The organism is Streptomyces blattellae (genome assembly GCF_009709555.1).
In the GTDB taxonomy this organism is placed as follows: Bacteria; Actinomycetota; Actinomycetes; order Streptomycetales; family Streptomycetaceae; genus Streptomyces; species Streptomyces blattellae.
Map to the genome: position 1 here is coordinate 1 of NZ_WJBG01000121.1, position 57671 is coordinate 57671.

A 57671-nucleotide genomic window follows, 5' to 3' on the forward strand; every position below is an offset into this window, starting at 1 on the left:
CTAGGAGCGTGTCTCAGTAACGGGCAACTGGCCGGGAGGTCGTGATCGGCGGGATCGGTCGCGGTGGTCCGGTCAGCGCCTGTGGGGCCGACGGGCGGGTCGGTCGGGCCGGGATTTCGGCCCGCGGTGGCCGGGGCGGCCCGGTTGGTCAGTCGGCCGCGGCGGCGAGGCCGGTCGGTCCGGCGTGGCGGAAGATCTTGCGGAGGTTGTGGCAGGCGGCAAGCAGTCGCCACTCGCCGCGGGCGCCGTCTTCGCCGCGCAGGAGGAGCCGGCGGCCGTTGTGGCAGGTCATGATCTGTCCGAAGACGGGTTCGACGATGGCCTTGCGGCGGGCGTAGGCGGCCCGGCCGGGCTTGGTCCGCAGCTTGCGGGCCATGCGCTCCTTCAGCGTGGCGTCCTTGGGGATGCGTCCGCGTGGAGCGGGCGGAACCTGCTCGTCGTGGGCCAGTCGGCCGGTGGCCATGAACGTGTCGGTGCCGCAGGCCAGTTGGCGGTCCTTGGCGGCTTCGAGGTTGGCTTCCGAGCAGTATCCGGCGTCGACCAGCGCCTGCTTGGGGTGGGCGCCGGTGTTCGCCGCGGACTGGTCAAGCATCAGGGTGTAGTTCAGCGCGTCCGAGGGGTTGCACGTCACGTCGGCGGCGGTGATGACCTGGTGTTCCTCGTCGACTACGGCCTGCGCGTTGTAGGCCTGGATGTAGGCGCCGTCGCTGTTCTTCATGATCCGCGAGTCGGGATCGGTGAAGTTGGCCTGCGCCTTGGGCTTGGGCCGGGCCCTGGCGGCGGTCGCCTCGCCGGCGTCGGTGACGGCCTGCTCATCACTGGTGCCGGCGCGCTGCTGACGGCGGCGTTCCTTGTCCTCGGCATGCTTGCGGGCCTTGTCGGCGGCCTCGGCCTCGATCTGCGCGCGGGCGGCCTGCAGCTTCGCCAGGCGCTTTTCACGCCGGTCCAGTTCGGCGGGCAGGTCCACCTCCTTGCCGTCCACGCCGAAGACCTGGTCCTCGGCTTCGTCGGCGGCCTCCGCGTCGGCCAGCAGTGCCTGGGCCTTCGCTTCCAGCTGGGCGATCTCGGCCTCGATCCGCTCTTCCTTGTCGACCAGGCGGCCGTAGCTCATCGCCTTGTGCTTGGAGGCACTGGCCTCCAGCTTGGTGCCGTCCAGCGCGACGCGGCCCATCTTGACCAGGCCGAGTCGCATGGCCAGGTGCAGCGACTGGGTGAACAGACCGGCCAGTGCGTCCAGGTGGCGGCGGCGGAACCGGGCGATCGAGCGGAAGTCGGGGGCCTGGCCGGCGGCCAGGAACCGGAACGCGACGTCGTCGGCCATGCGGCGCTCGATCGCCCGGGAGGAGCGCACCCCGGTGGTGTAGCCGTAGATCAGCAGCCGCACCATCAGCCGGGGGTCGTAGGGCGGGTAGCCGCGCTTTTCGGTGTAGTCCGCCAGGACCGGTCCGAGGTCGAGCACCTCGTCGACCAGGTCGGCGACGAACCGGGCCGGGTGGTCCTCGGGCAGCCAGTCATCCAGCGACGGCGGCAGCAGCAGGACCTGATGCGGGTCGAACGCCCGGAACGTCTTGTCCACCGCCACCGCAGGACCCATCGGCCGCTTCTTCTCGACCGGCTCGACCTCGAACAGCCCATCCCCACCATGCATACCGTGATCATCCCGCACCAATGATCACGAACCATAGGCGGGTTGCCCGTTACTGAGACACGCTCCTAGCCGCTTTGCGACAAGTGCTGACAGGGCGTTCGGTACTGGCGACAAGTTCCAGCGCATGGTGAGCGCACTACAGAACACGGCCTTATTGGAGGGGTTCCCGGAGTACGTGAGGCAGGAGGTACGAGCCGCAGAGATCAGACTCTTTGAACTCGGGATCGTTCCGGGCTTGCTCCAGACTCCGGAGTACGCGGCAGCAATCGCCACGGGTGCCGTGCGACGGGGCGCAATCACGGAGCAACAGGCAGAGGAACGGCTAACTCTTCTCGCCGAGCGGCAAGCTTCGCTAGAACGGACACCCCCGCCGTTCGTCTACGCGGTGCTGGACGAAAGCTGTATCCGGCGACCGGTCGGCGGGCCGGGGGTCATGGCTGCCCAGTTGGACAAGCTCGTAGCGTTCGCCGAGCTGCCGAACACCGTGCTCCAAGTCGCCCCGTACGAACTCGGCGAGCGACGACCCTTTGACCTACCCGTCAGGCTGGTCACGCTTGCCGACCGTTCGATGATCGCGTACGCAGAGTCCGCGATGCAGGGTCACCTAGACCGGAATACCGGGCTCGTACTGCCCATGCTGACGGCCTACCATCAGCTACAGGCCGAAGCGATGCCCCAAGCGGCTTCCGTGGCCATGATCGAACAGCTTCGAAAGGGCACCCCGTGACGACCGAAGACCCGCAGTGGTTCACGTCCTCCTACAGCAGCAACGGCGGCGACTGCATCGAGGTCGCCGCAAACCTCATCGCTACGCGCGGTGTGGTTCCCGTCCGTGATTCCAAGAACCCGACTGGTCCCGTGCTGGCGCTCCGTGCCGACTCGTTCGCTTCCTTCGTGGCGAGCGTCAAGGGTGAAGAGTTCAACAACGTCTGACGAGTCGAGCCGACCTGTACACGTTCACGACAGCCCCACCGTGCCCGGCATGGTGGGGCTTTGCTGTGCCCACTAGACGACGAAAGCCCCGCCACACTCCCCGAGTTGGGAGGTATGGCGGGGCTTTGATCACGCTGCCCGGAGTCGAGGCGCGCGGCGTGCCGAGTCTCGAACCGCAGATCCTTGGGCGGGTCCGGGAGGGCGTACGCGCCGTCTTCCGTGGCTCCGTAGACGAACGTCCGGGCGCGTATACGGCGAGCAGTACAGCCGGACGGTGCTGCCCGTAGGCGCACGCGGTCAAGACGGGTTGCCCCCTCACGGCACGGTTGACCTGCGCGTTTCCTCCTGCCAGTACCGGGGGGTTGCGCAAGAGGGTTAGCAACGGGCAACTCCGGCAGGCCGAGCCAGGGGGCGATGCTGTCGTTTGCGTCGGACATCCACGTGGTGGCCCACACCAGCGTGCCGGGGAGGGCGAGCAGCCGGGGCCCGAGTGCGGGATTGATCCTGGTGATGAGCGGGTTGTCGGTTGCGCGTGGCCTTCGCGCGGTCTCATAGGTCGGGTAGCCGTCGGGAAGCTGTTCGCGTGTCGCCCCGAAGGGAATGAGGGGGCCATCGACATCGAGGAACAGCAGGGGCAGCGTGGAGCCGATCACGGCTGCACCATAGCGGCGTTCAGGCTGTCGTGGCAGATGCCTTGTGCGCTCCGCCGCGCCGACCGCGACGCTCTTGGCGCCGTCACCGACCGACCGACAGCGGTTGCTGGACAGCATTCGCCGGGGCGCGCTAGAGAACGGGAATGCGAAGTGGTGGGGATACGAGTGCGCCCAGGTGGTGGGCCGCATACATCCGGTGCTCGGGTTGCGGGTTGCTGGGGCCGAATTCCATGCACTATCCGGGCTTCGGTGGCCGCGTGGAGACCGAACCGGACTGGGAACGTGTAGAGAGCCGCTTTTTACGTTGCGGCGGCTGCCAACTCGGCCAGGTGTTCACCGCGGCGCTGCGGGAGCCGGCCGATGCCCGCTCCACCTGCCCGTCATGTGCCGCCCTGACGCCGCATCCGGCTGCGGCGGACCTGGCTCGCTGCCTGACCTGCGGTCTGCTGTATCGGCTGGGGCCGGTACCGTCGAAGGTAAGCGTGCGGCGTGGCCTGGCGCGGGTGGCTTTCGACGGATGGACGGTGACGCTCACCCGGCTGTGGTGTCCGTTCCCCTTCTGGCGTCACCGGCGAGTCACCCTGGACCGGGTCGTCCATGCCGAGTACCAGGCGTCGTCGTCCGACCACTCTTCGCGGAGGCGTGTCGTCTTCCGCCTGCACATGCGCAATGGTGACGGGCGGGCTCTGTCGCTGGTGGGGCTGCGCGACCAGGACTCACGCCGGGACCAACGGTTCGAGGCGATGTGCACGATGATCGACGCAGCGGTGGCCGGCCGGGTCAGGCTGCTCCTCCAGCACAGTATTGGCCTCGGACCATGGTCAGAGAGGGAGTGGAGGACCATTGATGAACTTTTATCCGAAATGAGCGACTCGATCGAAATGCCCACAAGCTCTTACTACGATCCATGGCTTCCCCGAGAGATGCTGGAGGAGGGGCTGCGGGGGATGCGGGGTGAGCGAGACGCGAGAATCGCCGGCCGGCCACGACCGGTGCCCGGACTGCCGAGCCTGGATGAGGAACCAACAGCCCTGAGGTCTCGCCCGTTCCCGAGGAAGTACGCCGAGATCTGGCTCACCCTCGCCGACCGGCTTTCGGTGACATCGGATGTGACGACGACTGACCAGTGGCGTGGGATGACGGTCGTCCTGCTCGGCTACGGGCTGCACTGGTCGACGGTGATCCCCCGCCGTGGCGGGTAATCCACACCACGCGGTGAACACGCTCAGGGTGTCGGCAACGGATGAACAGTTCACGGGCCCCTCCACCAGAGCAGGATCTTCTCTCACCGCCCGGATTTCCGCTCACCGCCCGGACTTCCTCCCCGGCAGCCACACCACCATCAGCACCGCCGCCGCCACCAGCACCCCCGCACTCACGCGAAACGCCAGCGCGTAGCCCTCCGTCAGCGCCTCCGGCGCAACGCTCCCCGCCGAACGCGCCGCCGCGATCGTCGACATGACCGCGAGCCCCAGCGAACCCCCCATCGTCCGCGAGGTGTTGACCAGCCCCGAGACCACTCCCGCCTCCCCCGCGGCCGCCCCCGAGGTGGCCAGCGAGGCGAGCGGGGTGATCGCCAGGCCCGCGCCCAGCATCATCAGGATCCCCGGGAGCATGATGGCGGTGACGTAGGGCCCGTCGGTGGTCAGCGTCGACTGCCAGCCGAACCCGGCGGCTCCCACCAGCGTGCCCAGGACGGCCAGAGTGCGGGCCCCGATCACGGGCATGAAGCGGGGCGCGATCTGCGCGCTGACAACCACCGCCAGGGAACTCGGCACCAGCGCGAGCCCGGCCTCCAACGGCGAGTAGCCCCGTACGTTCTGCGCGTACAGCGTCATGAAGAACCACATGCCGAACATCGCCGAGCCACTCAGGAACATCGCCGCGTTCGCCGCGGCCACCGACCGCACCCGGAGCAGTGCGAGCGGCATCAACGGAGCCGCCGTACGCGCCTCGACGACAAGGAACAGCCCGATCAGCGCGAGCCCGGCGAGCAGCGGGACGAGGGTGGGCGACGCCGTCCACCCCTCGGCCTCGGTCTGGGCGATGCCGTACGCCAGACTCCCCAGCCCCGCGGTCACCAGCAGTGCGCCCGGCAGGTCGAGGCGCCGCCCGTCCCCGGCCCGGCTCTCCGCGAGCCACAGCAGGGAGCCGATCAGCACCACCGCACCCACCGGCACATTGATCAGCAGTACCCACCGCCACGACAAGGCGTCCACGAGCACTCCGCCGACGAGTCCGCCCGCCGCTCCGCCGCCCGCGCCCACCGCCGTCCATGTCGCGATCGCCCGCGCCCGCGCCGGTCCTTCCGGCACGGCCGATGTCACGATCGTCAGCGTCGCGGGTGCCAGGACCGCCGCACCCAGGCCCTGCACGGCCCGCGCCACCAGCAGTTCCCACTCCTCCTGGGCCAGTCCGCCGGCCAGGGAGGCCAGGGTGAACAGGCCGAGCCCCGCGAGGAACATCCGCTTGCGGCCGTAGAGGTCACCGGCTCGTCCGCCGAGCAGCATGAACCCGGCGAAGGCGATCGAGTAGGCGTTCACCACCCATTGCAGGCCGGAGGCGCTCAGCCCCAGATCGGCCCGCATCGAGGGCAGCGCCACGTTCACGACGGAGACGTCGAGTACGACGAGGAACTGCCCGGCACACGCGAGCGCCACCACCAGCCAGGCGGGGGGCGAGGTACGACCGGCTATCGGGGTGGCGTCAGCGGCTCGGAGCATGGGCGTCATGCTCTCAACCCGGTTACACCCTTGCATCGGGATTTCGCGCCACCCGCCTCTCGGCCGTAGGTCGTAGGACCGCTGAAGCAGCCGCAGAAACCGCTGAAGCAAGCCGCAGAGACCTCTGAAGCAAGCCGCAGAGACCTCTGAGGCAAGCCGCAGAGACCGTAAGCCGTAAGGACCGGTGACGAAGCTCACAGGGCCTCTGCCGCAGCTCACCGGACCAGCTGACACAGCTCACAGAACGGCTGCCGTAGCTCCCAAAAGCAGCTGACACAGCGCCCGGAACCGCTGCGCCGACACAGCTCACAGGACCGCTGCCGCGGCTCCGGAACCGCTGACGGGTGATCGAGTCGACATCAGCCGAGCCAAGAAGTCGTTAGTATGGCAAAGTAATCGGAATAGTTGCCCAGGCGTACGGGGTTCAGCTTGCACGTATCCCGCAAGCTCGCCCTCCCTCTGCTCAGGCCCGGAGGCCTCCTCACATGACACACATGTCGACCGAACAGCCCGCCCGGAGAGCCTCCGGCGCCGTCGTCCCGGTGCTCGCCTTCACGGGCATCGTCGTCTCGGTGATGCAGACCCTGCTCGTCCCCGTCCTCAAGGACCTGCCGCAGCTGCTGGACACCTCGTCCAGCAACGCGACCTGGGTCGTGACCTCGACGCTGCTCGCGGGAGCCGTGGCCACGCCGATCACCGGCCGGCTCGGCGACCTGTACGGCAAGCGGCGCATGATGATCGTCAGCCTCGGCGTGATGGTGGTCGGCGCGCTGATCAGCGCCTTCACCAGCACCCTGCTCCCCATGATCGTCGGCCGTGCGCTGCAGGGCTTCGCGATGGGCGCGATCCCCCTCGGCATCGGTCTGATGCGCGACATACTCCCCCGCGAGAAGCTCGGTTCGGCGATGGCCCTGATGAGCTCCTCGATCGGCATCGGCAGCGGCCTCGGCCTGCCCGCGTCGGCCCTGGTCGCCCAGAACGCCGACTGGCACGCCCTGTTCTACGGCTCCGCCGGCATCGGCACGCTCTCGATCATCATCACCCTCCGCTTCGTACCCGAATCCCCGACGCGCGCGGAGGGCTCCTTCGACCTGCTGGGCTCGCTCGGCCTCTCCACCGGCCTCGTCCTCTTCCTCCTGCCGATCACCAAGGGCAGCGACTGGGGCTGGACGTCCGGCAGCACGCTCGGCCTGCTCGGCGCGTCGGTGGTCGTGCTCGTCCTCTGGGGCGTGATGGAGCTGCGGATCAAGGCCCCGCTGGTGGATCTGCGCATCTCCGCGCGTCCGGCCGTCCTCTTCGCCAACCTCACGGCCGTCACGGTCGGTGTCAGCCTCTACGTCATCTCGCTCGTCCTTCCCCAGCTGGCGCAGCTTCCGAAGTCGACCGGCTACGGCCTCGGCCAGTCCATGGTCGTCGCGGGCCTGCTGATCGCCCCGCTGGGCCTGGCGATGATGGTGATCGCGCCCGTCTACGCCCGCCTCTCGGCGAGGTACGGACCCAAGGCGACCCTGATCCTCGGCCTGCTGATCATCGCCGTCGCCTACACCTCCGGCCTCGGCCTGATGAGCGCCCCCTGGCAGAGCGCTGTCATCTCGGCGATCCTCGGCACGGGCATCGGTCTCGCCTACTCCTCCCTGCCCGCGCTGATCATGGGCGCGGTCCCGGCCTCGGAGACGGGCGCGGCCAACGGCCTCAACACTCTGATGCGTTCCATCGGCACGTCCCTGTCGAGCGCTGTGGTCGGCATGGTGCTGGCCAACACCGGGAACACCGTGAACGGCGTCGAGATCCCGACCATGCACGGCTTCCGGGTCTCCTTCCTGATCGCGGCCGGTGCGGTGGCGATCGGCCTGTTGATGGCCCTGTTCCTGCCCAAGAGCAACCACGCCTCGCAGCTGCGCGCGAGCAGCGAGGAGAACGCGGCCATCGAGCGTGCCGAGGAGGCGCTGCGCGGCTTCCGTGGCTTCCGTGGCCGCGTCCTCGACGCGGAGGGCGCACCGGTCGCGCGCGCCAGGGTCACGCTGATCGACCGCCGGGGCCGGCAGGCCGGCGCGACGCTCTCCGGCGACGACGGCAGCTACGCCCTGACCGTCCCTGTCCAGGGCTCGTACGTCCTGGCGGCGAAGGCCGCCGGTCATGGTCCGCTCGCCTCGTCCGCGACCCACGCGGGCGACGACCGCGCGGTCGATGTGGATCTGTCGCTGCCGGGGGAGACGGTCTCCGTGTCCTGAGCGATCCCCGGGCCGGGACAACTCCCCCATGGCCGATACCCCATGGCCGATACCCCATGGCCGACGAGTATGCCCCGGGCAGGTTCTGGGTCGTCCCGGAGTTCGACATCACGCGCATAAGATTCGACACCACCCGCATAAAGACGAACCGGCTCGACATCTCCGGCGCGTCCTGATCCACCCCGCCGTACCCCCTGTCGCCCGCCGACCAGGGGGTACGGCACCATGGGCGGCCCAGACGCACGTACGACCGAAGGGCCCCATGACCACGGCACCGAAGCCCGACATCCTCGCCGCGTTCGAGGCGGCCAAGGGGTTCATGCCCATGAACGAGGGCCTGGCCCTGTACGCGGCGGCGGTGGGGGCCGCGCGGCTCGGCCTGCCTCTCCTTGAGGTCGGGACGTACTGCGGGCGCTCCACGATCCTGCTCGCCGACGCGGCCCGCGCAGCGGGCGTGACCGCGCTCACCGTCGACCACCACCGGGGCAGCGAGGAGCAGCAGCCCGGCTGGGACTACCACGACCCGGAGACGGTCGACCCCGAACTGGGTGTGATGGACACGCTGCCGGCCTTCCGCCGGACCCTGCACCGCGCCCGGCTGGAGGAGCACGTGGTCGCCCTGGTCGGCCGTTCCCCGCAGATCGCGAAGGTCTGGAACTCCCCCCTCGGCCTCGTCTTCATCGACGGCGGCCACACCGACGAGCACGCGGGCGCCGACTACGAGGGCTGGGCCCCCCATGTGGCCGTCGGCGGCCTGCTCCTCATCCACGACGTCTTCCCGGAGCCGGCGGACGAGTTCACCGGCCAGGCCCCGTACCGCGTCCACCTCCGGGCGCTCGCGTCCGGCGCCTTCACGGAGGAATCGGTGACCGACTCACTGCGCGTGCTGCGGCGAACGGGCGCAGGGATCTGAGGGCCCGGTAAGAGTCGCTGACGCTGGATAGGGTTGCTGACGTGTCGTACGCAGGCCCTGACTTCGAACCGCCCCGCCCCCGCCGCTCCCGCCGCGGGCCCTTGACCGTCGCCGTCGCCGCGCTCGTGCCGGGCGCGCTGCTGGGGTGGCTGGTGTATGAGGCGGTGGGCGGATCGGACGGCGGCGCGGACCGGCCGACGGGGGCGTCCTCGGAATCGGGCGGCCTCTTCGCGCCCGCCGATGGCTCCGCCGCCGACGACGAGAAGCAGAACTCGGCCCCCACCACGGGCTCCACCACCGGCTCCGCCTCCGCGCCCGCCACCTCCGGTCCCCTCAAGGGCAAGGTCGTCGTCATCGACCCGGGCCACAACCCCGGCAACTTCCAGCACACGTCCGAGATCAACCGCAAGGTGGATATCGGGACGAGCATGAAGGAGTGCGACACTACGGGCACTTCCACCAACACCGGTTACCCGGAAGCCGAGTTCACGCTCGACGTGGCCCACCGCATGCGCACGGTGCTGGAAGCACAGGGCGCCACGGTGAAGTTGACCCAGGACGGCGACCGGCCCTTCGGCCCCTGCATCGACGAACGCGCCCGCATCGGCAACGACGCCCGCGCCGACGCCGTCGTCTCCCTCCACGCGGACGGCTCCGGGACCGGCAACCGCGGCTTTCATGTGATCCTGCCGGGCGCGGTGGACGCCGGCGCCGCCGACACCCGCCCCATCGTCGCCCCCTCGCGCGATCTCGGCGAACGCATCGTGGGCGACTTCGTACGCTTCACGGGCAGCGCGCCCTCCAACTACATCGGCGACGGCACCGGACTCGTCACGCGTAAGGACCTCGGCGGTCTCAATCTGTCAACGGTTCCCAAGGTGTTCATCGAATGCGGCAACATGCGCGACAGCAAGGACGCGGCGCGGTTGACAAGCGGCGCATGGCGGCAGAAGGCGGCGCAAGGGATCTCTGAGGGAATCATGAGTTTTCTGCGGGGGTAGTGCTCAGGGGGTTGCTCCCTGCGGACACCCCGGCCGGGCGGACGATAGTGTCGTCCGTACGATGAGGGGCCATCCCCGCGCTTCACACCGGGGCCTTTTGGCGACATGGTGACAGCGACGCCTCTACCCACGACGAGACGACCTACGAAGGACCTGAAGTGAATATCCGTTCCCTCACTAGAGGCGACGGCGTGGTGATCGGAGCAGCGGTGTTGCTGTTCATCGCGTCGTTCCTCGCCACTTACGGCGGCGAAGGCAGCGACATCCCCAACGCCTGGGACAACCTCGGCATGCTGATGAGCATGTACGTCGGCGGCATCGCCGGCGCGGTCCTGATCGTCGTCGCCCGCGCGCTGCCGCAGCCCCGGAAAGTCGTCGGGCTGGAGCTGGGCCAGGTCGGCGTCGCACTGACGGTCTTCGCCGCATGGACCGCGTTCTGGACGATCATCGACCCGGTGGGGTCGATCAACACCGACGGGGCCGACGTCGAACTGGGCTCCGGCCTCATCCTCGGCCTGATCGCCGCCCTCCTCCTCGCCGCCGGCGCCATCGCCGGTCCGCTGGTCCCCGCCCTCCAGGCCGCCCTCCTCCCGGCTCCCCGCCCCGCCGCCCCCCAGCCCTACGGCGCCCAGCCCCCCGGCGGCTACGGCTACCCGGGCGCTGGCGCCCCGCAGCCGGGTCAGGTGGGCCAGGCGGGACAGCCCGGCCAGCCCTACGGCGGTCAGCCGCAGCCGGGGCAGCCGTACGGCGCCCAGCAGCCGCAGGCCTCCCAGCCCCAGCCGGCCGGGGACTTCTCGCCGTTCTGGTTCGCCGTGCCCGTGCCGCGCCCGCTGTTCGCGGAGGACGGTTCGCAGACGCCGATCGCCGAACTCGCGCCGGGGACCTGGTACCTGGCCGTCGAGCAGCGCGGTCCGGGTCTTGTCGCGCAGACGCAGGACGGCCGTCGGGGCGTGCTGCAGGACACCTCGGGTATTCAGCGCGGCTGACCCCGCAAGCAGTCGTACGACGGCCCCTCGCCCTTCCCGGTGAGGGGCCGTTGTCGTACAGTCGCAGCCCGGAAGCAGTCTGACGGTCCGTCAGAAGGGGCGCGCATGCGGCTCGGACTCGCACTCGGCTACTGGGGCCGCGGCCCCTCCCCCGACCATGTGCCGCTCGCCCAGGAGGCCGAGCGGCTCGGCTACGACTCCGTGTGGACGGCGGAGTCCTGGGGGTCGGACGCCTTCACGCCGCTCACCTGGATCGCCGCGCACACGTCGACGATCAAGCTGGGTACGGCCGTCGCGCAGATGGCGGCGCGGTCGCCCACCACCACCGCCATGCACGCGCTCACCCTCGACCATCTCTCCGGCGGGCGGATGATGCTCGGGCTCGGGCTGTCCGGGCCGCAGGTGGTGGAGGGCTGGTACGGCCGTCCGTTCCCGAAGTCGCCGCTGACCGCGACCCGGGAGTACGTCGACGTCGTACGGCAGGTCATGCGCCGCGAGGCACCCGTCGCGCTCGACGGGCGCTTCCACTCCCATCCCTACCGCGGCGCCGACGGCACGGGGCTCGGCAAACCCCTCAAGCCCATCACCCATCCCCTGCGCCCGGAACTCCCCGTCCTGCTGGGCGCGGAAGGGCCGAAGAACGTCGCGCAGACGATCCGGATCGCCGACGGCTGGCTGCCGCTGTACTGGTCGCCGACCCGCCCCGAGGTGTACGCGGAGTCGCTGGCCGACCTGCCCGATGCCCGCGAGGGATCGAGCACATGCCACTTCCACGTCGCCCCCATGGCCCGGGTCCACGTCTGTGACGACCTCGCCGAAGGGCTCCTCCCCGTCAAGACGATGCTCGGCTTCTACATCGGCGGCATGGGCCACGCCTCCCGCAACTTCCACGCCGACCTGATGGCGCGGATGGGGTACGAGGAGGAGGCGCGGCGGATTCAGCGGCTGTTCCTTGAGGGGCGGCGGGAGGAGGCCGTACTCGCCGTCCCCGACGCCTTCGCCGACGAGATCTCCCTGGTCGGGCCGCGTGAACGGATCGCCGAGCGGCTGGAGTTGTGGCGGAAGGGGCCGGTGACGGACTTGTTGGCGCTGGCTCCGGACCGGCGGTCCTTGCGGGCGCTGGCCGAGCTGAACTCGTAGGCCGCCTGGTTTGATTCAGAGTTCAAGGGCAATCTGCATGGTATGTCTCCTAGCCGTGGCTCCAATCAGGCCGCGACGGTCATCGCGATCGTCGCGAACACCATGGCCGGCATCCTCGGGCTATGGATCCTGATGTACCTGCTGGACGCGAACCGCGCGAACGACCTGGTGCAGTTCGTCCATGACACGGCCCGCTGGCTCGCCGGCTGGTCGCACGATCTGTTCACCTTCGACGAGGAATGGGCGCGGGTCGTCTGCGGATACGGCCTCGCGGCGATCGTGTACCTCTTCGTGGGCCACGCCATCGCCGGCCGGATCGGACGGCACTGAGCGGACGGGCCTTGAGCGGGTCCCGCGAAGCCCGGTGGAGTTCGGCGGCGCCACGAAGGGGCGCGGGGCTGTGTCGATGTGCGGCTACCGCCGCGACGGGGGTCCCCCCGCGCGAGGTTGTCCGAGCGTGGGGGAGTGACCAGCCACTACGGGCCCGCAGACGAAGCACCGCAGTTCCAGCGGAGCTCAGCCGCAGCAGTCGGGGTCCAGCCCCCTCGGCAGGCGGTCCCCGCCGAACACCGCGCAGGTGGCCTCGTGGCCGCCGAGCGCGGCGACCGCGAGGAGGAGGGAGCCGGCAGTCCAGGCGGTCAGCTCCCGGGGCCAGACGGCGCGGTCCTCGAACACGTAGCCCGTCCAGTACAGGCCGGTCTCCGGATCCCGCAGGTGCTGGATCGACTGCAGGATGTCCAGCGCGTGGTCGGACTCGCCCATCGCCCAGAGCGTCAGGGCGAGTTCGGCCGACTCCCCGCCCGTCACCCACGGGTTGGGGACGACGCAGCGCACCCCGAGACCCGGTACGACGAAGCGGTCCCAGTCCGCCTCGATCCGGGACTTGGCCTCCGCACCGGTCACCGCGCCGCCCAGCACCGGGTAGTACCAGTCCATCGAGTAGCGGTCCTTGTCGAGGAACCGCTCGGGATGGAGCCGTATCGCATGCCGCAGCGCGCCGACCGCCAACTCCCAGTCCGGCTGCGGCTCCTCACGCTGGTCGGCGATCGCCAGGGCACAGCGCAGGGCGTGATGGATCGACGAACTCCCGGTCAGCAGCGCGTCGTTCACGCCGGTGCCGTCGTCCTCGCGCTTCCAGCCGATCTGCCCGCCCGGCTGCTGGAGGCGGAGCACGAACTCGATCGCCGCGTGGACGACGGGCCACATGCGGTCCAGGAACGTGTCGTCGCCGGTCGCCAGGTAGTGGTGCCAGACGCCTACGGCCGTATAGGCGACGAAGTTGGTCTCGCGGCCCCGGTCGGTGGCCGCGCCGGGATCGCCGTCGTGGTAGGCCGCGTACCACGAGCCGTCCTCGTTCTGATGGGTCGCCAGCCACAGGTACGCCCGCTCGGCGGCCTCGTGTTCACCCGCCGCGTCCAGGCCCATCGCCGCCTCGACGTGGTCCCACGGGTCGAGGTGATGCCCCCGGAACCACGGGATCGCGCCGTCCTCCCGCTGCACGGCGAGGATGCCGGCGACGGTCGCGGCGGCCTCCTCCGCGGTGAGGACCCCGGGCAGGACGAGGTGTTCTGTCCGGGGGGTGGTCACTTGGCGGCCACCCCGGCTTCGGCCAGACGCGGGAGGTGGGGCTTGGTCGCGTAGACCACGAGACTCTTGCCGATCAGCGGATTGAGCGCCTGCTCGGCGACCCTCGTCGCCAGGGGCTTCTTCATGATGTCCCAGACCAGCAGCTTGTGGTACGCCCTGACCGGCAGCGCCCTGTCGTTGTCCACGCCGAACGCGCACTTGAGCCACCAGTAGGGGCTGTGGAGGGCGTGGGCGTGGTGGCTGCCGTACGGCCTGAGCCCCGCCTCCCTGATCCTCCCGGTCAGTTCGTCCGCCTTGTAGATGCGGATGTGTCCGCCCTCGACCTCGTGGTAGGCGTCGGACAGGGCCCAGCAGACCTTCTCGGGGCCGTAGCGGGGGACGGTGACCGCGATCCGGCCGCCGGGCTTCAGCACGCGCACCATCTCCGCGAGTACGCCCTTGTCGTCCGGGATGTGCTCCATCACCTCGGAGATGATCACGACGTCGAAGGACTCGTCCGGGAAGGGCAGCGCGAGGGCGTCCCCCTCCACGGCGGTCGCGGTGGCCCCCTCCGGCGCCTCCCCCGCCTCCTTCATCGCGGCGAACCACTGCGCGACCTCGCGGATCTCCGCACCGTTCCGGTCGAGCGCCACGACCCGCGCACCCCGCCGATAGCACTCGAACGCGTGCCGGCCGGCCCCGCAGCCGAGGTCCAGGACACGGTCGCCCGGGGCGAGCGGGAACCGGGAGAAGTCGACGGTCAGCACGTGGCCCTGCTTTCGGAGTAGACACCGTCAGTGTTCGTTGCGGCCGCGGAGCGGCCGGGTATCCGGGGCGGCGCGGAGCGGCCGGGTATCCGGGGCGGCGCGGAGCGGCTGGAACCTCCGTGGTCGCCGTCCGCGGATCGGGCGATGGCCTCGCGGTACCGGGCCACCGTGCCCTCGGCGGCGCGCGCCCAGGTGAAGTGCCGTAGCACGCGCTCACGTCCGGCCCCGCCGAGCCGTGCCCTCAGCTCCGGGTCGCCCAGCAGCCGGCTCAGCCCCGCCGCCAACGCCCCCGCCTCTCCCGGCGGTACCGCGAGGCACGTCTCGCCGTCGCGCCCGGCGACCTCCGGGATCGCACCGCCGGTCGTGGCGAGCAGCGGCGTGCCCGTGGCCATCGCCTCCGCCGCGGGGAGGGAGAAGCCCTCGTACAGGGACGGCACGCAGGCGACCTGGGCCGAGCGGACCAGGTCGACGAGTTCGGCGTCGGAGATGCCCTTGACGAACTGGACGGCGCCTTCGAGGCCGTAGCGCTCGACGGCCTGGGCGACCAGCCCCTCCGCGGGGCGCTTGCCCACGACGACGACATGCGCGCCGGGGTGTTCCGTGCGGACCTTCGCCAGGGCCTCGACCAGGAACACCAGGCCCTTGAGCGGCACGTCCGCGCTGGACGTCGTCACGATCCGCCCCGGCACCTGCCGCACCGCGGAATTCGGCGAGAACAGGTCGGTGTCGGCGCCGATGTGGACGACGTGGACACGGTCCTCGGGTACGCCGAGATGGTCGACGATCTCCTGGCGTGAGGTGCCGGAGACGGTGAGCACGGACGGCAGGCGGCGCGCGACCCGCTTCTGCATGCGGGTGAAGCCGTACCAGCGGCGCTTGGACCACCGCTGCCGCCGGCTGTCGGCGGCGTCCAGCTCCAACTGCCGGTCCACCGTGATCGGGTGGTGGATGGTGGTGACGAGGGGGGCGCCCACGTCGCCCAACAGACCGTAGCCCAGGGTCTGGTTGTCGTGGACGACGTCGAACTCGCCGCGCCGGGCGCGGAGATGACGGCGGGCCCGCAGGGAGAAGGTGAGCGGCTCGGGGAAGCCGCCGGTCCACATCGTGGCGACTTCGAGCGCGTCGATCCAGTCGCGGTACTCGTCGCGCCGGGGGGTCCGGAAGGGGTCCGGGTGGCGGTAGAGGTCGAGGCTGGGGAGTTCCGTGAGGCTCAGGCCGTCGTAGCCCTCGTCCAGGACCGGGTACGGCTGCGCGCCGATGACCTCGACCCGGTGGCCGAGGCGGGCGAGTTCGCGGGAGAGGTGCCGTACGTAGACGCCCTGGCCGCCGCAGAACGGGTTCCCTTTGTAGGTGAGGAGCGCGATACGGAGCGGTCGCCCGCCGTCGGCTGCCGAATCCTCCTCGGACCCCGCCTGACTGGCCTCAGCGGTCACTCTGGGCCCCCTCCTCCACAGCGCTGTCCCGCGAGACTACGCCGGGACGCTAATCTAGAACAAGTTTCAGACTTGATCGTTCAGGAGGCTCTGAATCTACCGGCAGGTAGGGCCACTGTGAGCGGAGGATCAGGTGATTCACGCCACGGCGGCGCGACCGCGCCGAGCCTGCCATGCTGTCTGATCGCACGCCTTCACGGACTGTCACGGAACGGGACGACCCATGCCTGCGGACGCCAGTACCTCACCCGCCTCCCCGCCTCTCACCCAGCGGCAGGAGGCACGCCGCCGCCGCATCCTGCACGCGAGCGCACAGCTGGCGAGCCGGGGCGGTTTCGACGCGGTGCAGATGCGGGAGGTCGCGGAGTCCTCGCAGGTGGCGCTCGGCACGCTGTACCGGTACTTCCCGTCCAAGGTGCATCTGCTGGTCGCCACCATGCAGGACCAGCTGGAGCACATGCACGGCACGCTGCGGAAGAAGCCGCCGACCGGACGGACGGCGGCGGAACGGGTCGCGGAGACCCTGATGCGGGCGTTCCGCGCCCTGCAGCGCGAGCCGCATCTCGCCGACGCGATGGTCCGCGCCCTGACGTTCGCGGACCGCAGCGTCTCACCCGAGGTCGACCAGGTGTCCCGCCAGACGACTGTGATCATCCTCGACGCGATGGGACTGGACAACCCCACCCCCGAGCAGCTCTCCGCCGTCCGCGTCATCGAGCACACCTGGCACTCGGCCCTGATCACCTGGCTCTCGGGCCGTGCCTCCATCGCCCAGGTGAAGATCGACATCGAGACGGTGTGCAGGCTCATCGACCTGACGGACCCCGAGCACACGTGAACGACCTACGAGACGGGTTCCCTTCGCCGGCATGGTCCGGATCAGGTGGCTGGGGGTCGCCTTCAGGCCCTGCTACTGCCCTCAGGCCTCTCAGCCCAACCGTCGACGTCGGCACCGGCGGAGACCTTCGACTCCCGCCAGAGTCGGCTACTCCGGTTGGACTCCCTCACTCATCCCGTAGGCCTATTACCAGAGTAGAACACCTGCCCGGAAAAAGAACCGCTGGATTCATGATTTTCCAGCCGAAACCGGACACGCGACACGCCGCCGCGTCGCACCACCACACCCCGCTCCGCTCCTCGTCCCGGACACGCGTAAGCACCCGCTCACGGAGGCCGGTTCCGGGAAACCGCCTCATCGCCTTCGGCGGCGGAGGGCGGCAAGGAGTTCGGTGAGTACCTTGAGGGCCGCGAGCCGCCGGGCCGGCCGACTCGACCACACTGCGGGCAGCACGACACCCCCGTAGACCGCGCCGAAGACGAGCACGATCGCGCACAGGGCGGACAGGGAAAGCGACGGGAAGGTCATGAGTTCCTCCAGGTACGGCGGTGGCCGACGGTTTGCGCCATGACCATCTCCCGCCCGCACCGCACCCCGGCCCGATCCCGGCTCCCGCCGAACTCACGACGGAAGACGCAGGTCAGGCCCTACGCTTCTGAGGTGTCCACCGAACCACACCGAAGGGGCCAGGAGTTGACCGCATCCCCCACGGGTCCCGTCGCGGACTTCTGCTTCGAGCTGCGCCGCCTGGTGCGCGCCTGCGGTGTACCGCAGGCGGATATCGCACAGACCCTCGGCCGGGGCGCCAGCTCGGTTTCGGAACTGCTGGGCGGGAGACGACGGACTGCTCCGGAATGGGACGACGTGCGGTTGATCGTCTGCCTGTGCTCCGAGCGGTACGCGGTGCGGTCCGGTCCGGGAGTGGGGCGGCTCCGCCTGGACGTGAAGTGGTGGCGGGAGCGGTACGACGAGTTGGAACGTGCCGTGGAACGCGCACGTACGGTGCCCGCACCCGGGCCCCTCACCACCCCTTTCGTCCCGTCTCCCCCTCCCGTCCCCGCCGCCTCGCCCACCCTCGACGCAGCCGGCTGCCTGGACATGGGCGTGGACGACGCGGTGCGCCTGCTGGCCGACGGCCGTCCGGAGCTGCTGGACACGGCGGACGCGCTGCTGGAGCCGACACACTCGGACGGCCAGCCGGCACACTCGGACGGCCGCCCGTCCTTCGTCCTGGACGCCCTGCTGGACGGTTTCCCGCAACGGGTGCGAGCCGTCCACGGCCTCGCCCGCAGCGCCCTGCTCTGGGCCGCCCGGGTGGCGCTGGCGGAGGCTCTGACCCAGTGCGCGGACCATCTGTCCCAGATGGGGGCCGTGGATTTCGTCCGGCTCCTGACGCGCAAAGCGCTCCAACCGCAGGAGCCGTCGGATCCCGCCCGACCACACACTGACGACGTCGGCGGCACCGGTGATACCCGACAACGGGACCGCTACGAGCGCTGTGTCCGGTTGATCACCCAACTGTCTTTGCACTGCCCGGAGTTCGCCCTCACGTTCGCCCCGCGCGGCACCGTCGTGCGGGCCACGGCGGATAAGCCGGATGGAATCGGGCTGGCCGGACTGGAGGTTCTGCTGGCCGAATGCGCGGGCCAGGGCACGCCCTTCCCGGCCGCCCGGACCCGGCTGCGCGATCCGATCGCCTCCCTCGACTCTCCAGGCCCCCTGCTGCCGAGCCTGGCGCAGGGATACGTCAATCCGCGCTTCCGGCTGGCCCCCCTGCAACGGCCGGAGGGCTTCACGCAGGGCGTCGCCTCGGACAAGTGGTGGGTGCGGCAGCCCTTGTACGACACCGGCGAGCACTTCTTCGCCGCGTACCTGCTCGGTCTCCCCGCCCTGCTCTCCCCGCTGCTCGTGCTGGGCCACCCCGGCGTCGGCAAGTCGCTGCTGACCCGGCTCCTGGCGGCCCGGCTCCCGGTCGGCGAATTCCGTCCGCTCCGGATCGAGCTGAGGTACACGCCTGCCGAGGCGGATGTGCAGACGCAGTTGGAGCACGCCCTGAAGCGGTCCACGGGACGGTCGGTGAGCTGGCCGGAATGGTCGGAGGCCGAGCCCGGGGTGATCCCAGTGGTGCTGCTGGACGGATTCGACGAGTTGCTCCAGGCGGGCGCTCGGCGCCTGGATTCCAGACGGCAGTGGGGATATCTGCGCGAGGTCGAAGATTTCCAGAGACGCGAGTCGGAACTCGGCCGTCCGCTGATCGTGATCGTGACGAGCCGCACGGTGGTCGCCGACCGCGCGGACATCCCCCGCAACAGCCAGGTGTTGCGCCTGGAGCCGTTCGCGGAGCCGGAGATCGAGCGGTGGCTGACGATCTGGAACACCACGAACGCGGACTACCAGAACCTGCACGGCCTCAAACCGCTGACGCCTCAGGTTGTCTTACCGCACCGGGACCTGGCGGCCCAGCCTCTGCTGCTGCTCATGCTCGCGCTGTACGACTCGGTCGGCAACGCGCTGCACCGGCTGCGCGACCAGGGCATCAGCCGCACACAGCTGTACGACCGGCTGCTCACGGAGTTCGTCCGCCGCCAGGTCGACAAGGACGGCCCGCTGCCGCCGGCCGAGCGGTCGGTCGCCGTCGAACGCGAGCTGCGCCGTCTGTCCGTGATCGCACTCGGCATGTTCCAGCGCGGTGCCCAGTCCATCGGCGGCGAGGAAGCGGACCGGGACCTGCGGTCGCTGGGCGAAGGCTCCGCGGGCTCCGGGGCAGGGCTGCTTTTCGGGCGGTTCTTCTTCGTGCACGAGGCGCAAGCCGTCGTCACGGAAGAACGACTGCGCAGCTACGAGTTCCTGCATGCGACCTTCGGCGAGCACTTGGCGGCGCGGCTGATCGACGAGGCGCTACGTCGGCTTGCCGGGCCAGACCCCTTGGATGACGGCGAGTTGTACGCCCTGCTCTCCTTCACCCCGCTCACTGACCGGGCGCAGACCATGCAGAATCTGAGGAGCATGCTGACGGCCTGGCCCGGGGAACGAGCGAGGGCCGAACTGGTGGACTCTCTCTTCGAGTTGTTCAGGGCAGCCGCGTGGGGCGGTCCCGGGCACCGTACGGAGGTGGGGTATGCACCGGTCCGGAAGACGCGGACGTACCGGGACTCGGTGTACGAGGCCAACCTGCTGCTGGTCGCGGTGCTCGCGTGCGACGAGGTCTATGCCTCGCAACTCCTCAAGTCCTCGGGGGACTTGGTTGCGGCCTGGCGTCGGCATGCGTTGGGGTGGCAGGCACAGATGTCCCCGGAGTCATGGGATCTGCTGTGTTCGACGCTCAGCCTCCACCGCAATCCGCCACACGATCCGAACCGGCCTGTCCGACACACCCCGGACATGCTCATCAGCATGGAGCGGGGACCGCTCGCCCACCACGAACTCCGCTGGAGCACACCGCTGCTGTTCTACCCCACGCGTCACGTCGATGCTGTGATCAGACGGGCCATGTTCACGGGGGACGCCGACATCGAGTTGCTCCTGCACACCAGCTATCCGCTGCTTGTCCAGTTCCCCACCGCCGCCGACGGTGTCCGGCCGACCACCCGGACGCAAGCTCAGACTCTCGTCGCTCTGCTCGTCAGGGACCCGGAGATGCCCCTGGCCCTTCCTGAGCTCTACGCCATGTGCCTGGACCAGTTGGGCCGCCCGGTGGACCTGGAGGCAGTCGTCTATCTGGAGGCGGTGCTGCGTCAGCTGGTCCACGACGCCCCCTCGATGCCCGACAGCGCCCTGTCTCAGGTGCTGCACCGACTGCAGTGGCCCCTCAGCAGAACAGGCCTCGCCACCGATGCGATGAGGCAACTGCTCCTGCGCTGTGTCCGTGACGCCCTGGAGCGCGGCAGCCCCCTCCTGGCCGATGCACTCAACATCGTCCGCAGGTTCTTCGTCGAGCCCGAACTCCCGCAGGACAGCCGGAGTTTCACCCCCGAAGAGCTCGGGCACCTGGGCCACTCCACGCACACCTGGCGCTGGGCAGGCTCCCTGCACGGCAATGCCGCAGCCCGCATGCTCGACACTCTGCTCGCCGGTCTCGACCTTCCGCACACCGCCGCGACCCGCCCCGAAGCCCTCATCGGACTCCTCCGTCTCGCATCCGAACTCGACCTCGGCGACTGGCTCTCTACCCACGCTCCCGAGATCCTCAGCGCCCTTCCCCACGAAGCCTTCGGCCTCCTGCGCCCCTCGGACCTGCGCCCGCTGCGGGCGGTGCTGCCGAAAGGCGCCCACGAGGCCGAGTTCCTGGAGGTCGAGCGGGTCTGGCGCGGCCCTACTCCTCCGGCGGAAAAACCGGCTCCCCGCTCCCCAGCAGCGTGATCACGATGGCCTCCACCGGGCAGCCCTCCGCCGCCTCCAGGACCTGTTCGCTGGCGTCCGTCTCGGGGGCGACGGGGTGGGACTGCCGGCCGGGGTCGAGGCGGAAGCCGGCCGGGGCGTGGTGGACGCACTGGGCGGAGCCGATGCAGACGGAGCGGTCGACCTCGACCTGCCAGCGGTCGCCCGCCCCCACGCTCGACTTCGCTCGCGCGGGAGGTGCCCCCATCGCTACGCCTCCCAGCCCGCCGGGAGATGGATCATCTTGTGTTCGAGGTACTCGCCGTAGCCCTCCGGGCCGAACTCCCGCCCGAGTCCGGAGTTCTTGTAGCCGCCGAAGGGGCCCAGCATGTCGAGGCTGAAGGTGTTCACCGAGTACGTGCCGGTACGGACCTGTCGCGCGACCTCGATGCCGTGCTCGACGTCCGCCGTCCAGACGCTGCCGGACAGCCCGTAGTCGGAGTCGTTCGCGATCTTCAGGGCCTCGGTCTCGTCGCCGTACGGGAGGAGGCAGATCACGGGCCCGAAGATCTCCTCCCGGGCGATCCGCATCGAGTTGTCGACATCGCCGAAGAGCGTCGGCTCGACGTACCAGCCCTGCTCCAGTCCCGCCGGACGCCCGCCGCCGGTGAGGATCTTGGCGCCCTCCTCCTGGCCGATGCGGATGTAGTCGAGGTTGCGCTGCTGCTGGCGCCGCGCCACCAGCGGGCCGACCTGGGTCGCCGTGTCCAGCGGGTCGCCGACCACCAGCGCGCCCGCGGCGGCGGCGAAGGCCTCGGCGAACTCGTCGTAGCGGGAGCGCGGCAGCAGGATGCGGGTCTGGGCGACGCAGGCCTGCCCGTTGTTCATCCAGGCCGCGGGGACGATCCCGGCGACCGCCGTCTCGACGTCCGCGTCCGGCAGCACCACGGCCGCCGACTTGCCGCCCAGTTCCAGCGTCACGCGGGTGAGGTTGCGTGCGGCCACCTCCATCACCCGCTTCCCCGCGGCCACCGAGCCGGTGAAGGCGACCTTGTCGACGCCGGGGTGCCCGACCAGGTACTCGCTGACCTCGCGGCCGGCGGGCACGATCGACAGCACGCCCTCCGGCAGCCCGGCCTCCTTGGTGATCTCGCCGAGGATGTACGCGTCCAGCGGCGACTCGGGCGACGGCTTGAGGACGGCCGTGCAGCCGGTGAGCAGCGCGGGCGCGAGCTTGGAGGCGGCGACGAACTGCGGGACGTTCCAGGGGACGACGGCCGCGACGACCCCGACGGGCTCGCGGCGGACGAGGATCCGGCCGAGCGCGCCGGTGCGCGTCTCCTCGTACACATAGTCCCGCGCGACGGTGATCGCCGCGTCCCACACCATCATCGCGCCGAGCGCCTGCGCGAGAACGCTCCAGGAGTACGGCGATCCGTTCTCGGAGGAGATCACGCGGGCGATCTCCTCGTGCCGTACGGCGATCGCGTCCTTGATCCGGGAGACCACCGCGATCCGCTCGTCCAGCGGCATCCGCGGCCAGGGGCCCTCGTCGAACGCGGTGCGCGCGGCGGCGACGGCCCGGTCCACGTCCGCCTTCGACGCGTGCGGCACGCGTCCGATGACCTGTTCCGTATGCGGCGAGATCACCTCGATGACGTCCTCGCCCAGGGGGTCGGTCAACTCCCCGCCGATGAACAGCTGTCCGTGTTCCACGAGCTCGGTCATGGCCGACGCCTCCTGCGGAGCTGGAGCGGTTTCCTTGGTTTCTGACGCTGTTTCAGAACTGATACCAGTTCTAGTTATAGTGAGCAATGGTCGTGAGGACGGCGGGCACAGCAGCAGACGGACGGCAACGGACGGCAGTCGAGGCGAAGCCAGGACGGGGAAGCCCATGGCGCAGGTGTACGACCACGGCGGCGGCGTGCGGTCGGTCCAGGTCCCCATCCCGGACAACCCCCTGGGGCACACGCTCGTGTACGTCGTCGACACCGACCGCGGACCGGTCCTGATCGACACCGGCTGGGACGACCCGGCGTCATGGGACACCCTGGCCGACGGGCTTACGGCATGCGGGACTTCGCCCGCCGAGATCCACGGCGTGGTCATCACCCACCACCACCCCGACCACCACGGCCTGTCCGGCAGGGTCCGTGAGGCGTCCGGCGCGTGGATCGCGATGCACGCGGCGGACACGGCGCTCGTACGCCGGGCCCGCTCGACCGGACCCGGGCGCTGGATCTCGTACCTCACGGACAAGCTCACGGCGGTCGGCGCCCCCGAGGAGCACATCGCGCCCCTGCGCACCGCCCGCCCCCGCTCCGACCTCCCCGGCCTCTCCCCCGCCCTGCCCGACCGCGAGATCGTCCCCGGCGAACTCGTCGACCTCCCCGGCCGCCGCCTGCGCGCGATCTGGACGCCGGGCCACACACCGGGCCACGTCTGCCTGCACCTGGAAGAGGACCACCCCTCTCAACGCCCCGGCCACGGACGCCTGTTCTCCGGCGACCATCTGCTCCCCGAGATCACCCCGCACATCGGCCTGTACGAGGATCCCGACGACGCCACCGTCACCGACCCCCTCGGCGACTACCTCGACTCCCTCGAACGCGTCGGCCGCCTGTCCCCCGCCGAGGTCCTCCCCGCCCACCAGCACGCGTTCACCGACGCACCCGCGCGCGTAAGCGAGTTGCTCGCCCACCACGAGCACCGCCTCACCGGCCTGCTCACCCTCCTCACCGACCCCCTCACACCCTGGCAGCTCGCGGTGCGCATGGAGTGGAACCGCCCCTGGAGCCACATCCCGTACGGCTCCAGGAACATCGCCGTGTCGGAGGCCGAGGCCCATCTGCGACGACTGGTGAAGCTGGGGCGGGCGGAGGCGGTGGCGGGGACGGATCCGGTGACGTACGTGGCCACGTCCTAGGGCGCGGCGCTAGAACGCGACCGACCGGATCGATTCCGCCGCGTCGCCGAGGAGTTCGACTTCGCGGCGGCTCATCGTCGGGTTGGCCGCGCGCCGTCGCCGGGCCTCTGCCAGGGCGTCCTCCGTGAGAGGGGAGGGGGCGGCGAGGAAGGCGGTGAGCACGGTGGCGGCGAGGGCGGCGAACGGGGCGTCGGTGACCGCGGCCTGAGCGAGGATCACCGCCGACATGGCCCAGTCCAGGGCCGGGTCGCCCTCCTCCGTGTTGGTCCAGTCGATCACTCGGGGGCCGTCCGCGGTGAGGATCACGTTCTCGGGGTGCAGGTCGAGGTGGAGGATGCGGGCGGTCCGGGAGCGGCGGGCGGGGATGGTGTGCAGGTCGCGCAGCAGGCGGGCGAGGGTGGCGCCGGCCTCCTGCGCGCCCGGCGAACCGGCGACGCATGCCTCCAGCATCGTCGGGCCCGACAGGCGTTCCATCACCAGGTCGGTCCGTGAGGAGCCGGACAGCCGCACGCGCGGGACCGGGTAGCCGTACGCGCGCACATGCTCCATCACGGCGCCGTCGGCCGCCGCGTTCCCCCACCCCTGCCGACTGCGGCGCAGTACCCACGCCGTGTCGATCTCGTAGACGTCGGCGGTACGGCCGGAGCCGAGCAGTCTTCCCGTCGGCTGCATGGCCCGAGACTAAGCGCCCTGCGGGAAGTGCAGCGACAGGCCGTCGATCGTCCGCGGGCCCGTTGTGGCCGGGCGGGCCCACGCGGCGGTAGCCGCAATTCGATTGCGGCCCCGCGCCCCTTCGGGGCGCGGCCGACCGAAGCCGATTTCCTCCGCCTTGCGACTGGACGCTCCCCATCGCCTTCGTTCACCTGCGTCGATGAGGTGCCGGCGATCACCTGCGGCCTATCCGCCGGCCAGGGCCCGATCCGGCGCACAGCCACCCCTCAGCCGTTTGGCTACGGGCCGGTAGAGTGGCCGGGTCGTCATCACACCCGTACGGGGGGAAGCCGGTGCGAATCCGGCGCTGACCCGCAACCGTGAACCGGTCGCCGAAGGCCGGTGAGCCGGACTGCCCTGTGCGGATTCGTGACCGGCTCAGGTGTACCGGCAGCCGGCCGGTGCACGGCACCGTCGAGGCATACGGAGCCGAGCCGCCCGGGGTGTCCCGTGCTGCCCGCTCCCTGCAGGGAGAGGCACCGCCGATCATGAACACCCGCCGCACCGCCGCGGTCCTGGCCGCCCTCGCCGCGCTCGGCGCGGCCACGCCCGCCGTCGCCGCCCCGTCCCCCTCCCCGTCGGCAGCGGTACCGGACGGGCTGTACGGCAGCGCCGACCCGACGTACGACGGTGTCTGGCGCCAGTCACTGGCCCTGATCGCGCAGATCGAGTCGGACGTGAAGCCCGCGGCCAAGGCCGTCGACTGGCTGCTCGGACAGCAGTGCGAGAACGGGGCGTTCGCGGCCTTCCGCGCCGAGCCCGCCAAGGCCTGTGACGCCAAGGTCATGGTCGACACCAACAGCACGGCCGCCGCGGCCCAGGCCCTGTCCCTGGCCGGCGACGGCGACCACATGGACGTCGCCGTGAAGGCGGCACAGTGGCTGAAGTCCGTGCAGAACAAGGACGGCGGCTGGGGCTACGCCCCGGGCGGACCCAGCGACGCCAACTCGACCTCCCTCGTCATCGGCGCCCTCAACGCGATCGGCCAGGACCCCGGGACCGCGGTGACCGACGGCAAGTCGCCCTACGACGCCCTCCGCGAACTGGCCCTGCCGTGCGCCGACGGCGGCGCCTTCGCCTACCAGCCGGACGACAAGGGCGAGCTGACCGCCAACGCGGATGCGACGGCGGCGGCCGTGGTCGGCCTGAAGGGCATGAGCATGGAGTCGGCGAAGACCGCCGCCGACACGGACCTCGCCTGCGCCGACGCCGCCCGACCCGACCCGGACCAGGCCGCCGCCAACGGCGCGTCCTACCTGGCCGAGACGGTACGCGAGGACGGCTACCTGAAGTCCGCGCTCGCCGGTGCCGAGGACCAGCCCGACTACGGCAACACCGCGGACGCGGTCGTCGCGCTCGCCGTGACGGGCGGGCCGAAGGCGGCGCGGAAGCCGCTGACCTGGCTTGAGCGGAACTCCGCGGACTGGGCGAAGCAGAGCGGCCCCGCCGCCTACGCCCAGCTGATCCTCGCCGCCCACGCCACGGGCACCGACCCCCGCGACTTCGGCGGCACGGACCTGGTCAAGCAGCTCAACGCGACAGGTCCGGCGCCGCAGACCACCGAGCAGGCCGCCGCGCCCGCCGAGAAGAGCGAGGACGACTCCTCCTCCTTCGACGTCTGGTGGATCGTGGGCGCGGGTCTCGCCGCAGGCATAGGCATCGGCTTCCTGCTGAGCGGCCGCAACAAGAGGCGGCAGCCGTGAGGCTCCGCGGTGCCGCGGCCCTGCTGCTGACGTTGCTCGCCCTGGTGCCGGGCGCCGGTCAGGCGCAGGCCGTCGGCTACCGCTACTGGTCGTTCTGGGACCGGGACGCACACACGTGGACGTACGCCACGCAGGGCCCGTCCACCGCCGTCCCCTCCGACGGCGACGTCCAGGGCTTCCGCTTCGCGGTCAGCGAGGACTCCTCCGGCGCGACCAGGCCCCGCGGCACGGCCGACTTCGCCACGGTCTGCACGGAGACGCCCGCGCAGACCGGCAGGAAGAGGGTCGGCCTGGTCATCGACTTCGGCACGGCGGCGGACGCGCCCGAGGGAGAAACCCCGCCCCGGCTGCGTACCGTCTGCGCGACCGTCTCCCCCGACGCGACCACGGCCGAGGCCCTGGCCGCGGTCGCCAAACCCCTCCGCTACGACACCAACGCCCTGCTCTGTGCCATATCGGGCTATCCGGAGACGGGGTGCGGAGAACAGGTGACGACCGGCGAGCAGCAGACGGCACCCGGGGAGAAGGAGGAGGGGGACGGAGGCCCGTCGCTGGGACTGTTCGCAGGTGCCGCGGTGGTGGCCGCGCTGGGAGCGGCGGCAGGGTGGCAAGCACGGCGGCGCCGAAATGCGCCGTAGCCGCGCGCAGCGGCACCCCGTCGGCGCACCCGCCCCCACCCGGCACCGACCCCGCCCGCAACTCCACCCCGGCGCCTGGTGGCTCTGGTCCCTCTCCCTCGGCACCGCCGCCACCCGCACCACCAACCCCCTCCTCCTCTCCCTCCTCATCACCACGTCCGCCTACGTCGTGGCCGCCTGCCGCCCCGACACCCCCACCGCCCGCTCCTACACCGCCTTCGTCAGACTCGCCCTCGCCGTCATAGCCATCCGCCTCGTCTTCGCCCTCGCCCTCGGCTCCCCCATCCCCGGCACGCACACCCTGCTCACGCTCCCCGAAGTCCCCCTCCCGGACTGGACACAGGGCATCCGCCTGGGTGGCAGGGTCACCGCCGAGTCCCTCCTCGCGGCCCTCTACGACGGCCTGCGCCTGGCCACCCTCCTCATCTGCGTGGGCGCGGCGAACGCCCTCGCCAACCCGTCCCGCCTCCTGAAGTCCCTCCCGGGCGCGCTCTACGAGATCGGCGTCGCGGTGGTCGTGGCCCTCACCTTCGCGCCGAACCTCATCGCCGACGTCCAGCGCCTGCGCGCCGCCCGCCGGCTGCGGGGCCGCCCGGACCGAGGCATCCGGGGCCTCGCCCAGGTCGGACTCCCGGTCCTGGAGGGCGCGTTGGAGCGCTCGGTCGCCCTCGCCGCCGCGATGGACGCCCGCGGCTACGGCCGTACGGCCGACGTCCCGCCCGCTGTCCGCCGTACGACCACCGCCCTCACCCTGGGCGGCCTGCTCGGCGTCTGCGCGGGAACGTACGGGCTCCTCACCGCCGAAGGCGGCACGTACGGCCTCCCGGTCCTCCTCGCCGGGCTCACCGCCGCCCTGGCCGGACTCAGCCTCGGCGGTCGCCGCTCGCTGCGCACCCGCTACCGCCCGGACCCCTGGAACCTGCGGGCCTGGCTGGTCACGGGCTCCGGCGCGGCCGTGGCCGCGGCCCTTACCTTCGCCGCGAGCCACGACCCGGCCGCGCTCCACCCCGGCCTCGTCCCCCTGGTCGCCCCCGCCCTCCCCCTCTGGCCCGCGGCGGCCGTACTTCTCGGCCTCCTCCCCGCCTTTCTGGCCCCCACCTCGAAGGAACAGCCGTGATCCGCTTCGACGATGTCTCCGTGACGTACGACGGAGCGGCCGAACCCACCGTCACCGGCGTCGACTTCGAGATCCCGGAAGGCGAACTCGTGCTGCTCGCCGGCCCGTCCGGGGTCGGCAAGTCGACCGTCCTCGGCACGGTCAGCGGACTCGTCCCGCACTTCACCGGTGGCACGCTGCGGGGCCGGGTCACGGTGGCCGGCCGGGACACCCGTACGCACAAGCCGCGTGAACTCGCCGACGTGGTCGGCACGGTGGGCCAGGATCCGCTCTCCCACTTCGTCACCGACACCGTCGAGGACGAACTCGCCTACGGGATGGAGTCGTTGGGGCTGCCGCCTGCCGTCATGCGCCGCCGGGTCGAGGAGACCCTGGACCTGCTGGGCCTCGCCGACCTCCGCAGCCGCCCCATCGCCACCCTCTCCGGCGGCCAGCAGCAGCGGGTCGCCATCGGCTCGGTCCTCACCCCGCACCCGAAGGTGCTCGTCCTCGACGAACCGACCTCCGCCCTCGACCCGGCAGCCGCCGAAGAGGTCCTCGCGGTGCTGCAACGCCTGGTCCACGACCTCGGCGCAACGGTCCTCATGGCCGAACACCGCCTGGAGCGGGTCGTCCAGTACGCCGACCAGATCGCCCTGCTGCCCTCGCCCGGCACTCCACCGATCCTGGGCACCCCGGCGGAGGTGATGGCCGTGTCGCCGGTGTACCCGCCGGTCGTGGCCCTGGGCCGCCTGGCGGGCTGGACCCCCTTGCCGATGACGGTCCGGGACGCGCGGCGACGGGCCGCGGACCTTCGGCAACGGCTTGAGGATCGGGACGACATCGCCCTCCAGGGGCGCGGGGCTGCAATCGATGTGCGGCTACCGCCACGTGGGCGCGACCAGCCACAACGAACCCGCAGCCGCCAACCATCCACACCCCCCGAGCTACCGGACGAAAAACCCATTCGCCGCCGACGGTTCCGACGCAGGCACACCCCCACACCGCCCCCCTCGCCCCACCCGGCCGACGTACAGGACCTCGCCGTGACCCACGGCCACATCCAAGCCCTCCGCAACATCACCCTCACGCTCACCCCCGGCGGGATCCTCGCCCTCATGGGCCGCAACGGCGCCGGAAAGTCCACGCTCCTCAACACCCTGGTCGGCCTCGTAGCGCCCGCTGCCGGTTCGGTCACCGTCGGCGGAGCCGTCGGCCTCGTCCCCCAGGAACCCCGGGACCTCCTCTACGCCGACACGGTCGCCGCCGAGTGCACGGCCGCCGACGCCGACGCCGGCGCGGCGCCCGGCACCTGCCGGACCCTCGTCTCCGAGCTGCTGCCGGGCGTCCCGGACGACACCCACCCGCGCGACCTGTCCGAGGGACAGCGTCTGACGCTCGCCCTGGCCGTCGTACTCACCGCCCGCCCGTCACTGCTCCTGCTCGACGAGCCGACCCGCGGCCTGGACTACGCGGCGAAGGCCCGCCTGGTCACGCTGCTGCGCGAACTGGCCACGCGGGGCCACGCCATCGTCCTCGCCACCCACGACGTGGAACTCGCCGCCGAACTCGCGCACCGGGTCGTGCTGCTGGCCGAGGGCGAGGTGATCGCCGACGGCCCGACGGCGGAGGTCGTCGTGTCGTCCCCCTCCTTCGCCCCGCAGGTGACGAAGATCCTGGCCCCACAGCAGTGGCTGACGGTCACGCAGGTCAAGGCGGCCCTCGCCAGGGAGCCTCGGTCAGAAGAGTCCCCGTCATGACCGCCCGCCGCGCCCGCCCCGTCCCGCTCGGCCCCCGCTCCATCGCCGCCCTCGCCCTCGTCAGCGCGGTGGGAGTGACCGCCTTCGGCTGGCCCTTCCTCGCCCCGCCCACCTCGCAAATCAGCGCCCACGCCCAGGACGCGCCCTGGCTGTTCGCGGGACTGCTGGTGCTCCTCGTCGCGGTCGTGGCGGCGACGATCTCGGAGTCGGGGCTCGGCCCGAAGGCGGTGGCGATGCTGGGCGTGCTCGCCGCGACCGGCGCCGCGCTGCGGCCCCTCGGCGCCGGAACGGCCGGCCTTGAGCCGATGTTCTTCCTGATGGTCCTGAGCGGACGCGTCCTCGGCCCCGGTTTCGGCTTCGTCCTGGGCTCGGTGACCATGTTCGCGTCGGCGCTGCTCACGGGCGGGGTGGGCCCGTGGATGCCGTTCCAGATGCTGGCGATGGGCTGGTTCACGATGGGCGCGGGCCTGCTGCCGGGCGCCGGGCGCCTGCGGGGGCGCGGCGAACTCGTCCTCCTCGCCGTGTACGGGTTCCTGGCGGCGTTCGCCTACGGCACGGTGATGACCCTGGCGGGCTGGCCCTTCATGGGCACCCTCGCCTCGAACATCGCCTTCGACCCGGACGCGGCGGTCCCGGCGAACCTGGCCCGCTTCATCGCGTACTGCGTGGCCACGTCGCTCGGCTGGGACCTGGGCCGCGCGCTCGTCACGGTCGCCCTCACCGTCACGCTCGGCCCGGTGATCCTCAGGGCACTGCGCCGGGCCACGCGGCGGGCGGCTTTCGAGGCGCCGGTCACATTCGACGCACCCGCTGGGTGACAGGGGGTGGACGGTCGGTCAGCGCGGCGGTGAAGCACCCCACATGACCCAGATCACCTACGATCCGGCTTAGTCGGGCAAACAGGATGCCATGCCCACGCCATTCCACGCCCTGACCTGCACATAGAGAGCTACGTCACACAGGGCGCGATCATCCCAGATGCGACTACAACTAGTAAATGGGGTCATTGCGGACCCCCTCCCGGCCTGTTTCTCTGGATGACGTCGCACGGCGCCGACGTGCCCTCAGGGCCGCGGCGCCGATGCATGCCCCCGCCGCCTCCGTGCGGCACCGGCATGCCCGCGGCGCCATGTCCCCGAAGAAAAAGGTTCTCCGTGTCTGTCTCCCGCGCCATCCGCCGTATCGCGTCCCCGAAGAAGGCCCTCACGACCGCCGCCATGGCCGCTGCCGCCACCGGCCTGGTCCTGACCGCGGCCCCGGCGCAGGCGGCGACCACGTCCTCCGCCGGCCAGGCGAAGGCGATCGCGAAGCAGATGATCCCGAACGCCGCCCAGTACAACGCCTTCAGCCAGATCGTCCAGCACGAGAGCGGCTGGGACGTGGGCGCCACCAACGCCTCCTCCGGCGCCTACGGCCTCGTCCAGGCCCTCCCGGGCTCCAAGATGGCCTCCGCCGGCTCCGACTGGAAGACCAGCGCCAAGACCCAGATCGAGTGGGGTCTCGACTACATGAACGACCGCTACGGCAGCCCGGTCGGCGCCTGGAACTTCTGGCAGGCCAACGGCTGGTACTGACAGGGCTCAGCGTCGCGGGGGAGGCAGGAACGGGGCGTAGGGGGGATGCTCCTGCCTCCCTCGGGACGGGCCGGCGGTGCGCCGGGAGCAGCCGCCGGCCCGAGCGTCAGACCAGGCTCACCTGGAGATGCTTCACGCCGTTGATCCAGGCCGAGCGCAGCCGCAACGGGTCGCCCACCAGCCGCAGGTCCGGCATCGTGTCGGCGATCGCGTTGAAGATCAGGTCGATCTCCAGGACGGCCAGCGACTTGCCGAGGCAGTAGTGCGGGCCTCCGCCGCCGAAGCCGAGGTGGGGGTTGGGGTCGCGGGTGATGTCGAAGGTGTCGGGGTGGTCGAAGACCTCGGGGTCGTGGTTGGCCGAGGCGTAGAAGATGCCGACCCGGTCGCCCTTCTTGATCCGCTTGCCGCCCAGCTCCGTGTCCTGGGTGGCCGTGCGCTGGAAGGAGTTGACCGGGGTCGCCCAGCGGACGATCTCCTCCGCGGCCGTCGCCGGGCGTTCCGCCTTGTAGAGGTCCCACTGGTCGGGGTGGGTGAGGAACGCGTGCATGCCGTGGGTGATGGCGTTGCGGGTCGTCTCGTTGCCCGCCACCGCCAGCATCAGGACGAAGAAGCCGAACTCGTCGGAGCGGAGGTTGCCTTCGTCCTCCGCCGACACCAGCGTGGTCACGATGTCCTGCGCCGGGCAGTGCTTGCGATCGGCGGCCATGTTCATGGCGTACGCGATGAGTTCGGTGGCCGACTCGGCGCCGACCTCCTCGGTGATCGCGTACTCCGGGTCGTCGTACGAGATCATCTTGTTGGACCAGTCGAAGATCTTGGCCCGGTCGTCCTGCGGGATGCCGATCAGCTCGGCGATGGCCTGCAGGGGCAGTTCGCAGGCGACGGAGGTCACGAAGTCGAAGGGGCCGGGGTGGGCGCGCGCCTCCGACACGATCGACGCCGCCCGCGTCCGCAGCCGCTCCTCCAACGCCCGTATCGCGCGCGGCGTGAAGACCCGCTGGACGATCTGGCGGACCCTCGTGTGTTCCGGCGGGTCCATGTTGAGCAGGATCAGGCGCTGGGCGTCGATCGCGTCCCGCTCGATGTGCTCGTTGAAGCGGATGATCGCGGTGTTGAGGTAGGAGGAGTACAGCTCCGGGTGCGTGGAGACGTACTTGACGTCCGCGTGCCGGGTGACGGCCCAGTACCCCTCGTCCTGGAAACCGGCGACGTTGGACGGCTGCGGGATCCAGCGGACCGGTTCGGCGCGGCGCAGCTCGGCGAACTCCGGCAGGGGCACACGGTGGTGCAGCAGATCGGGGTCGGTGAAGTCGAACCCGTCGGGAAGCGCTGGACAGGACATCGGCGGCTCCGGCCATCTGACGGTCCATCAGTAACGGGGAATCGCCGTGAAGGTAGTAACGGGTTCTACAAGTAGCAAGGGGTACGGCACGCCCAATTGCGTGCAGGACTCGTGCAGATCGCGACTTCGGAGGCTGCACGACCCTTGCGGCAATGGACGGCGGGTCAGCAGACTGCTGCACAGAACTAGAACGCGTACTAGTTCTGCGTGGCGGGCCGGGCCGGGACGCCCCCGCGCCGCGCGGGTAACCCGAGGAGAGGACCCACCCCATGGCCGCGGAACCCGTGATCGTCGAAGCCGTACGCACCCCCATCGGCAAGCGCGGCGGCGCGCTCGCCAACCTCCACCCCGCCTATCTCCTGGGCGAGACCTACCGTGAACTCCTCGGCCGCACCGGCATCCCCGCCGACTGCGTCGAGCAGATCGTCGGCGGCACCGTCACCCACGCCGGCGAGCAGTCCATGAACCCCGCGCGCACCGCGTGGCTGGCCATGGGCCTGCCGTACGAGACGGCCGCCACGACCGTCGACTGCCAGTGCGGCTCCTCCCAGCAGGCCTCCCACATGGTGGCCAACATGGTCGCCTCGGGCGTCATCGACGTCGGCATCAGCTGTGGCGTCGAGGCGATGTCGCGCGTGCCGCTGGGGTCAGGGTCCAAGCACGGGCCCGGGAAGCCGTTCCCAGACGAGTGGAACGTCGACCTGCCCAACCAGTTCGAGGCGGCCGAGCGGATCGCCCGCCACCGCGGTCTGACCCGCGAGAACGTCGACTCCCTCGGCCTCCTCTCCCAGGAACGGGCCGCGAACGCCTGGGCCGAGGAGCGGTTCAAGCGGGAGACCTTCGCCGTCCAGGTGCCCACCACCGAGGACGAGCAGCGGGCCGGGCAGGGCATGTGGCGGCTCGTCGACAAGGACGAAGGGCTGCGCGACACGTCCATGGAGGCGCTCGCCGGACTGAAGCCGATCATGCCTACGGCCGTCCACACGGCGGGCAACTCGTCGCAGATCTCGGACGGTTCGGCCGCCATCCTGTGGGCCTCGAAGCGGATGGCGCGGGCGCTGAAGCTGCGTCCCCGCGCGCGCATCGTCGCTCAGTCGCTGGTGGGCGCCGACCCGCACTTCCACCTCGACGGGCCGATCGACGCGACGCGTGCGGTGCTCGGGAAGGCCGGGATGTCGCTGAAGGACATCGACCTCGTCGAGATCAACGAGGCCTTTGCCTCCGTGGTGCTGAGCTGGGCCCAGGTCTTCGAGCAGGACCTCGCGAAGGTCAACGTGAACGGTGGTGCGATCGCGCTCGGGCATCCGGTGGGCGCCACGGGGGCTCGGCTCATCACGACCGCGCTGCATGAACTGGAGCGCGCGGACAAGGAGTTCGCACTGATCACGATGTGCGCGGGCGGCGGGCTGGCGACGGGAACGATCATCCAGCGGCTGTAGCGCGGCCCGGCCGACCGGCCCGCGTGGGGGGGTGAGGTGTGCACCCCTAGGGAGTGTGACACTTTCCGCGAAGTGTCACACTCCGGCCGCGCGCGGGCACCGAAGGCGGCGTCAGCCGGGCCCGCAAGCGTGACGGCAGCCGGGGCTCAGGCGGGGAAACGCAGAACAGGCCCCGGTGACCGCGGCGCCGGTTCAGGCGCCCGGTTTCACCAGCTCCCGCTCCTCCCCGACGGCGACCTCCTTCACCGTCCGCGCCCGCGGCCCCTGGAACACGTAGGCCAGCCCGAACCCGGCACCGACCGCCGCCGCGCCACCCACCGCGTCGAGGATCCAGTGGTTTCCGGTGACCACGATCGCCGTGAGCGTGAAGAACGGATGCAGCAGCCCCAGCCCCTTCATCCACCACCTCGGCGCGATGATCGCGATGACGAGCCCGCACCACAGGGACCACCCGAAGTGCAGCGACGGCATCGCGGCGTACTGGTTGGTGAGCGCGGTCAGGGTGCCGTAGTCCGGCTTGGAGAAGTCCTGGACGCCGTGGACGGTGTCGATGATGCCGAGGCCCGGCATCAGGCGGGGCGGGGCCAGCGGGTAGAGCCAGAAGCCGACGAGCGCCAGCAGCGTGGTGAGGCCGAGGGAGGCGCGGGCCCAGCGGTAGTCGACCGGGCGGCGCCAGTACAGCACGGCGAGCACGCTCAGCGGGACCACGAAGTGGAAGGACGAGTAGTAGAAGTCGAAGTAGTTCCGCAGCCAGTCGACCTTGACCACGGCGTGGTTGGCCCAGTGCTCGATGTCGATGTGCATGAACCGTTCGATCGACAGGATCTGGTCGCCGTGGTGCTCGGCCGTCGCCCGGCCCGCCGAGTTGCTGCCGCCGGTCGCCGCGAGGCGGACCCGCTGGTACGCGGCGTAGGTGACGCGGATGAGCAGCAGCTCCAGGAGCAGGTTCGGGCGGGTGAGGACGCGGCGCAGGAACGGCAGGAGGGGGATGCGCTGGAAGCGGGCCGGGACGGGTGCGGCGTACTCCGTGGGGATCGGTGCGCGGTAGTACGGGGACGTCCTCGACAGGAACGGGACGGCGGTGGCGGCGGCCAGGGCGGCGAGCAGCACCACGTTGTCGCGGAGCGTGTACAGCGCCGACATGTTCGGCAGCACCATCTTCGCCGGGAGGGTCATGATGATGACCACGGCGACCGGCCAGACGTAGCGGTCGGAGGCGCGCTTGCCGGCCCGGCCGACGATCGCGAGGAGGACCCACAGGAGCTGGTGCTGCCAGGTGGTCGGGGAGACCGCGATCGCCGTGCAGCCGGTGACCGCGACCGCGAGGAGCAGCTGGCCGTCGCGGGCGTAGCGGACCGCCCGGCGCAGGCCGAGGACGACGACCGCCGCGCCGAGGGCGAAGTACAGGCCGATCTCCAGCGGACCGGACAGCCCCAGCCGCAGCAGCGCGCCGTGCAGGGACTGGTTGGCGAGGTCGTCGGCCGGGCCGCCGAGGCCGACGCCCGCCATGTGGTGCACCCAGTAGGTGTACGAGTCGTGCGGCATCGCGGCCCACGCGAGCGCCGTGCACGCGGCGAACGTGGCCCCCGTGGACAGGGCGGCCCGGCGCCGGCCGGTGAACCACAGCAGCGGCGTGAACAGCAGCACCGTCGGCTGGAGCGCGGCGGCGACGCCGATCAGGACGCCGCCGGCGCGCTCGCCGCGGACGGTGAAGCAGCCGGCCAGGACGAGCAGGACGGGGATGATGCCGGTCTGGCCGAGCCAGAAGGCGTTGCGCACCGGCAGCGAGAGCATCAGCAGGCTGATCGCGACGGGCGCGGCCAGGATGGAGGCCCGCCAGGTCACCGGTTTCGGCAGGGCGCCGGCCACGACCAGGCCGAGCGCGACGACGAGCAGCAGCGTGCCGAAGGTCCAGCCCCAGCCGAGCGCCTGTTCGGCCGAACGGGTGAGTGGCTTGAGGACGAGGCCGACGACGGGGGTGCCGGTGAACTGCGTCGAGTCGTACAGCGAGTCCTTCACCCGCAGGACACCGTTGTCGCCGACCCAGGTCTCCAGGTTCGTCAGCCGCTCACCGCGCGGAGTGCTGAGGACGACGGCCACCTGCCGTACGGCGAGGATCGCGGCGACCAGCCACAAGCCCAGGCGGGCCGCGCGCAGGCGTGCCCTGGCCGTACCGACGGCTGTCGCTCCGAACGCACCCGCCGGTCTCCCGCTGTGTTCCGCATTCGCCACGCCTCGTCGGCCTCCCGCCCCGTCCGCCCCACGCGTCTCACGTGTGAGGTCCCTTTGCGAACCCTGTGGGGCTCGCACCGCCCCGGAGAAGGACGCAGGCCATCCCGGCTTCACCTGACGTCCCTTTCTTCTTTTGTTTGGAAGACGATAGTGCGGGGGAGGTGAGGTTGCCTCCGCGGGGCGCGAGATGGATCACACTACGACCGGTTCGTCGCACAAAGAAGGCCGATCGGCTGAAACGCTCCCACGGGGTCACACTGGCAGGGAGCCCGCTTACGGCGACCTTGGTCTGAGAACGGAAGGCAGCAGGCGATGAGCGACTCGCAGCTCTGGGACGACGTCGACTTCTACTTCTCCGCCCACCTCGCACCGGACGACGAGGCCCTGCACGCGGCCCTGCGCGACAGCGAGGCCGCCGAGCTTCCGCATGTCAACGTCACGGCACCGCAGGGCAAGCTGCTCCAGCTCCTCGCCGAGATCCAGGGCGCCCGGCACATCCTGGAGATCGGCACCCTCGGCGGCTACAGCACCATCTGGCTGGCCCGCGCGCTTCCCTCCGACGGCCGCCTGGTCTCCCTGGAGTACAGCCCCAGGCACGCCGAGGTCGCCACCCGCAACATCGCCCGCGCCGGGCTCGACAAGCTCGTCGAGGTGCGGGTCGGCCCGGCCCTGGAGTCGCTGCCCCACCTCGCCGACGAGAACCCGGCCCCCTTCGACCTGGTCTTCATCGACGCCGACAAGGCGAACAACGCGGGTTACGTGGAGTGGGCGCTCAAGCTCACCCGCGCGGGCAGCCTGATCATCGTCGACAACGTCGTCCGGGGCGGCCGGGTCGCCGACGCCGACGACACCTCCCCGGACATCCGCGGCACGCGCGCCGCCCTCGAACTCATCAGCTCCCACCCCAGGCTCAGCGGCACCGCGATCCAGACGGTCGGCAGCAAGGGCTACGACGGTTTCGCGCTGGTACGCGTGCTCGCGTAGGGCCTGTCCGGTACGGGCACCGGCACCGGCACCGGCACGGGCACCGGCACCGGCACTCAAACCTCGTGATAAAAGCCGACGTTGACGCTGCGCGGGCCGGTGCGGTCCACGATGACTATCTCGCCGCTGCCGCCCCTCGGCAGCGGCACGGTCCCGCCGTAGACCAGCGGCTGCGCCTGCCCGTCGGCCGTCAGCCGCACCTCGGAGGACGGTTCGGGCAGGGAGCCGCGCAGCCAGGTCACCTGCCAGGTGCCGTCCGGTCCGCACAGGAACTCCAGGTGGACCCGGGAGACGAACAGCCAGTCCTGTGGCGTCGACAGCCTGCACACCGACTTGTCCCGGCCCACCCGCAGCACGGTGCCCGGGTCACTGGGCGCGTCGGCCATGAGCATGCCGGCCGTGGCGCCCGCGTCCGCCGCGGCGACGGCGGCCATGGTGAGTTCGAGCACGTGCGCTCCTTCGAAGTGTGCTTGCCGGGCAAGTGCCCTTGCCGGGCAAGCGTCCTTATGTAGCCGCCGCATGATAAATCGCCCGACCCCACCGCGTCCGGCACAATGGACTCATGACCGAGCGAAAGCCACCGGGTGTGCCGTTCGAGTCCTGGGTCGACAAGCAGATCCGCGACGCCGAGAGGCGCGGAGAGTTCGCCCGATTGTCGGGTGCCGGCCAGCCGTTGCCGCCGGGCTCCGACACCACGTATGACGAACTGTGGTGGATCAAGGAGAAGTTGGCCCGCGAGGGCCTGTCGGTGCTGCCGCCGTCACTCGCGCTGCGCAAGGAGGCGGAGGACGCGCTCGTGGCGGCGTACGCGGCACCGTCGGAACGGATCGTCCGGAAGATCGTCACGGAGATCAACGTCAAGATCCGCGAGATGATGTTCAAGCCGCCGCCCGGCCCCCCGCTCGGGATGAAGCCGTACGACGTCGAGGACGTCGTACGGCAGTGGCGGGAGCGCCGGCCGGCGGATGGCCCAGTCGACTCAGATGCGTAGCAGCCGTTCCGCGAGTTCGCGGTAGTCCCGCAGCGCCAGGCGGAGTTGTTCCGTGTCCGCGGTTGCCGCGGTTGCCGTGGGCTGGGCCTCCTCGGTGGACTGCCAGGTCCGGCGCAGGGTGCGTCGGCGCTGGGTCAGGGAGTCGGTGACGCGGCCGGTGATCTCCTCGACCACCCGGTCGACCTCCTCCACGGAGGCCCGGGGGCCGTCGACGAATCCGGAGACCGCGTGCTGAAGCCGCTCCGTGAGCTTGTCGCTCTCTTCGTGCGGGAGGAGCGGGGGTGTCGCTTCCGGCATGTTCTTCACGTCCTCAACTCCTTTGCAGCTGGTGCGTGTCGGCCAGGTCCTCGAACAGCTTCCGGGCCTCGATCAGGGCCTCCCGCATCTCCTCCGTGCCGGCGCGGCTGTCTCCGTCGGCGCCCGTGGGGGCGTACGCGACACGGTGGACGCTCCGGTAGCCGTGCACGTGGTCCGCGTGGTGCACGGACAGCGCGGCGAGCTGGTCGTCGTAGTGCTCGCCGTCCGGGAAACCGCGGAGCGTCGCCAGCTCCGCCAGCAGCCGGTCCGCCTCGGTGACCGCCCCGCGCGGGGATTCGACGAAGTGCTCCTGCACGGCCGTCCAGCGGGCGGCGTACTGCTCACGAGCGGCGGGCTCCAGCGGCCGCTCCCGCAGCCCACCGTGCGCTCGACCCTCCCCCAGGCCAGCTCGCGCTCGGCGGCCCGCGCGTCCCCGTCGTGCCGGGCCACGGTCCGGTCGTACTCGGGCCCGAAGCGCTTCTTCAGGTCCCTGCCGCCGAGCGAACCCCGGCCGCGCAGGGTCAGACAGACGGCCGCGCCGATGACGGCGACCGCCACGATCACGATCAGAGCGATGATCACGCCAGACATGAATGCCTTCCGGGTTCTCGACCCACCCCGACTCTCCCTACGAGCCGGTCCCCCACCCGAGTTGCCCCAACCCCCCACCTCAAACGGCCTTCGCAAGCAACACCGACAATGACCGGCATGCCCTCCTGGACCATCGCCCCCGAACCCGTCGACTCCCCCGCCGCCGCCGCGCTCTGGCGGGCGTACTACACGGAGGTCAGCGACCGCTGGTACCTCCTGCACGAGGGCCACCCCACCGACCCGGCAGAACTGGAACGCGAGATCACCGCCAGCACCGGCGAGGAACTCGCCCCACCGGGAGGCCGGTTGCTGTTGGCGCGGTACGGGGGCGAGCCCGCGGGAACGGCGGGCGTACGGCTGCTGGACGCGACGACCGCCGAGCTCAAGCGGGTCTTCGTACGGAAGGAGTTACGCGGCCAGGGCGGCGCCCCGCTCCTCGTAAGGGCGGCGGAGAACGCCGCCCGTGCCCTCGGCGCCGAACGCATGATCCTCGACACCCGCCACGACCTCGTCGAGGCCCGCGCCCTGTACACCCGCCTCGGCTACGAGGAGACCGAGCCGCACAACGACGACGCATACGCCGAGCACTGGTTCAGCAAGAAGCTGAGGGGCCTTCCCAGTGCCGGGTGACTCCACCTCTCACACCCGGCTCCTTCAACTGGTCCGCGGCGTCGAGCCGTTGTGTGGGCGTTCTCGTTCTGAGCCGCACAGCTCGTCGTTGAGGTCCTTGACCAGTTGGGTCAGGTCGGTGGGGCGGTCGGGGGTCCACCAGTTGCCCAGGAGGTCGGCGAGGGAGTCCTGGCGGGCCTGGGCGAGGCGTTCGGCGACCGCGCTGCCGCGGTCGGTCAGGACGAGGTCCATGCCTTCGCGGACGGCGAGCCTCCGCTCCTCGACCTGACGCGCGGCTTCGAGGATGACGGTGAGCGGCACGGAGGTGCGCTCGGCGAGGACGCCGGGCTCCGCCCAGCCGTACTTCTTGATCCGCAGCAGCAGCCAACTCGCGGCCGGCAGCAGGTCGTACCCCGCCCGTTCGGTGATCGTCCGATAGATCTCGCGCCGCCCCTCCCGCGTCCCGAGCACCGACAGCGCCCGGCACACCTCGTCCCGCGACGACCGCTCGACCGGGTTGCTGGCCAGCGTCTCCGTGAGGTCGGGCGCCGTCACCGACCCGCGCAGCCGGTCCTCCTTGAGGAACCAGGCGAGGACGAAGCCGAGGAGGGCGACGGGCGCGGCGTACAGGAAGACATCGGTGATCGATGTCGCGTACGCGTCCAGCGCCAACGGCCGTAGTGCCGCGGGCAGTTCCGCGATGCCGCGCGAGTCCGCCGTCAGCCCGTCCACCGTGATCCCGGGCGGCAGCTGCACGCCCCGGAACGCGTCCGTGAGCTTGTCGCCGAGGCGGTTCGTGAAGACCGTGCCGAAGATCGCCACGCCGAACGACGCCCCGATGGAACGGAAGAAGGTCGCACCGGACGTGGCGACGCCCAGATCCTCGTACGACACCGCGTTCTGCACGATCAGCACCAGCACCTGCATGACCAGGCCCAGCCCGAGACCGAAGACGAAGAAGAACGTGCTCATCTCGGCCGTCGAGCTGTGCTCGTCGAGCTGGTGGAGGAGGAGCAGGCCCAGCGTCGTGACACCGGTGCCCGCGACGGGGAACACCTTCCAGCGGCCGGTGCGGCTGACGACCTGCCCGGACGCGGTCGACGCCAGCAGCAGGCCGAACACCATCGGCAGCATGTGCACACCGGACACGGTCGGGCTGACGCCCTGCACGACCTGGAGGAACGTCGGCAGATAGGTCATCGCGCCGAACATCGCGAAGCCGACGATGAAGCTGATGACGGCGGAGAGGGTGAAGGTGCGGATCCGGAAGAGCTTCAGCGGGAGGACCGGTTCGGCCGCCCGGCGCTCCACCGCCACGAACGCCACGGCGAGCACGACCCCGAGCACCGCCAGGCCCACGATCTGCGGCGAACCCCAACTCCACGTCGTACCGCCGAGGGAGGCCACCAGCACCAGGCAGGTGGCGACCGACGCGATCAGGAACGTACCGAGGTAGTCGATGACGTGCTTGGCCGCCCGGCGCGGGATGTGCAGGGCCACCGCGATGACGGCGAGCGCGACGACACCGATCGGCAGATTGACGTAGAACACCCAGCGCCAGCTCAGATGTTCGGTGAACAGCCCGCCCAGCAGCGGCCCGAGCACACTCGTCGCACCGAAGACCGCGCCGAACAGCCCCTGATAGCGCCCGCGTTCACGCGGTGGCACCAGGTCCCCCACGATGGCCATCGACAGCACCATCAACCCGCCGCCACCAAGCCCCTGAAGCGCCCGGAACGCGATCAGCTCGGACATGCTTTGCGCCATTCCGCACAACGCCGAACCGATCAGAAAGATCACGATCGCTATCTGGAACAGCCGCTTCCGACCGTACTGGTCACCGAGCTTGCCCCACAGCGGAGTCGCCGCCGTCGACGCCAGCAAGTACGCCGTGACCACCCACGACAGGTGATCGAGACCGCCGAGGTCGCTGACGATGGTCGGCAGCGCGGTCGACACGATGGTCTGGTCGAGGGCCGCGAGCAGCATCCCGAGGAGCAGGGCGCCGATCGGGACGAGGACGTTCACGGAGACGTTCTCACTGTCGGCGACCCCCTTCTTCGGGGGTCGCTTCGGGGGTTGGCCGTCTTCCACGTTCCCCGTCCTACCGTGCACATCCCTGGTCATGAAGACCTCCCGCGATTCTCGTTACCCTCCATCGTGGCCGGTGTGACCGGTTATGGCCTGTTCAATCTCGGTGGAAGGCGTTATTCCGGGGCGTGTGTGGGACGTGTGGAGAAAGGGTCTGCATAATCGCTGGAGTTCGCAAGGGGAGGGAACGACAGCGTGGCAGAGCCGAAGGGTCACCAATGCCCGGAGTGCGGGGCGCCCAGGGGACCTGACAACACCCCGTCCTGCGCCTGCACCGAGCGCGCGGCAGAGGCCCTGCGTGATGTGCGTACGGCGGAGGCGGCAGCGGCGGAGGACTTCGATCCGCTGCGTATCCGGCCGTACGTCGAACTGGAGAGCGCGTCGGAAGGCGTGTCGGAGAGCGTGTCGGAGGGCGCGCAGGGCATCGCCGGCCCGAACCGGGGACCGGGACCGGGCCCGAACGCGGGCTCCACAATGCCGTTACCGGCCCCGCCGCCGGAGACGCCGCCACCGGCCGAACCCGGCGACGCCGATCTGAGCCTGTTCCCGGGTGACCCGGCCGACGAACCGCCCCGCCGCCCCCGCCGCACGCTCGTGTTCGGCGTCGCGGGTGCCCTCGTCACCGTCGTCACGGCGGTGGGGCTGGCGAGCGGGCTCTTCTCGTACGACACCCCGACCCGGGACGACGCCCTGCCGGAGGACATCAGGGCGAGCGTGCCGGGCACCACGACCAGCGCGGCATCCGAGTCACCGTCCGCGAGCGCCACGTCCGCACAGTCGCCGTCCGCGGCACCGTCCCCGTCGCCCACCGCGAGCCGCTCCCCTTCCCCGGCCCCGACCCGCTCGAACGTCCCCCCACCGACCCCGACCGGCGGGTCCACGCCGACGACGACCGCGCCGACAGCCAGCGCGAGCGGCTCCGCGGGCGCACCGGAAGAGGACCCGGAAGGAGAGGACCCCGTCCTGAGCCGCGGCGACGAGGGACCGGAAGTCCTCGAACTCGAACTACGGCTGACCGAACGCGACTTCTACACGAGGGAAGCCCAGGGCAAGTACAACGAGGGCGTCGAGGACGCGGTCCGCGCCTACCAACTGGCCGAGGTCATCGTCCCCCAGCAGTACGGCGTCTACGACCTCGAAACCCGGGAACGCCTGGAGTCGGAAACGGCGGAGCCGTGAACGGGCCTGGCCCCGCAGGCAGTCGCACCCACCCACCCACCCACCCGCCCACCCACCCAGCCTGCGGGCAGTCGTGCCGCCTGGGGCGATGGGGGTCCCCCCGCGCGAGCGAAGCCGAGAGTGGGGGAGGGTGGGCGCAGGCGGCGCCCCGCACGCGCGGGCAAGCGACCCCACCCCACACCGGCCCCCACACCGGCACCGGGCACCGGGCACCGGGCACCGGGCACCGGGCACCGGGCACCGGGCACCCAGAACAACACCCGCGCCCTACCCGACGTACACCCGAAGCGTCCCGTCCCCCACACCCGTCACCCGCACCTGAGTAAGGTCCCGCACCACCGCGTCCGGCCCATGGAACCCGGCCCGCTCCCCGACCCCGACCACCCGCATCCCCGCCGCCCGGCCCGCCTGTATGCCGGCCGCGGAGTCCTCGAAGACGATGCAGTCGGCCGGGGCGACGCCCAGTTCCGCGGCGCCCTTGAGGAAGCCCTCCGGGTCGGGCTTGCTGGCGCCGACGGACTCGGCGGTGATGCGCAGGTCGGGCAGGGCAAGTCCGGCGGCGGCCATCCGGGCGGTGGAGAGGGCGACGTCGGCGGAGGTGACGAGGGCATGCGGCAGCCCCCGCAGTGAGGCCAGGAACTCCGCGGCGCCGGGGATGGCGACGACGCCGCCCGTGTCGGCGGTCTCCTCGGCGAGCATGCGCGCATTGTCGGCGTGGTTGCGCTCCACGGGCCGGTCGGGCAGCAGCAGCGCCATCGTGGCGTACCCCTGCCGGCCGTGGGCGACCTTCATGACCTCCTCCGCGTCGAGCCCGTTCCGCTCGGCCCAGCGCCGCCAGATCCGCTCGACGACGGCGTCGGAGTTGACGAGGGTGCCGTCCATGTCGAGGAGCAGGGCGCGGGCGGTGAGCACGGTCGTGGCCGTCATCGGCAACTCCAAGGCGCGGAAGGGAAGGTGGATCGGGACGAAGGAGGCAACCGGAACGAAAAAGACAAAGCGGGCCCGCCCGCCGGTCAGGGAAAACGGGCGGATCCACTTTGTTTCCCCACGGTACAAAATACGGCCGCTTCACGCCACCACCTTCGGGAAGGGTTCACCCCCCCGTTCAGCTCAGCCGGCCAGCTCAGCCGGTCACCGCTTCCCCGAGACTCCACGCCCCGAGCCCCAGCATCAGCAGCGCCGCGATCTTGGTGATCAGCGCCAGCGGAACCCGCTTCATGAGCGCCTTCCCACCGACGATCCCGATTCCGGCGACCGCCCACAGCGCGAGTACCGCGCCGAGCCCGACGGAGAGGGGGTCGTCGTACTGGGCGGCGAGATTCGCCGTCATGATCTGCGTCAGATCACCGAACTCGGCGACCAGGATGAGCATGAAACCGGCCCCGGACACCTTCCAGAAGGACTGGTTCTCCGGCTCGCGAATCTCCGCGCCGCCATCGGCCCCAGCCCTCGCCATCAGCAACAGAACCGCCCCGCCGAGGAACAGCGCCCCGGTCAGCGCGTGCAGGATCCGCTGCGGCAGCAGGGTCAGCACACTGCCCGCCGCGACGGCCAGCACGACATGCAGCGCGAACGCGGCGGCGACGCCGACGAAGACGTACGAGGCACGGTAGCGGGTGCCGAGGACGAGGCCGGCGAGTGCGGTCTTGTCCGGCAGTTCGGCGAGGAAGACGACGCCGAACACCAGGGCGAGGACGGTGAAGCTGATCAAGGTTCCTCAATCGGTCGGGGCTGCCCCGCCGAGAGTGCTATGTCACATGCGACACCTCGGCACGGCAGCGCACGCGACGCCCGTGCCGTACGACACAGGCGGTGCACTGCTTGCCGAAGGTCTCGCTGGCCGGCCTCACACCTGAGGCCCGCCTCCGGGCGCCGGCTCAGACGAGCTGAGCAGTGTGTCGACGGTCCGGCGAAGAGCTACTCCCCTTCTGCGTCATCCATCGTACGGGACGACCGACGGACCAGAAAGTTCGGTTCTCAACCTTGATTTGACATGTGCGCGTCTTTAACTTCTTACCAAACGAACACCTGAACGCAACACGGCGTCGCGAGCATTGCCCCGCCAGCGCCCAACACCCCCACGATTCAAGGGAGTTCGCATGCCGAAGTTCTACGCGCGTCGACAGTACACCATACTCGCGGCGCTCACCGGACTCATAGGCTCGGTCGCGCTTTTCAACAGCCCGACCGCCTCCGCCGCCCTCCCCACCCCCGTCAGCGGCGCCACCGCGCGCAGCTACCTCGCCTCGCTCACCGTGGCGACCGAAGACCGCACCGGCTACGACCGCGACCTGTTCCCGCACTGGATCACCCAGTCCGGCAACTGCAACACCCGTGAGGTCGTCCTGGATCGCGACGGTACGAACGTCGTCCAGGACTCCTCCTGCGCCGCCACCAGCGGCAGCTGGTACTCCCCCTACGACGGCGCCACCTGGTCCGCCGCCTCCGACGTCGACATCGACCACCTCGTCCCGCTGGCCGAGGCCTGGGACTCCGGCGCCGACAGCTGGACCACCTCCCGCCGCCAGTCCTTCGCCAACGACCTGACCCGCCCGCAGCTCATCGCCGTCACGGACAACGTCAACCAGTCCAAGGGCGACCAGGACCCGGCCACCTGGATGCCGTCCGTCTCCTCCTACCGCTGCACCTACGCCCGCGCCTGGGTCCAGGTGAAGTACTACTACGGCCTCTCGGTGGACTCCGCCGAGAAGAGCGCGCTCACGAACTACCTGTCCGGCTGCTGAAACCCACGGGCCGACAGCGCGGATTCCGTACCGGAACCTCCCCGCTGACCTCCGTCGTTCCGTACCGTACGGGGCGACGGAGGAGGCGCACCGAAGGGGCGCTCGAAGCGCCCCCTAGGCGGGCCGACCAAGAAAGAGGCGGGCGATCACCGTGGCGAGTCTGCGCCTGGGTCCACTGCTGAGGTACACCGACGGCTCGTCCGCGACCGTGTGGGTCGAGTCGAGCCGGCCGTGCACCGCCGAGGTGCGGGGAGCGGAGGGTGCGCGCGGTGAGTCCCGCACCTTCCAGGTCGCGGGGCATCACTACGCGCTCGTCGAGGTGACCGGCCTGATCCCGGGCACGTCGCAGTCGTACGAGGTGTTCCTCGACGGTGCGCGGGTGTGGCCGCTGCCCGACTCCCGCTTCCCGCCCTCCCAGATCCGCACGGCGGCCGAGGACGACGCCGTCCGTGTCGCCTTCGGCTCGTGCCGCTGGGCCGCGCCGCCCGCCGACGAGGCCGACCCGGTGGGCCCCGACGCGCTGGACACGCTGGCCGCGCGGATGGCGGCCGACCCGGACGGTGAACGGCCCGACGTCCTGCTGCTGTTGGGCGACCAGGTATACGCCGACGAGGTCTCCAAGGCCACCCGCCGCTGGCTCGCCGCCCGGCGCGATCTGCGCGAGGCGCCCGGGAGCGAGGTCGCGGACTACGAGGAGTACACGCGGCTCTATTACGAGTCGTGGCTCGACCCCGAGGTGCGGTGGCTGCTGTCCACGGTGCCGAGCTGCATGATCTTCGATGACCATGACGTCATCGACGACTGGAACACCTCCGCCGCCTGGCTCGCCGACATTCGGGCCACCTCGTGGTGGCGCGAGCGGCTGCTGAGCGGGCTGATGTCGTACTGGGTCCACCAGCACATCGGCAACCTCTCCCCGGCCGAACTGGCCGACGACCCGTTGTATACGACCGTGCGCGAGACACCCGACGGTACCGACGCGCTGCGCGCCTTCGCCGCCAAGGCCGACGCCGACCCCACGTCCGTCCGCTGGAGCTACCGGCGCGACTTCGGCCGCGTACGGCTGCTGATGGTGGACACCCGCGCGGCCCGCGTCCTCGAAGAGGGGCGGCGCTCGATGCTCGACCCGGGCGAGGAGCGGTGGCTGCGCGAACAGGCGCTGGCGGACCGGGGGTCGTACGACCATCTCCTCATCGGCACCTCCCTGCCCTGGCTGCTGCCGCACCTGGTGCACGACGCCGAGGGGTGGAACGCGGCGCTGTGCCGGGGCGAGAAGGGCGCGCGCTGGGCGGCGTTCGGGGAGAGGCTGCGGCGGGCCGCGGACCTGGAGCACTGGGCGGCGTTCCCGGCGTCCTTCGACGCGCTGACGGCGCTGATCGCCGAGGCCGGTTCGGGGGACGGGGCGCCGGCGACGGTGAGTGTGCTGTCGGGGGACGTCCATCACGCGTATGTCGCCGAGCCGACGTGGCCGTCGGGCGGTCCGGACGCCCGCGTGTTCCAGCTGACCTGCTCCCCGGTCCACAACGCCATCCACAGGGCGATCCGCGTCGGCTTCCGGTTCGGCTGGTCCGCCACCGCCCGGCTCCTCGGCCGCCGGTTCGCCGGGCACGGCAAGGTCCCCCGTCCGCCGATCGACTGGCGCCGCACCGGCGGCCCCTGGTTCGGCAACCAGCTCATGACCCTGACCCTGCGCGGACGTTCGGCCCGGCTGCGGCTCGACCAGGCACGGACGGAGAAGACGGGCGGGGCACGACTGAAGCCGGTGCACGAATCACACCTGACACCACGACGAACCGACCGCCCGACACCGTGACGGCAACTCGCCGGACACCGTGACGGGTTGGTCGGCCGACACCCTGACGGACCAGCCGCCCGACACCGCAACGGCAGGTCGCCCGACACCGAGACGGACCGGTCGGCCGACACCGCAACGGCAGGCCGCCTGACGCCCTGAACGGCCGACGGACTGACTCCGTGACAGACCCGGCGGCTGACACCCTGACAGGCCCGGCGGCTGACGCCGTGAGGAGCCGGTCGGCCTACGCCGTGACGGCAGGTCGCCTGACGCCGTGACAGACCCGGAGGCTGACACCGTGACGGGCCGGTCGGCCGACACCGTGAGGCAAGCCGCCTGACGCCTTGAACCGGTCGGCCCACGCACCGACGGACCAGTCGACCGACGCTCTGACGGACCGGTCGGCCGACGCCCCGTCGGACCGGTCGGCTGACACCCTGACGGACCCGGCGGCTGACACCCCGGCAGACCGCTCGGCCGGCGTCCTGAACAGCCCGGTTCAGCCGTGATTCCCGCATTCTGTACGTTTGTTGCGCCCGTGGCCCGTGATGCGCGTGAGCCGTCCCACACTCGTCGGCCCCGAGGCTCGGATCTCCCCTCCCTCGACGGCATGATGAGGCGGACCGTCCGCTTCTGCTGGGCGGTTCAGCCGCAACGCGCCCCACACGCCCGGGAGACACCGTTTTGTCTGCACCGCCCGCGGAATCCGCAGCGCACGCCGAGTCCGCCGAGGTCCGGGTCGCCCTGGTCGGCGCGGGGCCGCGCGGTACCAGCGTCCTGGAACGCCTCTGCGCCTCCGCGCCGGAGCTGCTCCCACCCGGCACCCGGCTGACGGTGCATGTGATCGACCCGGCGCCGCCGGGCCCCGGCCGGGTCTGGCGCTCCGCGCAGTCCGCCGAGTTGCTGATGAACACGGTGGCCAGTCAGGTGACCCTGTTCACCGACGACAGCGTGGACTGCTCGGGCCCGGTCCGCCCCGGCCCCAGCCTGCACGACTGGGCGGACGGCGACCTGGGCCCCGACGAGTACCCGACCCGCGCCCACTACGGCCGCTATCTGGAGTGGGTGTTCGCGAAGGTCGTACGCGAGGCACCGCGGGCGGTACGCGTCGAGACCCACGCGGCACGTGCCGTACGCCTCGACGACGCCCCCGACGGCCGCCAGACCCTCACCCTCGACGACGGCCGCACCCTCGCCGGCCTGTCCGCCGTCGTCCTCGCCCAGGGCCATCTGCCGACGGTCGCGGACCTGGCCCAGCGACGGCACGCGGCCTACGCCGAGACCCACGGACTGCGCCACATACCCCCCGCCAACCCGGCCGACGTCGACCTCTCCGCCATATCCCCCGGCGAACCGGTGCTGCTGCGCGGCCTGGGCCTCAACTTCTTCGACCACACGGCCCTGTTGACCACCGGCCGCGGTGGCCGTTTCGTCCGCACGGACGCCGGCGCCCTGCGCTACCTGCCCTCCGGCAACGAGCCCCGCCTGTACGCCGGTTCACGCCGCGGCATCCCCTACCAGGCCCGCGGCGACAACGCCAAGGGCCCCTACGGACGCCACCTCCCCCGCGTCCTCACCGACGAGACCATCGCCCGCTTCCGCAAGCGCGCCGACTCCGGCGAGGCACCGGACTTCCTGACGGAGATATGGCCGTTGGCGGCGAAGGAGGTGGAGACCGTCTACTACGAGGCGCTGCTGGGGGTGTACGAGGGGGCGGGCGGCGTGGGCGGGAGCGCGGGCCCAATCGACTTCCGCGGCCACTTCCTCGCCGCCCCGCACCGCAGCCCCCAAGAAGCCGCCGTACTGGACGAGTTCGGGGTACCGGAGGCCGACCGCTGGTCCTGGGACCGCATTTCCCGCCCGTACGCGGGGCGCAACTTCACCGACCCCGGCGCCTGGCGTGCCTGGCTGCTGGCGTATCTGCGCGAGGACGCCGCGCAGGCCGCGCTCGGCAATGTCGCCGGTCCGCTGAAGGCGGCGCTCGACGTGCTGCGGGATCTGCGCAACGAACTGCGGCAGATCGTCGACCACGGCGGCCTCGCGGGCGCGTCCCGCCGTGATCACCTGGACCGCTGGTACACGCCGCTCAACGCGTTCCTGTCGATCGGCCCGCCCCGGCGCCGGATCGAGGAGCTGGCGGCACTGATGGAGGCGGGCGTGGTGGAGGTGCTCGGGCCGCGGCTGGAGGTGCGGGAGGGCGAGGGGGCGTGGCTCGCGCGCTCCCCCGACGTGGCGGGGTCCGCCGTACCCGTGACCACCCTCATAGAGGCGCGGCTACCGGAACCCGATCTGCGGCGCACGGCCGACGACCTCCTGGCCCGGCTGCTGAAGACCGGACAGTGCCGGCCGCACACCGTCGACGGCTACGAAACCGGGGGGCTGGACGTGACACCCCGGCCATACCGCCTGATAGACCGTCAAGGTCGGCCGCACACAAGGAGGTTCGCCTTCGGGGTGCCGACCGAGGGCGTGCACTGGGTGACCGCGGCGGGGGCCCGGCCGGGTGTGGATTCGGTCACGCTTTCGGACGCCGACGCGGTGGCGAGAGCGGTTCTACGTGCGACGGCGGCCGAGTCGGAGTCGCCGGCAGCGTGCACACCATGGCCGAATGTTGAACTTGCAAGCATTGATTAGGCAGACCTAACCTGGGTCACTCGCTCGGTTCTGTCCCCCAGACCGGTCCGTCCCCACGGACCGGCCCGACCGCAGGAGTACCCCCACATGTCCGGACTGACCGCACGTCTCAACAGCGCTCAGCCCTACGCCCTCGGCCTGTTCCGCATAGTCGTCGGTCTGCTCTTCGCCTGCCATGGCGCCGCCTCCCTGTTCGGCGTGCTCGGCGGCGCGGCCGGCACCGGCGGCACCATCGAGGCCGGCTCCTGGCCCGGCTGGTACGCGGCCGTGATCCAGCTCGTCGGCGGCACCCTCGTACTGCTCGGCCTGGGCACCCGCGCCGCCGCGTTCATCGCCTCGGGCTCCATGGCGTACGCGTACTTCACAGAACACCAGTCGGAGGCCCTCTGGCCGTTGGAGAACGGCGGCGAGCCCTCGGCGATGTTCTGCTGGGCCTTCCTGCTGCTGGTCTTCACCGGTTCCGGCGCGCTCGGCCTGGACCGGCTGTTCGCGAAGCGCTCGACGGCCAACGAGCAGCAGGCGGTGGAACACACGCCGGTGGCCGCCTGAGCGGCAGCGGTTTCCTCAGTGGCACTGCTGACGGCGCCTCTCCCGCGCGCGGGGGAGGCGCCGTCGCGCCGTCGGGCGGTACGGCGGTTCCGGCCTTACACGAAGGGAACCGTGAAGCAGGCCACGCGGCCCCCGCTCGGGCCGGGCATGTCGTGGATCACCACGGAGGACGCCCCGCCCTCCCGGAAACCCCAGTCGTGGTAGGCGCTCGCCCGGCCGCTGCCGTCCTGGCCCGCGGTGAAGTCCAGCCAGACCTCGTTCTCGGCGTTGACGTCCGCGGGGTCGGTGGACACCTTGTTCTGGTAGTGGCCGCCCGCCGCGGCGGGGTCGGCGGCACACGGCTTCTGATGCACATGGACGCCGTACGCGTGCCCGGGCGTCATGCCCGTCACCCACAGCCGTACGGTCGTCTTGCCGGTCTTCTCCTCGGTCAGCTGACGGATCTCGATCCACGACCCGGCCGGGACCAGTGCTATGTCATATGTGACCGCCTCCGTCGCCACGACGGCCGAGGGCGGCACGAAGCGCCCGTCCTTCTGCACCGAGCAGTACTCCGCGCCGCCGCTGCCGGCCGCGAGCACGGCCGCGGCGACGGCGCCCGCGCATATTCCTGCCACCATGATGTGTACCGTTCCTCACGTTCTGGAGTGATCTGTCGCCCCTTGTCCGTGCTACGGGACAGTGGCCGAGGCCGCCCCCGGGGTGCGGCAGCCGGGTGAACATGCGGCGCGGACCCCACGAGCCCCCCGTGATTCACCTGTCACACCCTCGGCGTACGCTGTGTGGCTGTCATGGCCGCCCCTGCCGCTCCCCCGCGACATCGCGGCGCGGCGGGACGGGCCTACGGGGGAGTTCATGGGAGTAGCGGTGTTCGAGAGTGTGGGGTCGCTGACGGCCGGCCCATGGATTTATGCCGTGGTGGCCCTGTCCGTCCTCCTGGACGTCTTCGTCCCGGTCCTGCCGAGCGGGGTCCTGGTCATCACGGCGGCGACGGCGGCAGCCGCGGGTTCGGCGACCGGCGAGGTACCGGAGCACGTCCCCGACATCCTGGCCCTGACGCTGTGCGCCACGACGGCTTCCGTGCTGGGCGACCTGGTCGCCTACCGACTGGCCTGGGCGGGCGGCCCCCGCCTGGACCGCGCCATCGCCCGCTCCCGGCGTCTGAGCACCGCGCAGGAACGTCTCGGCACGGCTCTCGCCCGGGGCGGTGGAGCCCTGGTGGTCCTGGCCCGGTTCGCCCCCGCCGGCCGCTCGGTCGTCTCCTTCTCCGCGGGCGCCGCCCACCGCCGCGCCCGCGACTTCCTCCCCTGGTCCGCCCTGGCCGGCCTCTCCTGGGCCACCTACAGCGTCACCCTCGGCTACTTCGGCGCCCACTGGCTGGGCGCGACCTGGCTGGCGACGGCCGTGTCAGTGGCGTCCCTGTTCGCGGCGGGCGCGGTCGCGGGGTACCTGATGCGCCGGAGACCGGCCTGAGCGCTTCGCTGGATGTGCGATTCGCTTGCCGCGGGCCGGTGGGGGCTGGCCGCGCCCACGCGGCGGAGCCGCACATTGATACAGCCCCGCGCCCCTTCGAAGCGCGGCCAACCACAGCCCGCTCCACCAGGGCCGCTCAGGGCCTCTCCGGCCCGTCGAGTGCCGGCGTCGCGTGGCCTGGGCCGCCCGTCTGCGGCGCTGCGGTTCCGGAAAGCTGGCCTGATCCACCGGCCTGATCCACCGGCCTGATCCACCGGCCTGATCCGCCGGGCAGGCCCTGGCCGGCCGCTGTCGTCCGGCCCGCGGAGTGCCGTAGCCCGCCGGATCCGCCCCTTACCCGGCCCGTCGAGCACCAGCACCCGCCCCCCGGATCTCCAACCCGTCCAGCAGCTCTGCGGTGGCCTCGGCGATCGCGTTCACGGCGCGGTCGAAGACCTCCTGATTGTGCGCGGCCGGCGCCCGGAACCCGGACACCTTCCGCACATACTGCAAGGCGGCGGCCCGGATCTCTTCCTCGGTCGCCTCCTCGGCCAACACCGGCGGACGAAGCGTCTTGATACTGCGGCACATGACCCCAGTCTCACCCCGCACAGGGCGACCGGCAGAGATTCCACGGAGAAACCCGTGCCGGGAAGCCCTGTGCCGGTGCGCGGGTCGCCTGCGATGATCGTTCCGAGGCGGCCACCGCTCCGGGGCCGACCGACGAAGGGGAAAGACATGGCGAACGACGAACTCACCGTGGCCGTACTCGGTCCGGGCGGCATCGGCGGACTGCTCGCCGGCCTCCTTGCCCATGCCGGGCATCGGGTGATCTGCCTGGCCCGGGAGGACACCGCCAAGACGCTCAGCACGGGCGGAATCCAGGTCAGCAGCGGACAGTTCGGCGGCTTCACGGCCCGCGTCGAGGCCGCCACCGAGCTGCGCGAACCGGTCGACGCCTGCCTGATCGCCGTCAAGCACACGGCACTTGACGCAGCCCTCGACCGCGTCCCGCCCACCGCGCTCGGCGACGCCCTGCTCGTGCCGTTCCTCAACGGCGTCGACCACCCCGCGGCCCTGCGCGCCCTCTACCGCCCCGACCGGGTCGCCCCCGCTGCCATCCGCGTGGAGTCGACGCGCGTCGCGACGGGGCGGATCGAGCACACCAGCCCCTTCGCCGAGATCGACCTGACCGGCACCGACGTCCCCCCGCACCGCCTCGACGCCCTCGCCGCGACCCTCACCGCCGCGGGCCCGACCACCCGCGTCCTGCCCGACGAGACGGCGGCCCTGTGGGCGAAGATGTCCTTCCTGGCGCCCCTCGCCCTGCTGACCACCCGCTACGGACTCCCGCTCGGCGACGTACGCACCCGCCATCGCGAGGAGTTGACCGCTCTGGTGGAGGAGACCGCGGCGGTCAGCCGCGCCTGCGGCGGCCCCGGCGACCCCGCCAGGTCACTCGCCGGCTACGACACCTTCCCGCCGCACACCAAGTCGTCGATGCAGCGCGACGCGGAAGCCGGCCGCCCACTGGAACTCGACGCGATCGGCGGCGCGTTGCTCCGCGCGGCCGAGCGGCACGGGGTGCCGGTGCCCGTGGCGACCAGGGTGATAAACGATTTGAGGGACGCCGGCCACTGAGCGCTCCGCCGGTGGATGCCCTGCCGGCCCTCAGGCTGTTCCTGAGGGAGGTACGGCGAGGAATCGGAGGGAGGCATGTGAGTTGTGCGACTCTCCGGCAAGTTCCGGCGGATATATGCAGGATGGGCAGCAGCAGCGGAGGGTGCGGGCGCAGTTTACGTGGGGGACCGCGTTGCCGTTGGCCTCGCCACCCGACCTTTCTGAAAGGTGCCGGTGTGATGCTCAAGGGGCGGGTCAGGGAACGTGCAGCTCTCGATCGGTTTGTCGCGGATCTGCGCAAGGGACTGAGCGGTGTCGTCCTCTTACGGGGTGACGCCGGCATCGGCAAGACCGTGTTATTGGATCATGCGGCGGCGGAGTCGGCCGACCTGCGTGTCCTGTGGGTGGCGGGTGTGGAGGCGGAGTCCGGGTTCCCGTTCGCGGCGCTGCACCGTCTCCTCGTACCGTTCCTGGACGGTCTCAAGGAGCCCGGGGCGCTGCCCGGGACCCAGCACGCCGCGCTGCGGGTGGCGTGCGGGCTGGCCGACGGTCCGCCCGCCGACCCGTTCCTGGTGGGGCTTGCGACGCTCACGCTGCTGGCGGAGGCCGCGAAGCAGCGGCCCGTGCTGGCCTGCGTCGACGACGCCCAGTGGCTGGATGAGGAGTCCTTCGGCGCGCTCGCCTTCGTCGGCCGGCGGGTGCACGCCGAGGGCGTCGGCCTGCTGTTCGCCGCGCGGACCGGTTTCCACGTACCCGCCGGCCTGCCCTGCACCGAAGTCGCCGGTCTGGAGGACGAGTTCGCTCTGGAACTGCTGCGTGAGACCGTCCCCGGACGGCTCGACGCCCGTATCGCGGCACGGATCGTGGCGGCCACGGCCGGGAACCCGCTGGCGCTGGCCGACCTGGGGCAGGAGCTGTCCGCCGACCAGCTCTGCGGAGGGTTCGCGCTGCCCGAACCGCTGCCGGTGGGCAGCAGGTTGGAGGCGCATTACCTCCAGCGGGTCCGCGAGCTGCCGGAGCCGACACAGACCTGGCTGCTCCTCGCCGCCGCGGAGCCCGGCGGCGACCTCGGCTACCTCACGGGCGCGGCACGCCGGCTCGGGATCGGCGCGGAAGCTTCCGGTCCGGCCGAAGCCGTGCGTCTGGTGGTGCTGCGCGCCGCCGCGGAGTTCCGCCATCCACTGGTGCGGTCGGCCGTCTACAGCGGCGCCACCAGCGTCGAGCGCAGACGGGCGCACCGGGCTCTCGCGGAGGTCACCGACCGGCCTGCCGACGCCGACCGGCGGGCCTGGCATCTCGCCGCGGCCGCGATCGGGACGGATGCGGCCGTCGCCGCGGAAGTGGAACGCGTGGCCGACCGGGCGGGCGCACGGGGTGGCTACGCCGCACGCGCCACCTTCCTGACCCGGGCGGCCGAGCTGACGCCGGGCGGCGAGGTGCGAGCGGGGCGGCTGCTGGCAGCCGCCGAGGCGGCGCTGCGGGCGGGGGCGCCGCTTCAGGCGGAGTCGCTGCTGGACGGCTTCGATGCGGGGCTGCTCGGCGATGTCGGCCGGGGCCGGGCGCTGTTGGTCCGGGCGAACACGGCCATCGCGCTGGGCCGCGCGCATTCGTACGCGCAGGCGCCGGCGCTGTGCCTGCGCGCCGCTCAGCTGCTGACCGACGGGGCCCCGGACCTGGCTCGTACGGCGCTCCTCAGGGCGATCGACCGCGCCATCACCGCCGAGCATCTGATGCGGGACACGACGCCGGCCGAGATCGCCCGGGCCGTGGAGGCGCTGATACCGCGCACCGGTGAGGCGACCGGCGTCGATCTCGTGCTGCGCGGCTTCGCCGCCCTGGCCACCGACGACTACGAACGCGCCGTACCCCATCTGCGGCGGGCCTGCGCCGTGGTGCTGGACCCGGACACCCCCGAGGAGGAGGTGCTGCGCGGCTATCTGCCCGTCATCACCATGTCGATGCTCCTGTGGGACGAGCGGACGCACCCCGCCGTCATCGGGCGGGTGGCCGACGTCGCCCGGCGGACCGGCGCCCTGTCGCACCTGGACACCGCGCTGTACTGCGCCACGATGTCCGAGACCACTCTCGGCGAGCTGGCGGCTGCCGACGACCTGTCGGCCGAGGGGCATCAGATCCGTGCGGCGATCGGCGCGAGCGACGACGTGTGGGCCATCTACCAGCATCCCGAACTGCTGGCCTGGCACGGCGAGCGCGAGGATCTCGACGCCGTGCTGCGCGGGTCGATGGAGGCCGGCGCATGGCTCGGCAGCGGCGCGGTGGAGTGCATCGCCCGCATCGGCATGATGGTGCTGGCGCTCAGCCACAGCGACTACGCCCGGGCGCGCACCATCGGGCAGGAGCTGCTCGAACACGACGTGCTCGGGGTGCATTCCCGGCTGCTCCCCCACCTTGCCGAGGCGGCCGTACGCTGCGGCGACCGGGTACTGGCCACGGCGGTACTGGAAAGGCTCGCCGCCCGCGCGACGGCCTCCGGCACCCCCTGGGCCCTTGGCCTGCTGGCTCGCTCACGCGCCCTGCTCGCGACGGTCGACGACGCCGAAGCGCTGTACCACGAGGCGATCAGCCTGCTGTCGGGCACCAGAGCGCGCGCCGATCTCGCCGTCGCCCACCTGTTGTACGGCGAGTGGCTGCGTCGCCGTAAGCGCCGCAAGGACGCCCGCGAGCAACTGCGCACGGCCGTCGCCATGTTCGATGCCATGGGGGCCATGGGATACGCCGCGCGCGCCGCCCAGGAGCTCGCCGCCACCGGGACGCGACCCCAGCGCGGGACCGCCTGTCCGGCGAACACGCTGACCCCGCAGGAACAGCAGATCGCCCGCCTCGCCAAAAGCCGCGCGACCAATGCCGAGATCGCCGCCCAGCTGTACATCAGCGCCAGCACCGTCGACTACCACCTGCGGAAGATCTTCCGGAAGCTCGACGTGACGTCCCGGCGCCAACTCCAGCACACCTTGGACGACTGACCCCGGTTCACGACTACGCGCTCCACGGGATGCGAGCGCGTCCGCCCTGGCCGACGCTGGGGTGTCTCGACGGATTCTGCAGACGGGAGCATTCCATGCCGTACGTCACCGCAAGCGACGGAGCGCAGATCTACTACAAGGACTGGGGCACGGGCCGGCCGGTCGTGCTCTGCCACGGCTGGCCGCTGAACTCGGACAGCTGGGAGGCCCAGCAGCTGTTCCTCGCCTCGAACGGCTTCCGCGCCATCGCCCACGACCGCCGTGGGCACGGCCGTTCCGACCAGACGTGGAACGGCAACGAGATGAACACCTACGCCGACGACCTCGCCACCCTCATCGACACGCTCGACCTGCGCGACGCGACGCTCATCGGCTTCTCCACGGGCGGCGGCGAAGTCGCCCGCTACATCGGGCGGCACGGCACCGCCCGTATCGCGCAGCTCGTGCTGGTCTCCGCCGTGCCGCCCTTCATGCTCAAGACCGACGACAACCCCGGCGGCGTACCGGTCGAGGTGTTCGACGGAATCCGCGCCGGGTCGCTCGCCGACCGCTCGCAGCTGTACCGGGACCTGGCCGACGGG

The 57671-nt window shown here is 71.1% G+C and carries 48 protein-coding genes and 3 pseudogenes (1 of these 51 running past the window's edge); 31 read left to right on the forward strand and 20 right to left on the reverse strand.

Annotated features, from left to right (window positions below):
- Nucleotides 1–148: 148 nt before the first annotated feature.
- Nucleotides 149–1576 (reverse strand): IS1182 family transposase, encoded by a 1428-nt coding sequence (locus tag GFH49_RS10445; protein WP_456243052.1) that lies wholly within the window; start codon nucleotides 1574–1576, stop codon nucleotides 149–151.
- A gap of 133 nt (nucleotides 1577–1709) precedes the next feature.
- On the opposite strand from GFH49_RS10445, the pseudogene GFH49_RS10450 reads away from it, so the two are divergent.
- Together GFH49_RS10450 and GFH49_RS10455 are read left to right on the forward strand one after the other, a co-directional pair.
- Nucleotides 1710–2375, forward strand: a pseudogene (locus GFH49_RS10450) (DUF5753 domain-containing protein); the annotation flags it as partial.
- Entirely contained in the window at nucleotides 2372–2581 is a 210-nt protein-coding gene (locus tag GFH49_RS10455) for a DUF397 domain-containing protein (RefSeq protein ID WP_155055553.1), read from the forward strand. The pseudogene GFH49_RS10450 and the gene GFH49_RS10455, both read left to right, overlap by 4 nt.
- 371 nt (nucleotides 2582–2952) lie before the next feature.
- Here the strand turns inward: GFH49_RS10455 and GFH49_RS40010 are convergent.
- Nucleotides 2953–3234, reverse strand: a pseudogene (locus GFH49_RS40010) (hypothetical protein); the annotation flags it as partial.
- A gap of 257 nt (nucleotides 3235–3491) precedes the next feature.
- On the opposite strand from GFH49_RS40010, the gene GFH49_RS10460 reads away from it, so the two are divergent.
- Nucleotides 3492–4436: a hypothetical protein gene (locus GFH49_RS10460; RefSeq protein ID WP_155055554.1), complete on the forward strand. Its 945-nt coding sequence runs from the start codon at nucleotides 3492–3494 to the stop codon at nucleotides 4434–4436.
- Nucleotides 4437–4538: 102 nt separating this feature from the next.
- Here the strand turns inward: GFH49_RS10460 and GFH49_RS10465 are convergent, their stop codons facing one another.
- Entirely contained in the window at nucleotides 4539–5957 is a 1419-nt protein-coding gene (locus GFH49_RS10465; RefSeq protein ID WP_196217924.1) for an MFS transporter, read from the reverse strand.
- Nucleotides 5958–6442: 485 nt separating this feature from the next.
- On the opposite strand from GFH49_RS10465, the gene GFH49_RS10470 reads away from it, so the two are divergent.
- From GFH49_RS10470 to GFH49_RS10495, 6 genes are all read left to right on the forward strand, one after another.
- The gene (locus GFH49_RS10470) at nucleotides 6443–8188 is read left to right on the forward strand and encodes an MFS transporter (RefSeq protein ID WP_155055556.1); all 1746 of its coding nucleotides are present in this window, start codon (nucleotides 6443–6445) and stop codon (nucleotides 8186–8188) included.
- 262 nt (nucleotides 8189–8450) lie between these two features.
- Complete coding sequence (locus GFH49_RS10475) at nucleotides 8451–9101, forward strand: class I SAM-dependent methyltransferase (RefSeq protein WP_155055557.1); 651 nt, start codon at nucleotides 8451–8453, stop codon at nucleotides 9099–9101.
- A 41-nt stretch (nucleotides 9102–9142) separates the two neighbouring features.
- The gene (locus GFH49_RS10480) at nucleotides 9143–10102 is read left to right on the forward strand and encodes an N-acetylmuramoyl-L-alanine amidase (RefSeq protein ID WP_155055558.1); all 960 of its coding nucleotides are present in this window, start codon (nucleotides 9143–9145) and stop codon (nucleotides 10100–10102) included.
- 158 nt (nucleotides 10103–10260) lie between these two features.
- The gene (locus GFH49_RS10485; RefSeq protein WP_155055559.1) at nucleotides 10261–11088 is read left to right on the forward strand and encodes a hypothetical protein; all 828 of its coding nucleotides are present in this window, start codon (nucleotides 10261–10263) and stop codon (nucleotides 11086–11088) included.
- A 105-nt stretch (nucleotides 11089–11193) separates the two neighbouring features.
- Complete coding sequence (locus tag GFH49_RS10490; RefSeq protein ID WP_155055560.1) at nucleotides 11194–12228, forward strand: LLM class F420-dependent oxidoreductase; 1035 nt, start codon at nucleotides 11194–11196, stop codon at nucleotides 12226–12228.
- A 42-nt stretch (nucleotides 12229–12270) separates the two neighbouring features.
- Nucleotides 12271–12558 carry a hypothetical protein gene (locus GFH49_RS10495; protein ID WP_155055561.1) on the forward strand — a complete coding sequence of 96 codons (288 nt, stop codon included), beginning with the start codon at nucleotides 12271–12273 and terminating at the stop codon, nucleotides 12556–12558.
- Between the two features lie 186 nt (nucleotides 12559–12744).
- On the opposite strand, the gene GFH49_RS10500 is transcribed toward GFH49_RS10495, so the two are convergent.
- The 3 genes from GFH49_RS10500 to GFH49_RS10510 are packed head-to-tail and all read right to left on the reverse strand — an operon-like array spanning nucleotide 12745 to nucleotide 15994.
- Nucleotides 12745–13815 carry a prenyltransferase/squalene oxidase repeat-containing protein gene (locus GFH49_RS10500; protein ID WP_155055562.1) on the reverse strand — a complete coding sequence of 357 codons (1071 nt, stop codon included), beginning with the start codon at nucleotides 13813–13815 and terminating at the stop codon, nucleotides 12745–12747.
- Complete coding sequence (locus tag GFH49_RS10505; protein WP_155055563.1) at nucleotides 13812–14561, reverse strand: class I SAM-dependent methyltransferase; 750 nt, start codon at nucleotides 14559–14561, stop codon at nucleotides 13812–13814. Before GFH49_RS10505 ends, GFH49_RS10500 begins: the two co-directional genes overlap by 4 nt.
- On the reverse strand, nucleotides 14555–15994 hold the full coding sequence (locus GFH49_RS10510) for a glycosyltransferase family 4 protein (RefSeq protein WP_155055564.1): 1440 nt from the start codon (nucleotides 15992–15994) through the stop codon (nucleotides 14555–14557). Before GFH49_RS10510 ends, GFH49_RS10505 begins: the two co-directional genes overlap by 7 nt.
- A gap of 223 nt (nucleotides 15995–16217) precedes the next feature.
- On the opposite strand from GFH49_RS10510, the gene GFH49_RS10515 reads away from it, so the two are divergent.
- On the forward strand, nucleotides 16218–16832 hold the full coding sequence (locus GFH49_RS10515) for a TetR family transcriptional regulator (protein WP_155055565.1): 615 nt from the start codon (nucleotides 16218–16220) through the stop codon (nucleotides 16830–16832).
- Between the two features lie 354 nt (nucleotides 16833–17186).
- Here GFH49_RS10515 and GFH49_RS39320 read toward each other — a convergent pair whose 3' ends face one another.
- The gene (locus GFH49_RS39320; RefSeq protein ID WP_196217925.1) at nucleotides 17187–17360 is read right to left on the reverse strand and encodes a hypothetical protein; all 174 of its coding nucleotides are present in this window, start codon (nucleotides 17358–17360) and stop codon (nucleotides 17187–17189) included.
- Nucleotides 17361–17525: 165 nt separating this feature from the next.
- On the opposite strand from GFH49_RS39320, the gene GFH49_RS10520 reads away from it, so the two are divergent.
- Nucleotides 17526–21191 carry an NACHT domain-containing protein gene (locus GFH49_RS10520; protein WP_155055566.1) on the forward strand — a complete coding sequence of 1222 codons (3666 nt, stop codon included), beginning with the start codon at nucleotides 17526–17528 and terminating at the stop codon, nucleotides 21189–21191.
- Here the strand turns inward: GFH49_RS10520 and GFH49_RS10525 are convergent.
- Complete coding sequence (locus GFH49_RS10525; protein ID WP_155055567.1) at nucleotides 21145–21417, reverse strand: ferredoxin; 273 nt, start codon at nucleotides 21415–21417, stop codon at nucleotides 21145–21147. The two genes, GFH49_RS10520 and GFH49_RS10525, sit on opposite strands and share 47 nt — an antisense overlap.
- Before the next feature lie 2 nt (nucleotides 21418–21419).
- Nucleotides 21420–22877 carry an aldehyde dehydrogenase gene (locus tag GFH49_RS10530; protein ID WP_155055568.1) on the reverse strand — a complete coding sequence of 486 codons (1458 nt, stop codon included), beginning with the start codon at nucleotides 22875–22877 and terminating at the stop codon, nucleotides 21420–21422.
- Between the two features lie 166 nt (nucleotides 22878–23043).
- Here GFH49_RS10530 and GFH49_RS10535 point away from each other — a divergent pair, with 166 nt between their 5' ends.
- A complete protein-coding gene (locus tag GFH49_RS10535) occupies nucleotides 23044–24075 on the forward strand; it encodes a Strvi_7410 family MBL fold metallo-hydrolase (protein ID WP_155055569.1) in 1032 nt (343 codons plus the stop codon).
- Between the two features lie 9 nt (nucleotides 24076–24084).
- Here the strand turns inward: GFH49_RS10535 and GFH49_RS10540 are convergent, their stop codons facing one another.
- Nucleotides 24085–24747: a phosphotransferase gene (locus GFH49_RS10540; protein ID WP_155055570.1), complete on the reverse strand. Its 663-nt coding sequence runs from the start codon at nucleotides 24745–24747 to the stop codon at nucleotides 24085–24087.
- Between the two features lie 527 nt (nucleotides 24748–25274).
- Between GFH49_RS10540 and GFH49_RS10545 the strand changes: the two genes are divergently transcribed.
- The 6 genes from GFH49_RS10545 (at nucleotide 25275) to GFH49_RS10570 (ending at nucleotide 31557) form a co-directional block, all read left to right on the forward strand.
- A complete protein-coding gene (locus GFH49_RS10545) occupies nucleotides 25275–26489 on the forward strand; it encodes an SCO2321 family membrane protein (RefSeq protein ID WP_155055571.1) in 1215 nt (404 codons plus the stop codon).
- Nucleotides 26486–27127: an SCO2322 family protein gene (locus GFH49_RS10550; RefSeq protein ID WP_155055572.1), complete on the forward strand. Its 642-nt coding sequence runs from the start codon at nucleotides 26486–26488 to the stop codon at nucleotides 27125–27127. Before GFH49_RS10545 ends, GFH49_RS10550 begins: the two co-directional genes overlap by 4 nt.
- Nucleotides 27117–28244 carry an energy-coupling factor transporter transmembrane component T gene (locus GFH49_RS10555; protein ID WP_155055573.1) on the forward strand — a complete coding sequence of 376 codons (1128 nt, stop codon included), beginning with the start codon at nucleotides 27117–27119 and terminating at the stop codon, nucleotides 28242–28244. Before GFH49_RS10550 ends, GFH49_RS10555 begins: the two co-directional genes overlap by 11 nt.
- A complete protein-coding gene (locus tag GFH49_RS10560) occupies nucleotides 28241–29983 on the forward strand; it encodes an ABC transporter ATP-binding protein (protein ID WP_155055574.1) in 1743 nt (580 codons plus the stop codon). Before GFH49_RS10555 ends, GFH49_RS10560 begins: the two co-directional genes overlap by 4 nt.
- A complete protein-coding gene (locus GFH49_RS10565; protein ID WP_155055575.1) occupies nucleotides 29980–30801 on the forward strand; it encodes an ECF transporter S component in 822 nt (273 codons plus the stop codon). Before GFH49_RS10560 ends, GFH49_RS10565 begins: the two co-directional genes overlap by 4 nt.
- Nucleotides 30802–31137: 336 nt before the next feature.
- Entirely contained in the window at nucleotides 31138–31557 is a 420-nt protein-coding gene (locus tag GFH49_RS10570) for an aggregation-promoting factor C-terminal-like domain-containing protein (RefSeq protein ID WP_155055576.1), read from the forward strand.
- Between the two features lie 106 nt (nucleotides 31558–31663).
- Here GFH49_RS10570 and GFH49_RS10575 read toward each other — a convergent pair whose 3' ends face one another.
- Entirely contained in the window at nucleotides 31664–32899 is a 1236-nt protein-coding gene (locus GFH49_RS10575; protein WP_155055577.1) for a cytochrome P450, read from the reverse strand.
- A gap of 269 nt (nucleotides 32900–33168) precedes the next feature.
- Between GFH49_RS10575 and GFH49_RS10580 the strand changes: the two genes are divergently transcribed.
- Entirely contained in the window at nucleotides 33169–34338 is a 1170-nt protein-coding gene (locus GFH49_RS10580) for a steroid 3-ketoacyl-CoA thiolase (protein WP_155055578.1), read from the forward strand.
- Nucleotides 34339–34530: 192 nt separating this feature from the next.
- Here the strand turns inward: GFH49_RS10580 and GFH49_RS10585 are convergent, their stop codons facing one another.
- The gene (locus tag GFH49_RS10585) at nucleotides 34531–36570 is read right to left on the reverse strand and encodes a bifunctional glycosyltransferase 87/phosphatase PAP2 family protein (protein ID WP_196217926.1); all 2040 of its coding nucleotides are present in this window, start codon (nucleotides 36568–36570) and stop codon (nucleotides 34531–34533) included.
- Between the two features lie 312 nt (nucleotides 36571–36882).
- Here GFH49_RS10585 and GFH49_RS10590 point away from each other — a divergent pair, with 312 nt between their 5' ends.
- Nucleotides 36883–37554, forward strand: coding sequence for an O-methyltransferase (locus tag GFH49_RS10590; RefSeq protein ID WP_155055580.1), 672 nt, complete (start codon nucleotides 36883–36885; stop codon nucleotides 37552–37554).
- A 56-nt stretch (nucleotides 37555–37610) separates the two neighbouring features.
- Here the strand turns inward: GFH49_RS10590 and GFH49_RS10595 are convergent, their stop codons facing one another.
- Complete coding sequence (locus GFH49_RS10595) at nucleotides 37611–38003, reverse strand: hypothetical protein (RefSeq protein ID WP_155055581.1); 393 nt, start codon at nucleotides 38001–38003, stop codon at nucleotides 37611–37613.
- 113 nt (nucleotides 38004–38116) lie between these two features.
- On the opposite strand from GFH49_RS10595, the gene GFH49_RS10600 reads away from it, so the two are divergent.
- A complete protein-coding gene (locus GFH49_RS10600) occupies nucleotides 38117–38545 on the forward strand; it encodes a DnaJ family domain-containing protein (RefSeq protein ID WP_155055582.1) in 429 nt (142 codons plus the stop codon).
- Here GFH49_RS10600 and GFH49_RS10605 read toward each other — a convergent pair.
- Both GFH49_RS10605 and GFH49_RS10610 read right to left on the reverse strand, forming a co-directional pair.
- Nucleotides 38534–38851 carry a hypothetical protein gene (locus tag GFH49_RS10605; protein ID WP_155055583.1) on the reverse strand — a complete coding sequence of 106 codons (318 nt, stop codon included), beginning with the start codon at nucleotides 38849–38851 and terminating at the stop codon, nucleotides 38534–38536. The two genes, GFH49_RS10600 and GFH49_RS10605, sit on opposite strands and share 12 nt — an antisense overlap.
- Before the next feature lie 34 nt (nucleotides 38852–38885).
- A pseudogene (locus tag GFH49_RS10610) lies at nucleotides 38886–39433 on the reverse strand (hypothetical protein); the annotation flags it as partial.
- A 108-nt stretch (nucleotides 39434–39541) separates the two neighbouring features.
- On the opposite strand from GFH49_RS10610, the gene GFH49_RS10615 reads away from it, so the two are divergent.
- The gene (locus tag GFH49_RS10615; RefSeq protein WP_155055584.1) at nucleotides 39542–40063 is read left to right on the forward strand and encodes a GNAT family N-acetyltransferase; all 522 of its coding nucleotides are present in this window, start codon (nucleotides 39542–39544) and stop codon (nucleotides 40061–40063) included.
- Between the two features lie 24 nt (nucleotides 40064–40087).
- On the opposite strand, the gene GFH49_RS10620 is transcribed toward GFH49_RS10615, so the two are convergent.
- Nucleotides 40088–42169 (reverse strand): MDR family MFS transporter, encoded by a 2082-nt coding sequence (locus GFH49_RS10620; RefSeq protein ID WP_155055585.1) that lies wholly within the window; start codon nucleotides 42167–42169, stop codon nucleotides 40088–40090.
- 159 nt (nucleotides 42170–42328) lie between these two features.
- Here GFH49_RS10620 and GFH49_RS10625 point away from each other — a divergent pair, with 159 nt between their 5' ends.
- Nucleotides 42329–43312 carry a peptidoglycan-binding domain-containing protein gene (locus tag GFH49_RS10625; RefSeq protein WP_155055586.1) on the forward strand — a complete coding sequence of 328 codons (984 nt, stop codon included), beginning with the start codon at nucleotides 42329–42331 and terminating at the stop codon, nucleotides 43310–43312.
- Between the two features lie 267 nt (nucleotides 43313–43579).
- Here the strand turns inward: GFH49_RS10625 and GFH49_RS10630 are convergent, their stop codons facing one another.
- A complete protein-coding gene (locus GFH49_RS10630; RefSeq protein WP_196217927.1) occupies nucleotides 43580–44239 on the reverse strand; it encodes an HAD family hydrolase in 660 nt (219 codons plus the stop codon).
- 196 nt (nucleotides 44240–44435) lie between these two features.
- The gene (locus GFH49_RS10635; protein WP_155055587.1) at nucleotides 44436–45023 is read right to left on the reverse strand and encodes a TMEM165/GDT1 family protein; all 588 of its coding nucleotides are present in this window, start codon (nucleotides 45021–45023) and stop codon (nucleotides 44436–44438) included.
- Nucleotides 45024–45411: 388 nt separating this feature from the next.
- Between GFH49_RS10635 and GFH49_RS10640 the strand changes: the two genes are divergently transcribed.
- The 4 genes from GFH49_RS10640 to GFH49_RS10655 all read left to right on the forward strand — a co-directional run bounded on the left by GFH49_RS10640 (nucleotide 45412) and on the right by GFH49_RS10655 (nucleotide 51034).
- Entirely contained in the window at nucleotides 45412–46056 is a 645-nt protein-coding gene (locus GFH49_RS10640; RefSeq protein ID WP_155055588.1) for an HNH endonuclease family protein, read from the forward strand.
- 151 nt (nucleotides 46057–46207) lie between these two features.
- Entirely contained in the window at nucleotides 46208–47869 is a 1662-nt protein-coding gene (locus GFH49_RS10645) for an alkaline phosphatase D family protein (RefSeq protein WP_155055589.1), read from the forward strand.
- Between the two features lie 666 nt (nucleotides 47870–48535).
- A complete protein-coding gene (locus tag GFH49_RS10650) occupies nucleotides 48536–50485 on the forward strand; it encodes an FAD/NAD(P)-binding protein (protein WP_155055590.1) in 1950 nt (649 codons plus the stop codon).
- A gap of 96 nt (nucleotides 50486–50581) precedes the next feature.
- A complete protein-coding gene (locus tag GFH49_RS10655) occupies nucleotides 50582–51034 on the forward strand; it encodes a DoxX family protein (protein WP_155055602.1) in 453 nt (150 codons plus the stop codon).
- A 95-nt stretch (nucleotides 51035–51129) separates the two neighbouring features.
- Here the strand turns inward: GFH49_RS10655 and GFH49_RS10660 are convergent, their stop codons facing one another.
- Entirely contained in the window at nucleotides 51130–51654 is a 525-nt protein-coding gene (locus GFH49_RS10660) for a superoxide dismutase family protein (protein ID WP_155055591.1), read from the reverse strand.
- Nucleotides 51655–51889: 235 nt separating this feature from the next.
- Between GFH49_RS10660 and GFH49_RS10665 the strand changes: the two genes are divergently transcribed.
- Nucleotides 51890–52507, forward strand: a complete 618-nt coding sequence (locus GFH49_RS10665) for a DedA family protein (protein WP_155055592.1) — start codon at nucleotides 51890–51892, stop codon at nucleotides 52505–52507.
- 333 nt (nucleotides 52508–52840) lie between these two features.
- Here the strand turns inward: GFH49_RS10665 and GFH49_RS10670 are convergent, their stop codons facing one another.
- On the reverse strand, nucleotides 52841–53077 hold the full coding sequence (locus GFH49_RS10670) for a DUF2277 domain-containing protein (RefSeq protein ID WP_155055593.1): 237 nt from the start codon (nucleotides 53075–53077) through the stop codon (nucleotides 52841–52843).
- A gap of 147 nt (nucleotides 53078–53224) precedes the next feature.
- On the opposite strand from GFH49_RS10670, the gene GFH49_RS10675 reads away from it, so the two are divergent.
- From GFH49_RS10675 to GFH49_RS10685, 3 genes are all read left to right on the forward strand, one after another.
- Complete coding sequence (locus GFH49_RS10675; protein ID WP_155055594.1) at nucleotides 53225–54127, forward strand: ketopantoate reductase family protein; 903 nt, start codon at nucleotides 53225–53227, stop codon at nucleotides 54125–54127.
- A gap of 218 nt (nucleotides 54128–54345) precedes the next feature.
- Nucleotides 54346–57090, forward strand: a complete 2745-nt coding sequence (locus GFH49_RS10680; protein ID WP_155055595.1) for a helix-turn-helix transcriptional regulator — start codon at nucleotides 54346–54348, stop codon at nucleotides 57088–57090.
- A gap of 95 nt (nucleotides 57091–57185) precedes the next feature.
- Nucleotides 57186–57671, forward strand: partial view of an alpha/beta fold hydrolase gene (locus GFH49_RS10685; RefSeq protein WP_155055596.1) — the 5' portion only. The gene runs 339 nt beyond the window's last position; the window shows 486 of its 825 coding nt (coding positions 1–486); it begins with the start codon at nucleotides 57186–57188; the stop codon falls past the right edge of the window.

What these genes read in the sequence shown, in the direction of transcription:
- GFH49_RS10640 (WP_155055588.1), top strand. Translation starts at nt 45,412, where the DNA reads ATGCCGAAGTTCTACGCGCGTCGACAGTACACCATACTCGCGGCGCTC.
- GFH49_RS10540 (WP_155055570.1), bottom strand. Translation starts at nt 24,747, where the DNA reads ATGCAGCCGACGGGAAGACTGCTCGGCTCCGGCCGTACCGCCGACGTC.
- GFH49_RS10660 (WP_155055591.1), bottom strand. Translation starts at nt 51,654, where the DNA reads ATGGTGGCAGGAATATGCGCGGGCGCCGTCGCCGCGGCCGTGCTCGCG.
- GFH49_RS10675 (WP_155055594.1), top strand. Translation starts at nt 53,225, where the DNA reads ATGGCGAACGACGAACTCACCGTGGCCGTACTCGGTCCGGGCGGCATC.
- GFH49_RS10535 (WP_155055569.1), top strand. Translation starts at nt 23,044, where the DNA reads ATGGCGCAGGTGTACGACCACGGCGGCGGCGTGCGGTCGGTCCAGGTC.
- GFH49_RS10525 (WP_155055567.1), bottom strand. Translation starts at nt 21,417, where the DNA reads ATGGGGGCACCTCCCGCGCGAGCGAAGTCGAGCGTGGGGGCGGGCGAC.
- GFH49_RS10580 (WP_155055578.1), top strand. Translation starts at nt 33,169, where the DNA reads ATGGCCGCGGAACCCGTGATCGTCGAAGCCGTACGCACCCCCATCGGC.
- GFH49_RS10465 (WP_196217924.1), bottom strand. Translation starts at nt 5,957, where the DNA reads ATGCTCCGAGCCGCTGACGCCACCCCGATAGCCGGTCGTACCTCGCCC.
- GFH49_RS10490 (WP_155055560.1), top strand. Translation starts at nt 11,194, where the DNA reads ATGCGGCTCGGACTCGCACTCGGCTACTGGGGCCGCGGCCCCTCCCCC.
- GFH49_RS10590 (WP_155055580.1), top strand. Translation starts at nt 36,883, where the DNA reads ATGAGCGACTCGCAGCTCTGGGACGACGTCGACTTCTACTTCTCCGCC.
- GFH49_RS10555 (WP_155055573.1), top strand. Translation starts at nt 27,117, where the DNA reads ATGCGCCGTAGCCGCGCGCAGCGGCACCCCGTCGGCGCACCCGCCCCC.
- GFH49_RS10680 (WP_155055595.1), top strand. Translation starts at nt 54,346, where the DNA reads ATGCTCAAGGGGCGGGTCAGGGAACGTGCAGCTCTCGATCGGTTTGTC.
- GFH49_RS10600 (WP_155055582.1), top strand. Translation starts at nt 38,117, where the DNA reads ATGACCGAGCGAAAGCCACCGGGTGTGCCGTTCGAGTCCTGGGTCGAC.
- GFH49_RS10630 (WP_196217927.1), bottom strand. Translation starts at nt 44,239, where the DNA reads ATGACGGCCACGACCGTGCTCACCGCCCGCGCCCTGCTCCTCGACATG.
- GFH49_RS10530 (WP_155055568.1), bottom strand. Translation starts at nt 22,877, where the DNA reads ATGACCGAGCTCGTGGAACACGGACAGCTGTTCATCGGCGGGGAGTTG.
- GFH49_RS10495 (WP_155055561.1), top strand. Translation starts at nt 12,271, where the DNA reads ATGTCTCCTAGCCGTGGCTCCAATCAGGCCGCGACGGTCATCGCGATC.
- GFH49_RS10575 (WP_155055577.1), bottom strand. Translation starts at nt 32,899, where the DNA reads ATGTCCTGTCCAGCGCTTCCCGACGGGTTCGACTTCACCGACCCCGAT.
- GFH49_RS10615 (WP_155055584.1), top strand. Translation starts at nt 39,542, where the DNA reads ATGACCGGCATGCCCTCCTGGACCATCGCCCCCGAACCCGTCGACTCC.
- GFH49_RS10670 (WP_155055593.1), bottom strand. Translation starts at nt 53,077, where the DNA reads ATGTGCCGCAGTATCAAGACGCTTCGTCCGCCGGTGTTGGCCGAGGAG.
- GFH49_RS10475 (WP_155055557.1), top strand. Translation starts at nt 8,451, where the DNA reads ATGACCACGGCACCGAAGCCCGACATCCTCGCCGCGTTCGAGGCGGCC.
- GFH49_RS10545 (WP_155055571.1), top strand. Translation starts at nt 25,275, where the DNA reads ATGAACACCCGCCGCACCGCCGCGGTCCTGGCCGCCCTCGCCGCGCTC.
- GFH49_RS10620 (WP_155055585.1), bottom strand. Translation starts at nt 42,169, where the DNA reads ATGACCAGGGATGTGCACGGTAGGACGGGGAACGTGGAAGACGGCCAA.
- GFH49_RS10470 (WP_155055556.1), top strand. Translation starts at nt 6,443, where the DNA reads ATGACACACATGTCGACCGAACAGCCCGCCCGGAGAGCCTCCGGCGCC.
- GFH49_RS10565 (WP_155055575.1), top strand. Translation starts at nt 29,980, where the DNA reads ATGACCGCCCGCCGCGCCCGCCCCGTCCCGCTCGGCCCCCGCTCCATC.
- GFH49_RS39320 (WP_196217925.1), bottom strand. Translation starts at nt 17,360, where the DNA reads ATGACCTTCCCGTCGCTTTCCCTGTCCGCCCTGTGCGCGATCGTGCTC.
- GFH49_RS10515 (WP_155055565.1), top strand. Translation starts at nt 16,218, where the DNA reads ATGCCTGCGGACGCCAGTACCTCACCCGCCTCCCCGCCTCTCACCCAG.
- GFH49_RS10665 (WP_155055592.1), top strand. Translation starts at nt 51,890, where the DNA reads ATGGGAGTAGCGGTGTTCGAGAGTGTGGGGTCGCTGACGGCCGGCCCA.